General features: G+C 60.8%; 57 protein-coding genes, 3 tRNA genes, 1 rRNA gene and 2 pseudogenes (1 of these 63 cut by a window edge). 29 read left to right on the top strand and 34 right to left on the bottom strand.

Going from position 1 to position 55,063, the window contains the following annotated elements; all coding sequences use genetic code 11:
• A protein-coding gene (locus tag Q376_RS21570) for a DUF6900 domain-containing protein (protein ID WP_245598910.1) crosses the window boundary here: on the bottom strand, positions 1–18 show its 5' end (the start). 288 nt of this gene lie to the left of the window's left edge; the window shows 18 of its 306 coding nt (coding positions 1–18); it begins with the start codon at positions 16–18; the stop codon falls past the left edge of the window.
• A 98-nt stretch (positions 19–116) separates the two neighbouring features.
• On the opposite strand from Q376_RS21570, the gene Q376_RS25500 reads away from it, so the two are divergent.
• The 13 genes from Q376_RS25500 (at position 117) to Q376_RS0105925 (ending at position 8,725) form a co-directional block, all read left to right on the top strand.
• Positions 117–494, top strand: a complete 378-nt coding sequence (locus Q376_RS25500) for an HNH endonuclease (RefSeq protein WP_027349551.1) — start codon at positions 117–119, stop codon at positions 492–494.
• A 146-nt stretch (positions 495–640) separates the two neighbouring features.
• Entirely contained in the window at positions 641–1,069 is a 429-nt protein-coding gene (locus Q376_RS0105980) for a phage terminase small subunit P27 family (protein ID WP_162177885.1), read from the top strand.
• A gap of 2 nt (positions 1,070–1,071) precedes the next feature.
• Entirely contained in the window at positions 1,072–2,772 is a 1,701-nt protein-coding gene (locus tag Q376_RS0105975) for a terminase large subunit (RefSeq protein WP_027349549.1), read from the top strand.
• A gap of 149 nt (positions 2,773–2,921) precedes the next feature.
• Entirely contained in the window at positions 2,922–4,025 is a 1,104-nt protein-coding gene (locus Q376_RS21565; protein ID WP_052364990.1) for a phage portal protein, read from the top strand.
• Positions 3,997–4,701, top strand: a complete 705-nt coding sequence (locus Q376_RS0105965; protein ID WP_027349548.1) for a head maturation protease, ClpP-related — start codon at positions 3,997–3,999, stop codon at positions 4,699–4,701. The genes Q376_RS21565 and Q376_RS0105965 overlap by 29 nt, the downstream gene beginning before the upstream one ends.
• Before the next feature lie 96 nt (positions 4,702–4,797).
• Positions 4,798–6,030 carry a phage major capsid protein gene (locus Q376_RS0105960; protein ID WP_027349547.1) on the top strand — a complete coding sequence of 411 codons (1,233 nt, stop codon included), beginning with the start codon at positions 4,798–4,800 and terminating at the stop codon, positions 6,028–6,030.
• Entirely contained in the window at positions 6,030–6,521 is a 492-nt protein-coding gene (locus tag Q376_RS23955) for a head-tail connector protein (RefSeq protein WP_052364989.1), read from the top strand. The genes Q376_RS0105960 and Q376_RS23955 overlap by 1 nt, the downstream gene beginning before the upstream one ends.
• Positions 6,518–6,853: a phage head closure protein gene (locus tag Q376_RS0105950; RefSeq protein WP_027349546.1), complete on the top strand. Its 336-nt coding sequence runs from the start codon at positions 6,518–6,520 to the stop codon at positions 6,851–6,853. Before Q376_RS23955 ends, Q376_RS0105950 begins: the two co-directional genes overlap by 4 nt.
• A 20-nt stretch (positions 6,854–6,873) precedes the next feature.
• On the top strand, positions 6,874–7,146 hold the full coding sequence (locus Q376_RS0105945) for a DUF6127 family protein (protein WP_027349545.1): 273 nt from the start codon (positions 6,874–6,876) through the stop codon (positions 7,144–7,146).
• Entirely contained in the window at positions 7,143–7,370 is a 228-nt protein-coding gene (locus Q376_RS0105940; protein ID WP_027349544.1) for a DUF7940 domain-containing protein, read from the top strand. Before Q376_RS0105945 ends, Q376_RS0105940 begins: the two co-directional genes overlap by 4 nt.
• Positions 7,367–7,870: a lysozyme gene (locus tag Q376_RS0105935; RefSeq protein ID WP_027349543.1), complete on the top strand. Its 504-nt coding sequence runs from the start codon at positions 7,367–7,369 to the stop codon at positions 7,868–7,870. The genes Q376_RS0105940 and Q376_RS0105935 overlap by 4 nt, the downstream gene beginning before the upstream one ends.
• Complete coding sequence (locus Q376_RS0105930; RefSeq protein ID WP_027349542.1) at positions 7,867–8,364, top strand: hypothetical protein; 498 nt, start codon at positions 7,867–7,869, stop codon at positions 8,362–8,364. Before Q376_RS0105935 ends, Q376_RS0105930 begins: the two co-directional genes overlap by 4 nt.
• Positions 8,365–8,434: 70 nt before the next feature.
• Complete coding sequence (locus tag Q376_RS0105925) at positions 8,435–8,725, top strand: hypothetical protein (protein WP_027349541.1); 291 nt, start codon at positions 8,435–8,437, stop codon at positions 8,723–8,725.
• A 33-nt stretch (positions 8,726–8,758) separates the two neighbouring features.
• Here the strand turns inward: Q376_RS0105925 and Q376_RS24695 are convergent, their stop codons facing one another.
• From Q376_RS24695 to Q376_RS0105880, 8 genes are all read right to left on the bottom strand, one after another.
• On the bottom strand, positions 8,759–9,685 hold the full coding sequence (locus Q376_RS24695) for a hypothetical protein (RefSeq protein ID WP_155834171.1): 927 nt from the start codon (positions 9,683–9,685) through the stop codon (positions 8,759–8,761).
• 198 nt (positions 9,686–9,883) lie between these two features.
• Complete coding sequence (locus tag Q376_RS0105910; protein WP_027349539.1) at positions 9,884–11,650, bottom strand: ATP-binding protein; 1,767 nt, start codon at positions 11,648–11,650, stop codon at positions 9,884–9,886.
• A gap of 9 nt (positions 11,651–11,659) precedes the next feature.
• Positions 11,660–14,368, bottom strand: coding sequence for a TnsA endonuclease N-terminal domain-containing protein (locus tag Q376_RS0105905; RefSeq protein WP_027349538.1), 2,709 nt, complete (start codon positions 14,366–14,368; stop codon positions 11,660–11,662).
• Positions 14,358–16,160 (bottom strand): DNA methyltransferase, encoded by a 1,803-nt coding sequence (locus Q376_RS0105900; RefSeq protein ID WP_027349537.1) that lies wholly within the window; start codon positions 16,158–16,160, stop codon positions 14,358–14,360. The genes Q376_RS0105905 and Q376_RS0105900 overlap by 11 nt, the downstream gene beginning before the upstream one ends.
• 3 nt (positions 16,161–16,163) lie before the next feature.
• The gene (locus Q376_RS0105895) at positions 16,164–19,073 is read right to left on the bottom strand and encodes an ATP-dependent helicase (RefSeq protein ID WP_027349536.1); all 2,910 of its coding nucleotides are present in this window, start codon (positions 19,071–19,073) and stop codon (positions 16,164–16,166) included.
• A complete protein-coding gene (locus Q376_RS25625; RefSeq protein ID WP_425402424.1) occupies positions 19,070–19,408 on the bottom strand; it encodes a helix-turn-helix domain-containing protein in 339 nt (112 codons plus the stop codon). Before Q376_RS25625 ends, Q376_RS0105895 begins: the two co-directional genes overlap by 4 nt.
• A 335-nt stretch (positions 19,409–19,743) precedes the next feature.
• Entirely contained in the window at positions 19,744–20,457 is a 714-nt protein-coding gene (locus Q376_RS0105885) for a 3-keto-5-aminohexanoate cleavage protein (protein WP_027349534.1), read from the bottom strand.
• A gap of 217 nt (positions 20,458–20,674) precedes the next feature.
• Positions 20,675–21,274: a LysE family translocator gene (locus Q376_RS0105880; protein WP_027349533.1), complete on the bottom strand. Its 600-nt coding sequence runs from the start codon at positions 21,272–21,274 to the stop codon at positions 20,675–20,677.
• Between the two features lie 315 nt (positions 21,275–21,589).
• Here Q376_RS0105880 and Q376_RS0105875 point away from each other — a divergent pair, with 315 nt between their 5' ends.
• Both Q376_RS0105875 and Q376_RS0105870 read left to right on the top strand, forming a co-directional pair.
• Positions 21,590–21,946 carry a hypothetical protein gene (locus Q376_RS0105875; protein ID WP_027349532.1) on the top strand — a complete coding sequence of 119 codons (357 nt, stop codon included), beginning with the start codon at positions 21,590–21,592 and terminating at the stop codon, positions 21,944–21,946.
• A gap of 157 nt (positions 21,947–22,103) precedes the next feature.
• Positions 22,104–23,159 (top strand): alkene reductase, encoded by a 1,056-nt coding sequence (locus Q376_RS0105870; protein WP_027349531.1) that lies wholly within the window; start codon positions 22,104–22,106, stop codon positions 23,157–23,159.
• A 20-nt stretch (positions 23,160–23,179) separates the two neighbouring features.
• On the opposite strand, the gene Q376_RS23950 is transcribed toward Q376_RS0105870, so the two are convergent.
• Complete coding sequence (locus Q376_RS23950) at positions 23,180–23,656, bottom strand: copper resistance protein NlpE (RefSeq protein ID WP_162177884.1); 477 nt, start codon at positions 23,654–23,656, stop codon at positions 23,180–23,182.
• Between the two features lie 150 nt (positions 23,657–23,806).
• Here Q376_RS23950 and Q376_RS0105860 point away from each other — a divergent pair, with 150 nt between their 5' ends.
• Positions 23,807–24,100 carry a DUF2218 domain-containing protein gene (locus Q376_RS0105860; protein WP_027349530.1) on the top strand — a complete coding sequence of 98 codons (294 nt, stop codon included), beginning with the start codon at positions 23,807–23,809 and terminating at the stop codon, positions 24,098–24,100.
• Between the two features lie 134 nt (positions 24,101–24,234).
• Here Q376_RS0105860 and Q376_RS0105855 read toward each other — a convergent pair whose 3' ends face one another.
• The gene (locus Q376_RS0105855) at positions 24,235–26,631 is read right to left on the bottom strand and encodes a glucose/quinate/shikimate family membrane-bound PQQ-dependent dehydrogenase (RefSeq protein ID WP_027349529.1); all 2,397 of its coding nucleotides are present in this window, start codon (positions 26,629–26,631) and stop codon (positions 24,235–24,237) included.
• A gap of 663 nt (positions 26,632–27,294) precedes the next feature.
• Here Q376_RS0105855 and Q376_RS0105840 point away from each other — a divergent pair.
• Positions 27,295–28,365, top strand: a complete 1,071-nt coding sequence (locus tag Q376_RS0105840; protein ID WP_027349528.1) for an acyltransferase family protein — start codon at positions 27,295–27,297, stop codon at positions 28,363–28,365.
• 215 nt (positions 28,366–28,580) lie between these two features.
• Here the strand turns inward: Q376_RS0105840 and Q376_RS0105835 are convergent, their stop codons facing one another.
• From Q376_RS0105835 to oxdA, 7 genes are all read right to left on the bottom strand, one after another.
• Entirely contained in the window at positions 28,581–29,258 is a 678-nt protein-coding gene (locus Q376_RS0105835) for an energy-coupling factor ABC transporter permease (protein ID WP_027349527.1), read from the bottom strand.
• 103 nt (positions 29,259–29,361) lie between these two features.
• Positions 29,362–29,796, bottom strand: coding sequence for a nitrile hydratase accessory protein (locus Q376_RS0105830; protein ID WP_027349526.1), 435 nt, complete (start codon positions 29,794–29,796; stop codon positions 29,362–29,364).
• Entirely contained in the window at positions 29,793–30,446 is a 654-nt protein-coding gene (gene nthB / locus Q376_RS0105825) for a nitrile hydratase subunit beta (RefSeq protein WP_027349525.1), read from the bottom strand. Before nthB ends, Q376_RS0105830 begins: the two co-directional genes overlap by 4 nt.
• 21 nt (positions 30,447–30,467) lie before the next feature.
• Positions 30,468–31,088: a nitrile hydratase subunit alpha gene (gene nthA / locus Q376_RS0105820; protein WP_027349524.1), complete on the bottom strand. Its 621-nt coding sequence runs from the start codon at positions 31,086–31,088 to the stop codon at positions 30,468–30,470.
• Positions 31,089–31,141: 53 nt separating this feature from the next.
• Positions 31,142–32,656, bottom strand: a complete 1,515-nt coding sequence (locus tag Q376_RS0105815) for an amidase (protein WP_027349523.1) — start codon at positions 32,654–32,656, stop codon at positions 31,142–31,144.
• A gap of 217 nt (positions 32,657–32,873) precedes the next feature.
• On the bottom strand, positions 32,874–33,740 hold the full coding sequence (locus tag Q376_RS0105810) for a transporter (RefSeq protein ID WP_027349522.1): 867 nt from the start codon (positions 33,738–33,740) through the stop codon (positions 32,874–32,876).
• Between the two features lie 67 nt (positions 33,741–33,807).
• Positions 33,808–34,863, bottom strand: coding sequence for an aliphatic aldoxime dehydratase (gene oxdA / locus Q376_RS0105805; RefSeq protein ID WP_027349521.1), 1,056 nt, complete (start codon positions 34,861–34,863; stop codon positions 33,808–33,810).
• A gap of 654 nt (positions 34,864–35,517) precedes the next feature.
• On the opposite strand from oxdA, the gene Q376_RS0105800 reads away from it, so the two are divergent.
• Positions 35,518–36,450, top strand: a complete 933-nt coding sequence (locus tag Q376_RS0105800; protein ID WP_027349520.1) for an AraC-like ligand-binding domain-containing protein — start codon at positions 35,518–35,520, stop codon at positions 36,448–36,450.
• Between the two features lie 50 nt (positions 36,451–36,500).
• Here the strand turns inward: Q376_RS0105800 and Q376_RS25620 are convergent.
• From Q376_RS25620 to Q376_RS0105780, 4 genes and pseudogenes are all read right to left on the bottom strand, one after another.
• Positions 36,501–36,911: pseudogene (locus Q376_RS25620) on the bottom strand (prolyl oligopeptidase family serine peptidase); the annotation flags it as partial.
• 15 nt (positions 36,912–36,926) lie between these two features.
• Positions 36,927–37,511, bottom strand: a pseudogene (locus tag Q376_RS25155) (hypothetical protein); the annotation flags it as partial.
• Positions 37,512–37,668: 157 nt separating this feature from the next.
• Positions 37,669–37,956, bottom strand: a complete 288-nt coding sequence (locus Q376_RS0105785) for a HigA family addiction module antitoxin (protein ID WP_211266603.1) — start codon at positions 37,954–37,956, stop codon at positions 37,669–37,671.
• A gap of 87 nt (positions 37,957–38,043) precedes the next feature.
• Positions 38,044–38,322 (bottom strand): type II toxin-antitoxin system RelE/ParE family toxin, encoded by a 279-nt coding sequence (locus Q376_RS0105780; protein WP_027349516.1) that lies wholly within the window; start codon positions 38,320–38,322, stop codon positions 38,044–38,046.
• Positions 38,323–38,689: 367 nt separating this feature from the next.
• On the opposite strand from Q376_RS0105780, the gene Q376_RS24690 reads away from it, so the two are divergent.
• From Q376_RS24690 to Q376_RS25330, 4 genes are all read left to right on the top strand, one after another.
• A complete protein-coding gene (locus tag Q376_RS24690) occupies positions 38,690–38,887 on the top strand; it encodes a hypothetical protein (protein ID WP_027349514.1) in 198 nt (65 codons plus the stop codon).
• An 86-nt stretch (positions 38,888–38,973) separates the two neighbouring features.
• Complete coding sequence (locus Q376_RS24215) at positions 38,974–39,156, top strand: type II toxin-antitoxin system HicA family toxin (protein WP_081803422.1); 183 nt, start codon at positions 38,974–38,976, stop codon at positions 39,154–39,156.
• A 26-nt stretch (positions 39,157–39,182) separates the two neighbouring features.
• Positions 39,183–39,587, top strand: coding sequence for a type II toxin-antitoxin system HicB family antitoxin (locus tag Q376_RS0105760; RefSeq protein WP_027349513.1), 405 nt, complete (start codon positions 39,183–39,185; stop codon positions 39,585–39,587).
• Positions 39,584–40,162 carry a site-specific integrase gene (locus tag Q376_RS25330; protein ID WP_245598909.1) on the top strand — a complete coding sequence of 193 codons (579 nt, stop codon included), beginning with the start codon at positions 39,584–39,586 and terminating at the stop codon, positions 40,160–40,162. Before Q376_RS0105760 ends, Q376_RS25330 begins: the two co-directional genes overlap by 4 nt.
• Before the next feature lie 85 nt (positions 40,163–40,247).
• On the opposite strand, the gene Q376_RS0105750 is transcribed toward Q376_RS25330, so the two are convergent.
• From Q376_RS0105750 to Q376_RS0105725, 6 genes are all read right to left on the bottom strand, one after another.
• Positions 40,248–40,323, bottom strand: a tRNA-Thr gene (locus tag Q376_RS0105750).
• Positions 40,324–40,359: 36 nt separating this feature from the next.
• Positions 40,360–40,434, bottom strand: a tRNA-Gln gene (locus tag Q376_RS0105745).
• A 9-nt stretch (positions 40,435–40,443) separates the two neighbouring features.
• A tRNA-Phe gene (locus tag Q376_RS0105740) sits at positions 40,444–40,519 on the bottom strand.
• Positions 40,520–40,613: 94 nt separating this feature from the next.
• The gene (locus Q376_RS0105735) at positions 40,614–40,886 is read right to left on the bottom strand and encodes an oxidative damage protection protein (RefSeq protein WP_027349511.1); all 273 of its coding nucleotides are present in this window, start codon (positions 40,884–40,886) and stop codon (positions 40,614–40,616) included.
• A gap of 83 nt (positions 40,887–40,969) precedes the next feature.
• A complete protein-coding gene (gene mutY, locus Q376_RS0105730; RefSeq protein ID WP_027349510.1) occupies positions 40,970–42,079 on the bottom strand; it encodes an A/G-specific adenine glycosylase in 1,110 nt (369 codons plus the stop codon).
• Positions 42,076–44,487, bottom strand: coding sequence for an AsmA family protein (locus Q376_RS0105725; RefSeq protein WP_027349509.1), 2,412 nt, complete (start codon positions 44,485–44,487; stop codon positions 42,076–42,078). Before Q376_RS0105725 ends, mutY begins: the two co-directional genes overlap by 4 nt.
• A 294-nt stretch (positions 44,488–44,781) precedes the next feature.
• On the opposite strand from Q376_RS0105725, the gene hisB reads away from it, so the two are divergent.
• From hisB to hisF, 4 genes are all read left to right on the top strand, one after another.
• Entirely contained in the window at positions 44,782–45,405 is a 624-nt protein-coding gene (hisB, locus tag Q376_RS0105720; protein WP_027349508.1) for an imidazoleglycerol-phosphate dehydratase HisB, read from the top strand.
• Between the two features lie 63 nt (positions 45,406–45,468).
• Positions 45,469–46,107, top strand: a complete 639-nt coding sequence (gene hisH, locus Q376_RS0105715; RefSeq protein WP_027349507.1) for an imidazole glycerol phosphate synthase subunit HisH — start codon at positions 45,469–45,471, stop codon at positions 46,105–46,107.
• Positions 46,108–46,202: 95 nt separating this feature from the next.
• Positions 46,203–46,934: a 1-(5-phosphoribosyl)-5-[(5-phosphoribosylamino)methylideneamino]imidazole-4-carboxamide isomerase gene (gene hisA / locus Q376_RS0105710; RefSeq protein WP_027349506.1), complete on the top strand. Its 732-nt coding sequence runs from the start codon at positions 46,203–46,205 to the stop codon at positions 46,932–46,934.
• Between the two features lie 36 nt (positions 46,935–46,970).
• Entirely contained in the window at positions 46,971–47,744 is a 774-nt protein-coding gene (gene hisF, locus Q376_RS0105705) for an imidazole glycerol phosphate synthase subunit HisF (protein WP_027349505.1), read from the top strand.
• A gap of 103 nt (positions 47,745–47,847) precedes the next feature.
• On the opposite strand, the gene Q376_RS0105700 is transcribed toward hisF, so the two are convergent.
• A complete protein-coding gene (locus Q376_RS0105700; protein ID WP_027349504.1) occupies positions 47,848–48,471 on the bottom strand; it encodes a YjaG family protein in 624 nt (207 codons plus the stop codon).
• Positions 48,472–48,509: 38 nt separating this feature from the next.
• Positions 48,510–48,803, bottom strand: coding sequence for an MGMT family protein (locus Q376_RS0105695; protein WP_027349503.1), 294 nt, complete (start codon positions 48,801–48,803; stop codon positions 48,510–48,512).
• 233 nt (positions 48,804–49,036) lie between these two features.
• On the opposite strand from Q376_RS0105695, the gene Q376_RS0105690 reads away from it, so the two are divergent.
• Positions 49,037–49,729, top strand: coding sequence for a type 1 glutamine amidotransferase (locus Q376_RS0105690; protein ID WP_027349502.1), 693 nt, complete (start codon positions 49,037–49,039; stop codon positions 49,727–49,729).
• 152 nt (positions 49,730–49,881) lie between these two features.
• Here Q376_RS0105690 and selD read toward each other — a convergent pair whose 3' ends face one another.
• The 3 genes from selD to Q376_RS0105675 all read right to left on the bottom strand — a co-directional run bounded on the left by selD (position 49,882) and on the right by Q376_RS0105675 (position 52,940).
• The gene (selD, locus tag Q376_RS0105685; protein WP_027349501.1) at positions 49,882–50,919 is read right to left on the bottom strand and encodes a selenide, water dikinase SelD; all 1,038 of its coding nucleotides are present in this window, start codon (positions 50,917–50,919) and stop codon (positions 49,882–49,884) included.
• Between the two features lie 82 nt (positions 50,920–51,001).
• Positions 51,002–52,369, bottom strand: coding sequence for a DNA repair protein RadA (gene radA, locus Q376_RS0105680; protein WP_027349500.1), 1,368 nt, complete (start codon positions 52,367–52,369; stop codon positions 51,002–51,004).
• Positions 52,370–52,466: 97 nt separating this feature from the next.
• On the bottom strand, positions 52,467–52,940 hold the full coding sequence (locus Q376_RS0105675) for a copper resistance protein NlpE N-terminal domain-containing protein (protein WP_027349499.1): 474 nt from the start codon (positions 52,938–52,940) through the stop codon (positions 52,467–52,469).
• A gap of 221 nt (positions 52,941–53,161) precedes the next feature.
• On the opposite strand from Q376_RS0105675, the gene hisC reads away from it, so the two are divergent.
• Together hisC and gloA2 are read left to right on the top strand one after the other, a co-directional pair.
• Positions 53,162–54,217 carry a histidinol-phosphate transaminase gene (hisC, locus tag Q376_RS0105670; protein ID WP_027349498.1) on the top strand — a complete coding sequence of 352 codons (1,056 nt, stop codon included), beginning with the start codon at positions 53,162–53,164 and terminating at the stop codon, positions 54,215–54,217.
• Complete coding sequence (gene gloA2 / locus Q376_RS0105665) at positions 54,214–54,618, top strand: SMU1112c/YaeR family gloxylase I-like metalloprotein (protein ID WP_027349497.1); 405 nt, start codon at positions 54,214–54,216, stop codon at positions 54,616–54,618. The genes hisC and gloA2 overlap by 4 nt, the downstream gene beginning before the upstream one ends.
• Before the next feature lie 223 nt (positions 54,619–54,841).
• Here gloA2 and rrf read toward each other — a convergent pair.
• Positions 54,842–54,957, bottom strand: a 5S ribosomal RNA gene (rrf, locus tag Q376_RS0105660).
• Positions 54,958–55,063 lie beyond the last annotated feature (106 nt).

Raw genomic sequence — 55,063 nt, 5'->3', positions numbered from 1 at the left:
GGTGTCGATCTGGTTCATGGCGAGTTCCTTTCGGAATGTGGTTGTCGTGACGTGATGAACGCGCTGTTCCCGCTCCAAGCCAAGCGTTCTGCCGACCTTCACGCAACAAAGATTCCATGCCCCGGTCTGCTCCCTTGCCCTGTCGCCATCCCGGTTGCGCCGCGCTGGTAGAGGACGGCCGTGGCTACTGCCCGCGTCACCGGAACGATCTGCGCCAGTGGGACAACACCGCCCGCGCCAAGGCACGTCAGAGTCGACGGGCCTGGCACACCGGTGATCCGCGCTGGCGGGCGCTGCGTGCCGAGGTCTTGCGCGAGCAACCTCTGTGTGTGCATTGCGAGCGCGAGGGTCGGGTGGGGTTGGCCACAGTCGTTGACCACGCCGACGGCAACGCCATGAACAACGAGCGCAGCAACCTGCAGCCGCTGTGCGCCTCCTGCCACGCGGCCAAGACCGCCCGCGAGGACGGCGGCTTCGGCAACCCGCGCCGCTGACCTTTGAAACCCCTCGGGGTCGGGGGGAGGCGAAGTCTGGGGCCGCCGCGCCCGTGTCCGCGCGCCACCTCATTTTTTTGTTTCCGCGAAATTGACATAGGGGGGGTCCTCATGCCATGCGAGGCCGAAAACCAAAACCCACAGCTTTGAAACTGATCTCTGGAAACCCCGGCAAACGGGCACTCAACGCCCACGAGCCGCAACCAGGGGCCGACCTTGCTGCGCCCCCTGTCTGGATGACCGAACGCCAGAAGGCAACTTGGTCGGAGGTGGTCGAACTATCTCCTCCGGGCCTTCTCAAGGACGTCGATGCATCCGTTTTCAGTGTCTGGGTCATCGCCTTCGATCTGTATCAAGAAGCCAGCGAAAAGCTCGCGCGCACCGGGATGTTGATCAAGGCTCCCAATACCGGCGTGCCGATGCAGTCGCCCTTTCTGGCAATCGTGAACCGGCAAGCTCAGATCATGCTCAAGGCTGCCGCCGAGATGGGTTTTACGCCTGCCTCACGCTCGCGGGTCGTGGTCAAGCGCAACACCACAATCGACGACCCCTGGCACGACATCGCGGGCGGCTGACCATGGCTCGACGCAACTACGCCACCATCGCCCGACAGTATGCGCAATCGGTCGTTGCCGGGGACGTACCTGCCAACCAGTGGGTTCGTAAAGCCTGCCAACGGCAACTGGATGACCTGGCCCGTTTCAAGGGCCGGGGCAGCCCGTTTCGCTTCAACCCCATTCTCCAGGACACGCAGGGGCGCAAATTCCGCCCCGGAGACAATCTGTGCGCGTTCATCGAGCTGCTGCCCCACATCAAGGGGCCGCTGGCTGGTCAGGCCATTGAGCTGGAGCCTTGGCAAGTGTTCATCCTTACCACGGTATTCGGTTGGGTCCGCAAGGACGGACGCAGACGTTTTCGGCGCGCCTATATCGAAGTGCCACGCGGCAACGCCAAATCCACGCTGTCCTCGGCGGTCGGACTGTACATGCTTACCGCCGACGGCGAGGGTGGTGCCGAGTGCTATTCGCTGGCCACCACCCGCGATCAGGCGCGCATCGTCTTTGGCGATGCCCAGCAGATGGCACGCAAGTCGCCCGGGTTTCGGGCGCGCTATGGCGTCACCGTGGGCGCGCACAACATCCATGTCATCAACACCGCCTCCAAGTTCGAGGCGCTGTCTGCCGAAGGCTCCACCCTAGATGGCTTGAACATCCACTTTGGCTGCATTGATGAGCTGCACGCCCACAAGACCCGCACGGTGTATGACGTGGTCGAGACCGGCACCGGCAAGCGCGACAACTCCCTGCTGTGGGTCATCACCACGGCGGGATCGGATCGCGCAGGCATCTGCTACGAGGTGCGTACTTTCGTCACCCGGCTGCTCGACGGTCTGGTCGCAGACGACAGCCAGTTCGGCATTATCTACGGTCTGGACGAGGGCGACGATTGGGGCACTGAAGAAGCCCTGATTAAAGCCAATCCCAACTGGAACATTTCGGTACGGCCTGAAGTCATCGGGCCGCTGCAGGCCAAGGCACTGCAACTGCCTTCGGCCACCAATAACTTTCGTACCAAACACTGCAACGATTGGGTCAGCACCGACACCGCCTGGATGGATATTCGGGCGTGGGAACGCTGCGCGGACAGCAGCTTATGCCTGGAGGATTTCGCAGGAGAGCCGTGCTGGATCGGTATCGATCTAGCCAGCAAGGTGGATATCGCGTCGATGGCCATCGTGTTCGAGCGTGAAGGGAAAGCGATCGCCTTTGTACGCCACTTCCTGCCGGAAGACACCGTGTTCTCAGCGGCCAACAGCCAGTACCAAGGCTGGATGAACAGCGGTCGCCTGCTGGCAACACCCGGCAACGTCACAGATTTTTCCATGATCGAAGCCGAGTTGCTGGACTGGGCTACCCGTTTCGAAGTCAAGGCGGTGGCCTTCGATCCTTTCCAGGCCACACAGTTCTCCACCCGGATGTTGGCCGAGGGTCTGCCGATGATCGAGGTGCGCCCGACTGTACTGAATTTTTCGGAGCCGATGAAGCAGCTCGAAGCACTTGTTCTGCAGGCCAAGTTCACTTTCGACAACGATCCGGTTCTGACCTGGATGGTCAGTAACGTCGTCTGCCACCGCGACGCCAAGGACAACATCTATCCACGCAAAGAGCGTCCGGAAAACAAGATCGATGGCGTCATTGCGGTGCTGATGGCACTCAACCGCCTGCTTCTGGACAGCGGTGACAGCGGTTTTATCGAACAGGGGTTCGTTGCACTATGAGTCTGCGAAGCACTTGGGATCGCCTATTCCGACGAACACCCCCCCAACCGGCCGTCGATAACGCACTGACGCTCGATAGCGCCGAGCTCTATGAGTTGCTCGCGAGTATACCGTCAGCCTCCGGCGTCTCCGTCAATGAAGCATCAGCGATGCGTGTCACCGCCGTCTACGCTTGCGTGCGGCTGATCGCCGGGGCCATCGCCAGCCTGCCGCTGTCGGTGTATCAGCGCCAGGACGAGGGGCGTCAACGTGTGCGCAACGACCTGTGGTGGTTGCTCAATGAACAGCCTTGTCCGAGCGTTTCAGCGGCGGTGTTCTGGGAATACCTAGTCGCGCAGATGCTGCTCACAGGAGACGCGCTGGCGGAAATTGAACGGGGACGTGGCGGCAGCATTCGCCAGCTGATTCCTCTAGACAGTCGCGCCGTGGCTGTGCGCCAGATCAACAACCGCCTGCGTTACGAATTTTGCCGCGACGGCATCTGGCTCGGGCGCGACCAGGACGACATCCTGCACATTCCGGGCTTCGGCTTCGATGGCACGCGCGGCATGAGCGTCATCCGCCACGCTGCACGCGAGGCCATCGGTTTGGCCCTGGCGGCTGAAAGTTTCAGCTCTCGCTTCTTCGCCAGCGGTGCCCACCCGGATGTGGCGCTCAAAGTGCCCGGCAAGATGACTCAGGAGCAGATCGACAACCTGCGCCGCATCTGGGCCAACAAGTATGGCGGCGCGCACAACAGCAGCCTGCCCATCGTATTGACCGAAGGTACCGACCTGAAAGAAGTCACGCTGTCGGCGCAGGACTCGCAGTTGATCGAGGCTCGCCGCTTTCAGGTGGCCGACATTGCCCGAGCCTTCGGTGTGCCTCCGCACATGATCGGGGAAACCGACAAATCCACCTCCTGGGGCTCAGGTATCGAACAGCAAGGCATCGGCTTTGTGCAATACACGCTGGCGCCGCACCTGAACCGCATCGAGCAGGAAATCAATCGCAAGTGCTTCCGTACTGAGCGCCTGTTCGTCGAGTTCAACGTTGAAGGACTCTTGCGCGGCGACTCCAAAGCACGTGCCGACTACTACACCCGCGCTCTGGGCGGTACACAGAATCCAGCGTGGATGACGCCCAACGAGGTACGGCGTCTGGAAAATCTACCACCGCTGGCCGGTGGCGACCAACTGGCTCAACCCAAGGACTTCAGCAATGCCTCAGCCACACGTGAAACCCATGAACCGCCTTCAACAACTGCTGAATGACAATGCGCAGACGCCCCGTCACTACCGCTGCCAGACCACTGCGAATGAGACCACCCTCTGGCTCTACGATGTAATCGGAGCCGATGCCTGGGGAGGGGTCTCTGCCGCTCAGTTTGTGCAGGACCTGGCCGCGATTGAGACGCCGGTCATTCATTTGCGCATCAACTCTCCAGGCGGCGATGTGTTCGATGCTCGGGCAATTGTCACCGCACTTCGTGAGCATCCGGCACGCATCATTGCCCATATCGACGGGATCGCCGCCTCGGCAGCTTCGTATGTAGCCCTGGCCGCTGATGAAGTTGAGATCAGCGAGGGCGCATTCCTGATGATCCACAACGCTTGGGGTGTGGTTATCGGCAACCGCCATGACCTACTGGAGATGGCCCTGACGCTGGAGAAGATCGATGCCAGCATCGTCGCCGATTACCAGCGACGCACCGGCCAGAGCGCACAACGCATTGCACAGTGGATGGATGCCGAAAGCTGGTTCACCGCGCAGGAAGCACTGGACGAGGGTTGGGTGGATCGGCTCGCTCAGCCCAGCCCTGGGCCGAAGCAATACTGGAATCTGGCCGCCTATACCGAGGCTCCTGTCGACATCCAGACGCACGCATCACCGATAGTAGATGAGCACGAGCGATGGCGACGCGTGACCGTTATTGAGCGCACTGCCTGAGATTACGCTGCCCCTGTTATCGCACCCACGTTTAACCCTCACCACCCTTGCCGCCCGAGTTTCTCCGGCGGCTTTTTTGTATCTGGAGATCGCCCCATGAATATCCAAGCCCTGCGCGAACAGCGTGCCACCTTCGCCAAAACCCTGCGCAACCTGGTCGACCAGCACACCGGTGACCAATGGCAGGACACCCAACAGCAGCAGTACGACACGCTGGTCGCGGATATCGACCGGCTGGATGCCCAGATCGAGCGCCAACAAAAGGCCTACGACCTCGAAGCGCAGAACCGTGCGTCAATCAACCAGCGCAGCAATGAGCTGGGCCTCTCCACCGATGAGGCCGAACATCAATTGCAGCAGGAAAAAAGCATCTTCGTGGCCTGGCTACGCGGTGGCATCAACGCGTTGAGCTACGAACAGCAGCAAGCCGTGGCCCGCAAGGCCGCCAGTATTCAAGCGAGCATGGGCACTACCGTGCCCGCCGAGGGCGGCTATTTGGTACCCACCGACGTCGCCCGTCAGTTGATCGAAGCCATGTCCGCCTTTGGCGGTATGCGCGAGGTGGCCACCATTCTGCCCACCGCCAGCGGCAACCCGATCAACTACCCCACCACCAACGCCACATCCGAGGAAGGCGAGATCGTCGGGGAAAATCAGTCGGTATCGGCGCAGGACTTCACCTTCGGCGTGAAATCGCTGGGTGCCTACAAATACAGTTCAAAGTCGGTGGCGGTGCCCTTCGAGTTGCTACAGGACGCAGTTATCGACCTTGAGGCGCACATCAACCAGCGACTGGCGCAGCGCATTGCGCGAATCACCAACAAACACTTCACAGTGGGCACCGGCGTCGGCCAGCCCACCGGCATCGTGACAGCGGCCACTGTAGGGGCGAACGCGGACGCTGCAGCAGCCATCACCTTCGATGAGCTGATCGATCTTGAGCACAGTGTCGATCCGGCCTACCGACAAGCAGGGCGGTGCCGTTTCATGTTCCACGACAGCACGCTCAAAGCCATCAAGAAGCTCAAGGACGACCAGAACCGGCCACTGTGGCTACCGGGCGTGGCGGTGCGCGAGCCGGACACGGTGCTGGGCTACGCCTACTCCATCAACCAGCAGATGCCGGTACTGGCAGCCGAAGCCAAAGCGGTGTTGTTTGGAGACTTCTCCAAGTACCTGATCCGCGATGTGTTGGCGGTGTCGCTGTTCCGGCTCACCGACTCCAAGTACACGGAAAAGGGGCAAGTCGGGTTTCTGGCGTTCTCACGCCACGACGGCAACCTGATTGACGTCGGCGGAGCCGTCAAAGCCTTGCAGCAGGCAGAGTAATGAAAGCCTCGCTGACCGTGCCACCGGCAAACGAGCCACTGACGCTGTCCGAGGCCAGACTGCATCTGCGGGTCGATCTCGATGATGACAATGCATTGATTGAGGCGCTCATCGTCGCCGCCCGCGAACAGGCCGAGTTTCTCACCGGACAACGCCTGATCACCCAGACCTGGGAGATAGAGCTGGTCGCCGGAGAGCGTATGGGGCTCGAAGGCTTGTTGCCGATCCAGAGCATAACCAGCACCTCGCCCTACACTCTGGACGGGCATTGGCCGCCCACGCTGATCTCTATCGAGGCCGCTACGATCACACTGGTGTGCGGATTTGGTGATATCGAGACTGTTCCCAAGTCCATCCGACAATGGATGCTGCTACGTATTGGCACTCTGTACGAGCACCGGGAATCGCTGAGCATCGCGACCGGTATCACCGCATTACCTCACAGCGTTGCCGATGGTCTGCTCGATCCGTGGCGAGTCCCTCGCTTATGAGCACAGCCATTGGCCGTTACCGGCATCGCATTGAGATCCAACGATCGACATGGTCACAAGACCCCGTTACCGGAGAGATGACCTATAGCTGGGAGACGGAGGCCATCGTATGGGCAGCCGTCGAGCCTTTGCAGGGTCGTGAGTTCTTCGCCGCCGCGTCCATCCAATCAGAAACCACCACCCGCATTCGCATGCGGTATCGACCAGGAATCGATACCGCAATGCGCATTGCATTCGATGGTTCAATTTACAACATCACATCCATCATCGAGCCCCAAAAGCGCCGCCGCGAGCTGCAGCTCATGTGCCAATCGGGGGTCGATGATGGGTAATGACATGAGGGCCAACACGCATGAAAAACACAACCCCTCTATCCACCGAGGAGCTGGAAAGGCTCCTCCAGCAAGCTGCCGAACGCGGTGCCCGACACGCCCTGTCAAATCTTGGGCTGGAAAATGGCCACGCCGCACGCGACATCCGTGAGCTACGCGACCTGTTGGACGCGTGGCGTGACGCCCGGCGCACGGCATGGCGCACCGCCGTCAGAGTACTCACCACCGGAGTTCTGGTCGCGCTACTGATTGGAGCTGCCATCAAGCTAAAACTGATGGGAAGCACGCAATGAACGCCAAACCGAAAATCTGCCTGCTCGATGACTGGCAAAGAGTCGCCCGTTTTGCCTGGAGCATTCGTTTCTCTCTCATCGCAACCCTCTTCACAGCGGCAGAAGTAGTAGTTCCATTACTCGGTGATCTGCTGCCGCGTGGGGTGTTTGTTTTGCTAGCCTTTGGTGCCAGCATCGGTGCGGCTATCGCCCGCTTGGTAGCGCAGCCGGAGATGCACCGATGATCCTACGACCACAACGACGGACGGTGGCCGCCCTGACTTTGTCTGCCGCAGCTCTGGTCGGCATCGTGCTGCACGAGGGCTACACCGACCGCGCGGTCATCCCGGTCAAGGGCGATGTGCCGACCATTGGTTTTGGCACCACCACCGGAGTGAAGCTGGGCGACACCACGACGCCGCCGAAGGCGCTGGCTCGGGCGCTCACCGATGTGCAGCAGTTTGAGGGTGCGCTCAAACAATGCGTGACCGTGCCCCTGGCCCAGCACGAGTACGACGCGTTGGTGAGCTTTTCTTACAACGTCGGCAGCCGCGCGTTCTGCCAGTCCACGCTGGTCAGAAAACTCAACGCCGAGGACTACGCGGGAGCCTGCGCCGAGCTGCTGCGATGGCGCTTCTTCCAGGGTAAGGACTGCGCATTGCCTGCAAACGCTCGGCTGTGCGGCGGGCTGGCCACACGGCGGAAAGCCGAGTACCGGCGGTGCCTCGGAGAGGCGACCCCATGACGTTGATCCCTTGGTTGTATCGCCTGCTGGGCTTGCCCGCACTGGCCGTTGCCTTGGTCGGCTTCGGCTGGATAAAGGGTGCGGGCCACGTTCAAGCGCAGTGGGATGCCGCCGCCCAGCAACAGATCCTGCAAGCCGCTGTCGTGCGTGAGCAGCAGGCACAAGCGTCCGCCAAGGTCGTTACACAGTACGTCGACCGCGTTCGCGTCATACAGCAGAAGGGTGAAACCATTATCAAGGAGGTTCCCGTCTATGTGCCCGTACAAGCCGATGCTGCTTGCACTATCAACCGTGGCTTTGTGCGCCTGCACGACGCTGCCGCCGCAGGCGAACTACCCGAGCCCGCCCGAGATGCTGATGAGGCCGCCGCAGAAATTGCGCTCTCTGCCGTCGCCGGAACTGTCACCGCCAACTACCAAGCCTGCCACGAGAATGCCGAGCAACTGAAAGCATTGCAGACGTGGGTCAGAGAAATGGGCACGGCAAGCCAGTAAGTCGAACACGCTTGGCTTTATCGCTGAACAGCGCGTTCATGTCCTCCATACCCACCACAGTGCAGCAATCATGAGTAACCGTTTCAAACACGCCGCCATCGACGACGTGACTTCATGCAACATCGACGCCAACCGGCAAGCGCATCTACTCGACATGTTCGAATCTGCCATGAGGTCAGTGGCCACGACCATGGTACGCGAAGCCAAGTTCGACACCTCAGACTTCGCCAATGCCAAGCAGCACGGCTGCGAAGGTTTCACGCTGCTGGTGAGTCGCACACGCACCGACTCACCAAACGGTTGGTTCGGCGCGTTTCAACGCGGTGACGAGCATCTCGACGTCGTCGGGCACCTGGCATAAGCGCCCTCAACCCAGCCCCAAGTCATAGACTGCTTATTTTTCCAGATCAGGAAAAAGATCAACCAGCTTCTCGTGGATATCCGCATCATCCATCGGACTGGTGTCCCCCTCACCCTTGCGCTCCTCGAGCAGACTGGCGTATGTCTCTCGAAGCTGCTTGAGTGAAGGCTTTTTGATGTCGTAATCTTCACGCCCTTCGGGAGATTGCAAGTACTCTGCAGCATCTCTGAATGTTCGCCAGAGGCCAACCCTCTCATCACCGGCCTCGGCAAGGCTACGCTCAAAGTCCCAGGCATCACCACGGCTGAGATTACGCGGTACCTTCTGCCCCATGAAACGATACAGCTCGTTCTCCAGTGGCCTGGCCGGGAGCTCCCTCGGCACATAGTCGAGCCTTACGCCGTAGCTGCCTTCGCCTCTACGGTCAGACCAGCCCCCCGTTATCAACGCCTTGGCTGACAACGAAAATCCAGGGGACTGACGGAACGATACCTGATCCTTGGCATCTTGCTTTGAGAGGTGTCCGACCTTTCGGCCATCGATTATTACGGCACAAGCATTTCTGTCGTGTGGGTTATCTGGCTCGTGAATGATGAGCGCCTCACACTCAAGTGCTTTACCTTTCTCTTGCTTTGGTCCGGCTATCCGCTTCAACTCTTCCTGATAATATGACTCACCTACAATGTCGAACGAATAGCTGCCATCACCCTCAAGAGCGACGGCTGAATCAGAACTGACGGGCATAGTTTGTCGCGGCGAAACTGGGCCAGAACGAACAGGCGGGGGTGTGGGAAGCCAGTCGCTTCCGGCCGGTTCCTCTCCCTTCTTACCGCTCAGAAACCCGTTGACAACAACTGCGCCGAAGAACAAGAATGCGGCACCAGATACCCAGGCAATAATTCCTTCTGATACCAACCATATCAGCGCAGAACATATAACGATCAGAACCCCAGCAAGCATAGTCGTTTCCCTTACCGAAAGATGGCCTTAGCACCTTGTCTGCCATGTGGTGAATTTTCCATCCGGGCGCGCCTCGAGATAGCCCACCACGGCTCTCGCCCAATTCGATTCCACACCCATCACGACGCGGCCGCCGCCGATGAACTGCCCAGGCTCACCTGAGGATGTGGCAAGCGTGGGGCGGAAAAATACAAATAGCTACGCTGTGATCTGGCTGCAGTCACTGCGTAACAACCATTCAACCTGTCTTCGCGCAGAAGCAATCACTTGGCTGAAGATTAGAACATCGACATTCGGCTCACGATTATCTCTCGGGAAGTCAGAAGATAAGCGCCCCCCAATCAGAACCACCCGAATCGGCGAGGTGATGTGCTTGGCAAAATCGTGTCGGTACTCAATAGCCTGCCTGTAGTCGTCATAGTTTAAGCTGTGACTGGGGCGCTTGAATTCAATCAAAAGATAGTCACCACTTAGATTCTGATTCAGCAGTAAGTCCGGGCGCCTGTCGGCATTTTTCCCCTTATATGTTGTATTGAGGACATCCTCAATCTGCCTCTTCAACGTGACGTTCGAGCTGAAGAATGAGTATTCCGGCCCGAATACCCACAGACTCAACTCAAGCGATTTGTGCATTGCCGCTTCGGTTGTAGCAGGATCGCATGCCAATTCTTCTAGTTGGTCAAGAAAAGCCTGTCGAGCTGCCGCTTGCGCGACAAGAAATGCCATCTCAGCCAACCCGAAGTCATTCAATCGATCTGCAATGGTCGCCACTTCACCCTGCGACGCATCTGCGATGTGTTCCAACAAGATGCGGTAGTCGGATCGCTCTAACGCATCCAGCAACACACCCACAATGGGTTCTATCTTGCTTGGCGGCTCGTCGTAATAGCGTTCAAGGATTTTTCTGATAGATTTGTTGGCGAAACTCCGCTTATGTTCCGGCAAGTCCGCCAAACGTTGCTGGATGGCCTTCTGCATTCGCGCGTGTGCAAGCTGGATTTCCATGCCGTATTTTTCTTTTGCCGCTGCAATGAGGATCGGTTGGACAAATTCCTCTACCGCCTTAAGTTTTTCACTGTTTTCAACTAGCGAATCCCATCCCGCAGTGACATGATCGAGCAGCCCATCCGCATCGACTTCCCCGTACATTTTCTTTAATAGCTTCGGTGGGAAGTATTCGTGTTCCTCCAATCCGAAAAAGCTGGGTGACCCGACCGCTTTGCCGCCGACGCGAAGCGTGACTCCCGGCTGACGCAAGCCCGCTTTACCATCGAAAATCGAGAGGCGTAGCTTCACATCCCCTACGTCAGCCAGTGTTGTCTGGTGCTCCGAGTAACTTCCTTGTATGTCATCGACATCAAGTTGCTTTCCATTCACGAGAACGACAAAGTCGTCATGCCTCCCGTAGTCTTGCAGTAACACCTGTCGCAGGCGATTCGCATCGGGATAAGCCAACCCTTGATGCAACTCACTCAACGTGATGACTGTGCCGTTGGCATCCGGTTCGCAGTCTTCACTGTGAAGGGCTATATCGAGCAGTTCGATGTCATCCACTTTCCCAATGGCGTCCATGTGCAAGGCGATACGGTGAAGCTTTCCCCGTGTGCGAGTTTCCAAGGTCATCACCGACGCTGCCATGAACCCAGCGAATTTGCCGATTCCTTTGCGCCCCTTAACTTGACGATTCTTCCCGACAGTACGCTCGCCTCGTGCAGAACGCCGATCCCTGGCAATGGTAAGGTAGTGTCGCCGTAGCTCTTCCACCGTCATTCCGGTGCCATCGTCTCGAATAATTATTGGATCCCCACTCAATGGTTTCGGCAATTGAATGCTGACCCGATCCGCATCGGCGTCCCAAGCGTTGTCCACCAACTCCTTCAGCGCACGCTCGGTCGACTTATATTCCTGACTCAACAGTGTGGCGAGACGAGAGTCGACGTGAAATCGAAGCTTGGCAGCACTCATGGGGGGCTCCTATAGCAACATCCGATAACGACGGTTATCAGCATCCGATGACTTGAGAATTCGGTACTCCATCCCGCTAGCCACCGCAATCTGCTGAGCGAAGTCCTTTTTGGCTTGCACCACAGCGTCCTCGATCTGATTGTCAGCCTTCACCTCGACGATTACGTACTTCAAGCTGCCATCCGGCTCTTCGCGCTGGAAGATGAAGTCGGGGTAGTAGCTGCGCACGGTGCGCGAGTCCGGGTCGATGTACTGGATGAAGAAGTCGGACTGCCCGTGGGTCAACATCCCGGTGAAGTAGATCTTCTTCACCCGCTGCTCGCGCAGCAGATCCCAGAACAGCCAGTTTTCCGAGCCGGAATCGAAACAGTAGGTGTCGAGGTGGAAGCTCTTGGCACGTTCATCGTCCTTGATCTGGGTATCGTCCTTCCGCACGATCTTGTCTTTGGCTGCCGACACCTCGTAGTAGCCGTTCGGGGGCATCTTGATCAGATCGACCTCGTACTCGTCCTTCTTCTCATACTCGTCAAGCTCAAACAGCAAGCGGAACAGGCGCGGGATGATCTCGTCATACAGCAGCTCGTTAAACTCGTTGGTGATGGCCACCAGTTCGTCGGTGCCTTCCTTCGTTGCATCGAGCAGATCCTCGATCTCCAGCGGGCTTCGGTTGAGATAGCGGGACACTTCGGCCACCAGCGTCATTGGTGAGAAGGTACGCTTGTCGCGGCGGGCGGTCAGGTCGAAGGTGCGGCTGCCGGAAGCGCCTGCCGCGTCGGCAGCGGTCAGGCCATCCTGCTGCGTTTCGATCAGGCGGTACTTTTCTACCAGCTCGTTCCACTTCTCCCGGCTGGATCGCTCGGGCACCAGTTCATGCCCAGGGGCAGGTTGCTTCTCTCGCACTTGGAAGAGCTTGCGCACACGCACCAGCTTGATCTTGACCGGCGGCTCGACCACGCGAATCTGCACGCGCTCTTTGTCTTTGCCGGTTTTTTGCAGCTCATCGGCGCTGACCCGGAAGTTCTGCTGCAGCTCGTCGTTGAGCGTTTTCAGGTTGTCATTCGAAAGGAAGACCTGGCCTGTGTGCTGGGCTTCGCCGATGGCGCGCAGGCAACGCATCGTAGCTTGCAATACAAAAATCTTGGACTTTGGTGCACGGAACAGGCCTACCCCGAACAGCGACCGACAGTTCCATCCCTCGCGGCCCTTGTTGACCAGCAGAATGAATTGCTTTTCCGAGCCTTCGGTATCGAGCCGGTTGAACTCGCGGATGTCGTCGTTGGTGGTGATCTTGCTGTCGCCCACGTTGACCAGGATACGCGAGGTCGGGAGGCCGTGTTTGAGCAACGCACGCTCGACGGCGGGCTTCAGCTCTTTTGTCAGTTCTTCAACGGTGGCAGCGAAGAACGCCAGCTTGGGCAGCAGACCTTCCGGGCGTAACTCGCCAGACGCCTTCAGGAAGTTCTCGATGGCGATATCGACAAACTCGTCGGTGCGGGTATTGGCGTAGCCGTGCAACGTCACTTTTTTGAGGAAGCCCTTGTCGATGGCCTCTTTCAAGCCGTAAGCGTAAACCACCTCGGGCAACACCTCGCGCCCCACGTAGGGCGTGCCGGTGTAGTTGTAGCAGGCCACCACCCGCGTGCCCGCCGTGCTCAGGCTAGCGGCAAGAATGTCGATGGTGGTGCGCAGACTGGTATCCGTCGGTTTTGCGCCTATCCCCATATTCTTGGCCAGTGTCCTGCCGAAGGCGTGGTGGGCCTCGTCCACGTAGATGCCCAACTGCTCCAATCGACGCAGCTTCTCGAAGCGCTGATTAGTGGTGAGTTCACCTTCTTCTTCCGGCTGATCGAAGTTGTAAAGGTCGGCGGCGTCGGCATAGACACCTGTGGCGGTGAGCGTTTCGCCTGTCGCGTCGAATAGCTTTGCAGCGGGCGCCTTCTCCTTGCGCTGGCGCTTGAGGATGATCTTCTGCGTGTTGGAAACGATAATATTGAAGCGCGAGCGATCCAGTGTATCCAGCGAGGTGCCCGCCTCCTCGAGGTAATGGAAACGCAGGTGCGCGGTGAGAAAGTTGACGTACTCTGGCGGCACCACACGGGCCAAGTCGAAGGACTCGATCTCTTTCAGCGACTGCAACACCGTCTTATCCGGCGCGAACACCAGCGCGTTATGGCAGTAGTGCGCGCTCTTCGGAAATTTATTGGCCAGCAGGAACTCATAGAAAATGCAGGTGGCCATCAGGATGGTTTTGCCGGTGCCCATGGTCAGGGCGAAGATGTAGTTCGGGTAGGTGCGCGAGTTCTTGCGCATCTTCTCGAACAGCACCTTGTAAGAGTTCAGCTCCAGCTCGTCGGACTCACCAAACTGGAACATTTCCTGCCCCGCCGTGCCGAGAAAAGAGCCGAACCTGCGGCCCTCAAACTTGCCGCTGCGTTCGTACCACGCTTTGAAGATTTCCTCGACCTTGGCGTTGCCGAGGAATTCCTTGAGGAAGACATAGACTTCCAGCGCTTCGAACTGCGGCTGTCGCAAGAAGGCCTTGGGGTTCTTGTCCGGGTTGTTGAAGTCGAGGAACTTGCGGGTTAGCTCCTTGTAGTTCTGCCGGATCGCCCCACGGTTGTCCTTGTAGAACTGCCACAGAAAGCGGAAGAAGGCGAAATCCAGCGATGCGCTTGCAGTGCGGGCGGTCTTCTTGGCGATGGTGCGCTTAGTCGCCATTGCTCACACTCCCTTCCCACGATTCCGAAAGCAGATCGGTGATCTTCACGCGGATGGTGCCTGCATCCTGGGGCACGGCGTATGCACCCTTGACCAGATCTTTCTTGCCGGGAATGTCCACCACCGCTGGTTGCAGCACAGCGCCGTCGTAGTTCCAGTCGATCAGCACCGACTCGACCAACTCCTTCCAGTCTTCGACCGACTCCTTCTGCAGCGAGAGCTTTTGCAGCAGGTTCATTGGATAGAACCTTTCGATGACCAGCTCGCCATTCTTGAGGGCCACCCTAGCCTGCGAGTCTCGCCTGAACTCCAGGTCTGCCTTGTCGCGCAGAATGTCCACCACTTTCACGTCGATCTTGAAGGGCTTGGCCGCCAGCTCCAGTTGCGCGGCCAAGTCCGGCTCGTGACCCATGCAGACAAGCATGATCTTCTCGACCGGGCGGTTCGGACTTTCGTTCTGCTTACGCTCCCACGCCTTATAATCAAAGCCCGCTATCAGCTCGTTCAAGTCAGCGCGGGTGGCAATACGGTTAACGGGCATGATCTTGACCATGCGCCCGTCCTTTTCGCCGTCAAACACGGTGCTGAATTCCAGCTTTTGCACCTCCAACGCCTCAAGCAAAAGTTCCTTAGCCTGCACTGGGTTGCGGAAGATGTCGTAGTGGTTGACGTTGTAGACCTCGAAGCCAGTGTAGTACTTGATATCGGGTTCGAGCGGCTTTTGGCAACATTCCTCGGCAACTTTGATCAGCCGCTTGGTGGTCGTCTGGATCGCACCAAGGTTGATGTCCGCGCCGATGAAACGACGACCGTGCCTCATGGAAACTACCTGCGTGGTGCCGGATCCCATAAAACAGTCAAACACCAGCCCTCCATAAGGAGACATGCCAAGTACCATCCTTTCGATCAATCTTTCTGGCTTCTGAGTTGGATATCCAGTTCTTTCTGGATCTTGCTGCTGTAAATGACTCACATCCCAGACATCAGTAGGGGGAACCAGATCATCCTCGTAATAGCGATATTCCTTGCCATTGACTGTGATTGCGTAATAAATGCGGCCATCCTCCTCGACACCTCGCCGCATGTTGTTTTTCTTCATAGCTCCACGACGCTCACTAATGGCATCTAGATCAAAAAAATACGCGTCTGTTTTTGAATACCAAAAAATCACATCATGCTTTTTTGAAAGAAAGTTCTTTGCCCTACCTCCACTTTCATAGGACCAAATAATCTCATTGCGCATCTGGGATGGCCCAAATATTTCATCCAGCACACATCGCAAATGGTGCGACTTTTTTTCGTCGCAATGAAGCATAAAGTTCCCGCTTGGCGAAAGTAATTCTTTCGCCAATACAAGCCGCTCATACATGAACTGCAGATACTCGTCATTCGTCCAGATATCTGTATATTGCTTCTCTTCAAATACGTTTGACGCCGATTCGGCCTGCGCGCCTTGTAGCTTTATCTTCTTCTTGTAATCAGCCTTCGAATCAAAAGGCGGATCGATGTAGATCAGATCAACCTTACCGCGAAACTCCTTCAGCAGATGACTCATCACCTGCAGGTTGTCGCCCCAGAAGATCTTGTTGCGCCAGCCATCCACCTCTTCGCCGTGGACTTCCTTCAGTTGCGCCGGGTAATACTGAGTCGAGGTGAACGGTCGCTTGCCGCGCCAATTCAGCATAGGGTAGCCCTTGATCGGCTCGAACTCGTATTTCTCGACCGAATCAAGATATTTCGGGCTGACTTCCGCAACCTCAAGATTCAACTGGTTACTTAAATCATCACTCATAATCTACTCTCTGAACTTCCAATTCTTGTTGTCGCAATAAGCGCGCATATCGCAGTCCTGACACAGCTTGGCCGGGCGTGCGGTGATGGCGTAGTCCTGCCGCTCGATGCGCGCGACGATGTCATCGAACTGCGCGATGGTCTTACCAATAGCACGGTCGTCTTTGCTAAACGACACATAAGGATTCCCGCTTTCTTCGCCGGTGTAGTACAGGTGCATGCGGCTGACCTGCTGGCCGGTGCGCTCCTCGACCAGATGGGCGTACACTTCCAACTGGTGCTGGTACTGGCGCAAGCGATCCCGATCTTTTTCCATGTCGGGTTTCTTCTCGGACTTGAAGTCGATAATCTCGACCGTGTCGTTCTCGCCTCGGACCAGGTCGACGCTGCCCTTCAAGATGTACTGATCCTTGATGAGAGAAATCTCGACCTCGGCCTCTTTGATGCGATCCCAGTTGCCTTTCTCGCGCTCGTAGTAGCGCAGCACGTGCCCCAGCGCTGCCCGCTGTGACGGTCGAGCTAAGTAAACACGCTCCTTTTTTGACAGCATTGCGTAGTTCGCAGAGAACCAGCCTTCGATGGCATCAAGGCTCAAAGTGTGTTCTTCACCGCGCAGCACGGTCTTGTGGATGTCCTCGATGGTCTGGTGAACCAAAGTACCGAAGAGCATCGGGCTCTCGCGAACGGGTGCGAACTCCAGCTCTTTGAAGAAGCGGTATTGCTCGGCGCAGTTTTCGAAGACAGTGATGTGCGAGGTGAACGAGTATTCGCGCTTTAGGTTGATCTGTTTGACCGCTTCGAAGGTCAGCGCAGATAGGTCAACGTCACGCCAGCTGGGTAGCTCATAGAACAGGCGCTCGAAGTACTTGGATGGCGACTTGCCCCGGCCTTGTTTCTCCTGCGCCGCTAGCACCAGCAGATTCTGCGCGCGTGAGAAGGCCGTGTAGAACAGTCGCCAGAAATCAAAGTTCTTGATGTGGTCGAGCGGCTCGAAGCGTTCCTTGGAGAGGTAGCCACCGTCCTCCAGAAGCACGTCCATTTCGCTGTACTGCTTGCGGGGCACAGCTTCTAGCGAGCCGCAAACCACTATTGGAAACTCCAGCCCCTTGGACTGGTGGATAGTGAGGAACGACACACAACCCTTGGGCGCGTACTCGGCTTCATCCTCATACTCACCGATACCGCCGTCTTGCAGGAAACGCAGGAAGTGGTTGAACAGGTCGCGGATGTTTTTCTCCAGCCACTCCGGATTCAACACGCTGACAAAGTGCAGATACTCGAACTTAGCGAGCAACTTGGAGAAGGTGCCAAGATTGCGCGCCGCGCGCCCCTTGTCCACGCCTTGCACGGCCTCTTCAGTGAGGAAGCGCGAGAACAGCGGGAATTGCAGCAGTTGATAGAACAGGCCCGAGAAGGCGTAGTCGGTGTTCTGAGTGAGCACGGCATGGCGCTTGGCCAGCGGGCGCGCCCAATCCAGCAAAGGCTTGTTTTCCGGCTTGCGCAGCTCATCAATGAAAGGCTTGAAACAGGAGTGGTCGTAGTAGTCCCAGACGGGCAACGAAACACCCTCCGCCCACGCCCGCACCTTTGGGAACTGCGGGAATAGGAAGATCAGAGCACCGATCATCAGACGAATCTCCTCGCGCTCGAAAAACATATTCGAGCGCGGCGAGAATACGGGCACGCCTTCAGCTTCGAGGAAGCGCGCAAGCGCTACCACTTTGTCGTTCTTGACCGAGCGGAACAGGAAGGCGACCTGGTTCCAGTCCGCAAGCTGGCCCGACGCCTTCAGATCGTTGAGGAAGGCCAGCACCTCGGCATGCCAGTTGGCGGTGTCGCCGTTGTCGTCACTGGCGGCCAGCCGCACCGCCGTGGGCACGTCCGGAAAGTCGTCCTCGCGCGGCACGATCTGCTTGGCGAAGCGGAAAAGGCGCGTGCCGTCGTCCCACTGCTGTTCCTTCATCCACTCGTTGTAGAAGCGGATGATGTCCGGGTGCGAGCGATAGTTGACGGTCAGCTTGACCTGCTTGCACTGCCCCTCGTCGAACAGCGCGGGGAACTCCAGGATGTTGCGGATGGTGGCGCCGCGAAAACGGTACAAACCCTGATCGTCGTCGCCCACCACGCAAAGGTTGCTGCGCTCGCCCGCCAGCAGCAGAAGGATGCGCTCCTGAATGGTGTTTGTGTCTTGGTACTCGTCCACCATCAGGTGGGTGAGTTTATCGCGCAGTTGCGCCAGCACCTCCGGGTGGTTGTTCAGCAGTTGCAGCGCCTCGTACTGAATACCGGAGAAATCGAGGTAGTTATTCTCGTGCATTAGTTCCTGATACTTGGCGAAGCACGCGGCCAAGGCACGAATTTCTGGCTCGGGGGCCAACGCCAACGTCGTAGCATCGAGCGCCTCTTCACTGACCTTGTTGACCCACTTAAGCAGGTTTTCCGACTGTGCCCAGCGGCCCGTCTGGTCTCCACCCATGACAAGCTCTGCATCCGGCAGCGCGCGGAAGTCTTTGATGTGTTGATAGAGAAAATACTGTTGGTCGAACTGATCGAAAAGCGTAAAGCTACGCTTAAGCCGGGTGAACTCGCGGTACTCCTCCAGCAGCCGCAGGCAAATGGAGTGAAAGGTACCGAGGTACACCTCATTCAAGTTGAACTTGATACCCAGCTCGCTCAACCGGTTGGAGATGCGCGTAGTCAGCTCGCGCGCGGCCTTGTCGGTGAAGGTGACGACCAGCAGTGACTCGGGCGCGACGCTCTTGTGGGTGATGAGGTAAACGATACGCTCGACCAGAGTGAAGGTCTTACCGGAACCCGGGCCTGCGATGATGAGCACCGGGCCGTCGGTGGTCAGAATGGCTTCGAGCTGCTGAGGGTTAGCTCTGGACTGAAGGATCGCGGTACTGACAGTCATTCCGCTCCCTCGTCGCCATCCACCATCCCTTTGCTGATGCGACTGGCGATCCACCGATCCAGATCGCTGCGACGGAAACGCCAAGTGCCGCCCAACTTGAAAGCCGGGAGCTTGCCTTCCGCCGCAAGGCGGTAGACGGTGCGCTTGCCAGCCTTCAAGTAGACGGCCACCTCGTCCAGAGTCAGAATTTCGCCTTCCGGGTCTGCCATCGTTTGCCTTTGCAGATGATGAATGAGAATTGCCAATGGTTGCCAATTCTCCCATACAACGACAGCATAGGCCAGCAGTTCAGCGCGAACGGAAATGGCTAAAGATCGAATCCACGCCTCATACACTCCGCTCCTTGCTACAGAAAACGGACGCGGGTTCAATTCCCATAAATTGGCGTGCTGTGTGAAAACTTTGGCGGAAGACCTCAGTTACGGAGAACTGATGGGATTGATGGCAGTTAGGACTGGAGTCCGCACCTTTCCGCAGGCGTGGGAAGGGACTATAAAGTGCTGAGTTACATAGGTTTGTCGCAGGGTGCCATCACACCACCAATCCAGGAAAGGGCCATCGCGCAAGCGGTGGCCTTTTTCTTTGTCTGGAGCATGCCCGAACCGCCATCGACGAGGCGCCCCGACGAGGCTCATGGCGGCCAGCGCATTCCTATACTCCGACCAACCGGCTAGTCGCGGAGGATGGCCGCTGCGGCGGCGACCAGGGCCGCGTTATCGGGCGCGAGGGTGCCATCCCTGAGGTATTGACCGTCTTCCAGGCCGACGCGGGTCGACCATCGTCGCTCCCGTGCGAGCTCAACGAAGGGCCAGAGCGTCTCGTCGAAGCCGTGAAGCAGGATTGGACGCCGTACATTCGCACGCTGAAGCACAGCTGCAATGCCTTCCGCTATCTGGTACGCGACTTCGAGATCCTGCTCTTCGATTTCGATCAGTACGCGAAAAACCCGGCCTCGAGCGGGAAGCGCGACGAAGCGCTTCGCGTCGGCCACGCTGGCGAGACCCGCCTCGACTCCGATCCCGCGTCGATGAAGAAGGTCGATGACCGCTGGCGCATCCGGTTCCGACAAGTTCACCGAGGCGTAGTCCGGCAGTTCGGTCCAACTGGCGATTGCACTGCGGGTGCGCTGCTCGTCGTTTTCGATCCAAGCCCCGGTCGACACTCCGATGAGGGTGCCAGGGCAGGCGAGGCGAACGGCACGGATGGTTGCGTCCACGGCCTGCAAGCTCTCCTGGCCGTTCGAGCCGCGGGGATGAAGGTGGAGTTCGCTCGCACCGGAATAGATACAGGCGGCCCCATCCATGGCCATAGCCTGAGGCGTCAAAGGAAGTCGAGGATGAAAGTCGTGGGGACGTGCGCCGTTGAGGCAGGCTTGGATGATCATGTAGCCTCCGACCCGAATGAAGAGCGGTACATGGAGCCCCATACCGTCAGGTTCTCCGCGCGGCCATCGGCTCTCCCGCGCACGCTCAGTTCTTCATTTTCCGCGTGATAATGGCAATAATTCAGCACGATCAATTCACATGCGATGGCGATATCAACAATCGCCATCCATCCCAGCGTAAAGCGAAGACGCTCGTAAAATCGGCCACCAACAGCCACTAGGACAACGCGCTCATACCGATCGACAGGGCGAATATCGCCAATACGAGGGCAGCCCCTCTCTGGAGATAGTCCGGCCGAAGCCATGGCACCCGGCCACTGCCAAGCAGTGCACCAAAGGCTATCCAACCACAGGCAATAGGTATCAGCAGCAGAGCGAAGACCAAGAACTGTGCCGCGAAACCGGGCAAATCCACGAATGCCGAGGAAGGAAACACAGCGCTTGCGAACAAAAGCCCCTTGGGATTGAGGAGTGTCGCCATGAACAGCGCCCTCTTACCCACGGGAGAGGCTCTGACTTCACCGATCGCCAAGGTGGTTCGCCACATCTTGAACGCGAGCCAGATGATGAAGATGGCGCATAGAAGCTTAATCACATGAGGCAGCAAAGGAAAATTGGCCGAGAGCGAGATCAGCAGATAACCCCAGGTAGCGATCGATACACCATAGCCACATAGCTCGACCGGAATCAGCGCCAACGAGCTTCGCACGCCGCGGTTCAGGCCTGAGGCAGCGAGCAAAGTATTCGTAGGTCCCGGGGTGATCAGGATCGCGATTATCGCGAGCAGGGACAGGAACCACTCATGTGAATACGACATGATGTTCAAGCTGAACGGCCGATGAGGCCATAGTTTTTATCACACCACCATGGAAAAATCTCTTTGCATAGGACGCCCGAGGAGATCACTCGACGAGGCGCTGCTCGACCGGATGAAACCGAATGCCAGGTACGCTCTTTTGCCAACCATTTCCCGGCAAGATATCGGGCCCCTTCTCCTCGGACCTGATCCTACGGCCAGCAACGGCTCCCTGATGGAAACGTGCGTAGCGCGCTGGAGCTGCTACTACTGAAAGGACCGCAGGAAGCGGCGGTAGCCGTTCTTTCGCTATGCAACCGAGTCAAGGAGTCAGCCATGCAACGCAAAGGCATTCTCGCTCTAGCCCTTTCCCTCGGCTTTCTCGCCACGGGGGTGGCCTCGGCGCAGGAGGACTCGAGCAACAACAATGAGTCCTCAGGCACGGCAGCTTCGACGCCGAGCCCTGAACGGGATCAAGACCAGGGTACCACCCCGACGGCACCGGGCGAGGAGCAGGGCGCCACCACGCAGGATGGCGATTCCACGCCGACCGCGCCACAGCACTCGCTGGATCCGGACAGTGCGCAAGAGCGCGTCCAGGAAGGTGATGATCAGGAGTCCACCAGCACTTGGGACAGCATCAAGGATAACGTCAGCGACGTTTACCAGAGCGCCAAGGAGAAAATTCAGTAAGCCCCCCTTGGGCCACCAGAGGGCACGGATAGCTCTTGACGCGCTTGATCGATGCGATGGTCTTTCGCCTGCTAGCCATGACCTGGACCAAGGTCTAAGCTGCTGACGTCCTCTTGACGTCCAGAACGTCGCTCACCTTCCATCATGGAGCTCGATTATGCCCAACTTGTTCGATTCTTTTCGAATGGGCGATCTGACGCTACCCAACCGAATCATCATGGCCCCGCTGACGCGTTCCCGGGCCAGCGCGGGCCGCGTACCCAATGCACTCATGGCCGAATACTACCGCCAGCGCGCCTCAGCGGGACTGATCATCAGCGAAGCCACTTCGGTGACGCCGATGGGCGTTGGCTATCCGGATACGCCGGGCATCTGGTCTCAAGCCCAGATCGAAGGTTGGCGCGGAGTCACCTACGCCGTGCACCAAGCGGGCGGGCGGATTTTCCTGCAGCTCTGGCATGTGGGGCGAATCTCTCACCCGCACTATCTCGATGGCCGCGATCCGGTAGCCCCCAGCGCGATCGCCGCAGAGGGCCCCGTCAGGCGAATGCGGCCGAAGACCCTCCATCCCATTCCCCGGGCGCTCGAGATCGATGAAATTCCTGGTGTGATAGCGGACTATCGCCGTGGCGCGGAAAACGCCCTGCAGGCCGGTTTCGACGGGGTCGAGATCCACGGCGCGAATGGCTACCTGCTCGATCAGTTCCTGCAAACCGCCAGCAATCATCGCGATGATGCCTATGGCGGCCCGATCGAACATCGCGCGCGGCTGCTGCTGGAAGTGACCGATGCCTGTATCGAGGTCTGGGGGGCTGAGCGGGTGGGTGTCCATCTCGCCCCACGAGGCGATACCCACTCGATGGGAGACGAGAACCCGGAGGCGCTGTTCGGCTATGTCGCCGACCAGCTCGGCGTCCGAGAAATAGCCTTCATCTGCGCTCGTGAGTACCTTGGAGAGGACAGCCTCGGGCCGATGATCAAGCGCCGTTTCGGCGGCCCCTTCATCGCCAACGAGAAGTTCGATCTCGATCAGGCCGAAGCTGCCATCGAGCGCGGCGATGCGGACGCAGTGGCGTTCGGCCAGCTCTACATCGCCAACCCTGATCTGGTCGAGCGCTTCGAGCGCCGCGCCGCACTCAATGTACCAGAGCCGGAAACGTTCTACTCCGAAGGCGCCCACGGCTATACCGACTACCCCAGGCTCGGCGCCTAGCGGCGGCGCGCGTGGGGTGCTTACTCGCGGGTCAGTTCGTAATCAAGCGCCGAGTCGATCGGCTCCATGCTGAGATCGAGCATGCGCAGGGTATTTTCATCGATGCGTTGGAAGAAACGCTGGTGTTCGCCTTGGGGATCGAGCTGGTAGACCACTGCGTTCTGATCCGCCGAGGTGCCGGTGACCTGCGTCCACTGACCTTCCGACAGCTCGACCTGAGTGCCCTCGTCAGTTCCCTTGTAGGTCTCCTTGAGCGAGAAGCCGCTGGGCTGCTCGTCCCCGGTGAAGCGCAGGGTCAGCTCGGTCTCGATTCCCTCGCACGAAGCACACGGCAAGGTACCGCGGAAGACCTGCGACTGTACCTGGGCATCCTCCTGGGAAGCACCCGCCTGGCTCACGCGTGACGAATCGGTCGAGGGCGTCGGACCGGTCTGCTCCGGCTCGTCATCCGCTCCGCCGCACCCCGCCAGCATTCCCGACACCAAGGCTGCGGCCACCAATGTCCTGGCCCTTGTCAGCCGACTCCTCGACATTTTCATCCCCTTCTTGATCTGATCTTGCGCAACCCGTCTCCGAAGACGGCCCAACCATTAATTAGCCCGCTAAAATGACATCTCTCAGGACACCACTATCTGCCGGAGCATAGCATGCCAGTCTCACACGCTTTAGCGTCGACGACCAATCCCGAACTGGTGATCAACAAGCTCAAGCGACACTGGGCTCATAAGGAAAATCTTACGCTCAGCGAGCACGCCGACGGGCTGCGGATCCAGTTCTCCCGCGGACGCTGCCTGCTGACGACACAGGGAAGTAATCTCGTTGTCCAGCTGGACGGCGATGACGAGGCTGCGCTTGGTCACTTGGAAGCAGTGATCAAGGAGCACCTGGAGCGGTTCGCACCTCGCGACGAGACGCTCACTCTCGAGTGGCGGCGTGGATGAACCAGCGTCCGCCCGATCGCGAAGGGTGTCGGCAGGGCGCCGATGAGCGGAGCCCGGCGCCGCGCGCCGGGCTTCGTTTCCCTCTTGCTATGCTCTTTCTCTCTACGGCCGCTGCATCAGCGCATAGGCAGCGTTCACTGCGTAGCGTCACCGGGCAGCGCATAGCCGATCACGTAGTCACCGCGGTCGGGTGACTGGCGTGCCCCACCCGCGCTGACTACCACGTACTGCTTGCCGGTGTTCGGAGACACGTAGGTCATCGGGCCGGATTGACTGCCCACCGGCAGCCGCGCCTTCCAGATCTCCTCGCCGGTGGCGCTGTCGAAGGCACGCAGGTAGTAGTCCTGGGTGCCGGCGAAGAACACCAGACCAGACTGGGTGGCCAGCGAAGCTCCGAGGGTCGGCATGCCGATCGGGATCGGCATGTGCATCTTGACTCCGAGCGGGCCCGTATCCTGCACGGTACCGACCGGTACCTGCCAGACCAGCTCCCGGGTCTGCAGATCGATGGCCGACATGGTGCCAAACGGCGGCTTCTGGCAGGGGATCCCCAGCGGCGACAGGAAGCGTTGCCGCATCGCGCCGAATGGCGTGCCCTCCTGCGGCACCACCCCCATCTCGATGCCACTGGCACCGGCGGCGATCTGATCACGCGGGATCATGTAATGGGCCAGCCCCAGACGCATGTCGTTGACGAACATGTAGTGGGTGGTCGGATCCACCGACACGCTGCCCCAGTTCATGCCACCCAGCGAGCCGGGGAACTGCAGCGCGCGATCCATGCCCGGCGGGGTATAGGGCCCGTCATAGCGCATCTGCTTGAACTCGATCCTGCATAGCAGCTGATCGAATGGAGTGGCACCCCACATGTCCGATTCGGTCAGGGTCTCATTGCCGATCGAGGGCAACCCGACCGAGAACGGCTGGGTCGGGGAATAGCGCTCTCCAGGCATGTTGCCTTGCGGTACCGGACGCTCCTCGACTTCGGCGATGGGCTCCCCAGTCTCGCGATCGAGCATGAAGATCTCGCCCTGCTTGGTGATCTGGATCAGCGCCGGCAAGGTGCCGCCTTGACCATCGGGAACATCGTAGAGCAACGGCTGCGCCGGAATGTCGAAGTCCCACAGGTCGTGATGGGTCATCTGATAGTGCCAGCGCACCCGGCCGGTTGCGGCCTCGACCGCGACCACCGACGAACTGTACTGATCATCCAGCTCGGTACGCTGCCCGGCATAGAAGTCAGGCGTCGCATTGCCGGTAGGCAGGTAGATCAGGCCAAGCTCGGGGTCGTAGGACATCGCCGACCATACGTTGGGTGTACCACGGGTGTAGGTCTCGCCTTGCGGCGGACGCTGGGTGGTCTCAGGGTTGCCCGGATCCCAGGCCCAGACCAACTCACCGCTATGTACGTCGAAGGCGCGGACCACCCCCGGCGGCTCGTCGACGGAGAAGTTGTCGGCGACACGTCCGCCGACCACCACCAGGTTGCCGGCAACCAGCGGGGTCGAGGTCTGCTGGTACCAACCATCGTTGACCTGCCCCATATCCGCCTGGAGATCGACCGTGCCATCGTCGCCAAAATCCGCGCAAGGCTCGCCGGTCTCCGCGTCGATGGCGATCAGGCGAGCGTCGATGGTTGGCAGGAACAGGCGCCGGCGGCAGGCCGCTGTCGCCTGGGCGGCGGCGTCGCTCGAACTCGAAGCGGCTTCGACCGGCGCGTCCTCGTAGTAGCCCAGTCCGCGGCAACGCTGCCAGTTCGGCGACTCGGCCTGCGGATCGAAACGCCAGCGCTCGGTACCACTATCGACGTCCAGGGCGAACACCTTGCCATAGGCGGTGCAGTGATAGAGGGTGTCACCGACCTGCAGCGGAGTATTCTGGTCCTCGGCACCAGAGCCAGTACTTTCCGGTATATCGCCGGTGCGGAAAGTCCAGGCGACCTCCAACTGAGCGATATTGTCCTTGGTGATCTGATCGAGTGCGGCGAAGCGATCACCCGCGACGGTATTACCCCATGCTTTCCAGTCAGTCTGTGCCTGCCCCTCGGCGACCGGCACTACGTCAGGCATCGAGGTGGCGCGCACTACCGGACTCGGAACGAACATGTAGCCCATCGCCGCGACCACTGCGAGCGCCATCACACCGGCCAGCGCATAGCCACCGCGTCCGCCGCTCCCGCCCGAGGAGCGCACCAGCGCCGGGTAGGCCAGGGCGATCACCACTGCGATCACCGCGAACGTCATCAACCGCGAGACCAGCGGCCAGAACTCGAAGCCAGCATCCGCCACCGCCCAGAATGCCGTCGCGACGAAAGCCACCGCGTAGAGCCAGGCCCCCAGCGGCTTGCGAGCGGCCACCAGCACCCCGGAGACCAACATCGCAGCACCCATCAGCAGGAAGTACCAGCTGCCGCCAAGGAAGACCAGGTAGCCCCCCCCGATGCCCATCGCCAATCCAAGAACGGCGACTGCCAGCCCGAGCAATAGCAGTAGCCAACCGCAGACGCCCCTGGCGCCGGCTTCATTCTTCATAAGATGATCCCTTTTTCATGATCCCGGTTGCATGCTCAGGGTCGCTGCGAAGGTGCGAACCAATAGGGCGAGCCCATCGATTATCGCTCATGCCTCCCATACAACGAACCCCTTGTATGCATCTCTCCAAATGCAGCGGGTAACGCCTGGCCGCGCGCCCTCACCTCTCATACGGCTGGGACAGGACCATGCCGACAAGCATGGCTCTCCACGAACCACACCGCTTAGACCAGTAGTACATCGAGCGATCGAAGATTATCGACACAGCGTGGTCAGACTGCATAGGTTGCTCTGATGCTCATCATGATCGAGTTCATGAAGAATATCCTGAACCGACCAATATTCCAGGAGGTGATTATCACTGCGTTCATTATATAGAGCGCACTGGCGCTGGAAATGAGCAATACCTGCAGATTGATTCTCTCATCGGATTGCCGGCGATACAGATAAAGACCAGCGAATGAAGCGACATCCCACCATCGTGGCGAGGAAACCCATCGAACGCTCCCCGATAATCTTCACGCACTTTGATCGTTTCTTTTCATCATCAAACCGTTTCTTTGTTCAACCTTCATCTCGTATGTGCTCAGAACGTCGCAGAGAATGCGCAATGGACGTCGAGATCGTCGCTTTCAGCGCACCGACATACGAGGAACCAGGCGCATGGCCAGAACCACCGACCTAGAGTCGATCACTATTCTTCGCTGCGTTGCCTGTCTGCTGGTAGTCTATAGCCATGCCAATCAGTTTGCGCTGAAACTCGTCGCCTCGGATTTCCCGTTCATCGATATCGGCGGCGCGACCGGCCGGCTGGGCGTGGAAATCTTCTTCATGATCAGCGGCTATCTGATGATCTACGTTCATTGGAACGACTTCTCTGCAGGAAAAACCACCTATTTCCTGCTCAAGCGATGCGTTAGAATCTTGCCGATGTATTATTTCTTCACCCTTCTCGCCATTGCTTCATTCATCATCTATCCATCCGCCTACAGCTCGATGAAGTTCACCTGGCTCAGCGCGATAGCATCCTTTTTCTTCGTTCCAATGGTCAAGGTCGATCAGCTCGACTTCCCCACCCCCATACTTTCGGTGGGCTGGACACTTTGCCTGGAAATGATGTTTTATCTACTGTTCTCGCTATCACTGATATTCAGCCGAAAAGTAGGGATATTGTTCGTCGTCGCCAGCACCATCGGACTGGTCATACTGGGCTGGTCGACGGAAGGCGGCTTGCTGCTCGAGTTCTATACCTGGGACATCATCCTCTGCTTCACTATCGGCATGCTCTACGGCGTCGCCAACCGATGCGGATTCCATCTTCCCGTCCCAGCGATCAATCAATCGATATGCGCGATCCTGGCCGCGACAGCCTACGTGATAGCCTTTCAGTACGACATCAAACCACTGCTCTACCCGCTCACCTTCGCGGTCTTCTACTCGATCCTCTCGCTCGATCGTGGCGAGCGCGTTGCATACCCTAGGCTGCTCATCCACCTGGGCAACGCCTCCTATTCCATCTACCTCTGCCACATGCTGTTGATTGGTGCCTTCGCCGTGATCCTGCAAAAGCTAGGTCTCACCGTGAACGGCTTGGCCAGCATGTTCTTTACCATTGGCATACTAGGGGCGAGCGCGACCGCCTGCGGCTGCCTGACCTACCTATGGTTGGAACGCCCCATGACCCGCCTCTTCTCTCCCTGGGTAAAACGCCGATCCCCCCAGGCGCTGGCGTAAGGCGGAAATACGTCGCAGTACTGGCGGGGATGGTAAGGACGGCGGAATGCCCTACCCCTTGGCACATTGCCCGAAGCTGCACTCCCTCCCCTGCATCGAGATGGCCCCGGGAGACATGCGAGGCTACGCGACGTCCCCCGGGGCCTAGGCCCGAGTTCCTGGACCAGTTCAAGGCCAGGCTTCATGACTACGGCGACGATCTGCCGTTGGATGGCTCACGCCGCGTCGTACAGCCGCCGCTCGACCAATGCATTCCCCCGCAAACGGTTCGCTCTCTTCGCGATAGCGAGGACCGCAAGGTCTACCAGGGGCTCGACGGCGATGACCAACATGTAGGCGCCACCGAAGGTCAGGATCGACATCGAGCTCTCGACGGTGAAACCCTGGCCATAGAACGCCCAGAAAGCGACCCAAGAGACGATACCGGCCTGATAGGTCGTCGAAAGCGCTAGCGCCTGGCGATACGTCAGGTCGACATAGGCGGTGTTCGGACGGATGATGCGGCGCGCCAGGGCGGACACTGCGAATAGAGGCACCAGCAGCGTGGTGACGTTCATCCCGTACTGTGGTAGATCGAAAGGCGCGAAGAATACGCCCTGGATCAGCAGCCCAAGCGCCAGGCCGATTGCGGCCGGCGCCGCCCCGAAGAGCAAGAACAGCGTCGACCCGAGGATGAAATGCACCTCGGAGACGCCGACGGGATGATGCGGCAATATCTCGAAGAAGCCAAAGACCAGGGCGGTCGTTGCCAAGGTCCGCGCGACGAGCGAAGGCAAACTGCGCTCGCGCATCGCCTCCCGCGCAAGCATGAGGGTATAGGCGCCAGTGCCTGCCACCGTGGCATGGCTCAGCCAGATTTTGCCGGCATCCACCAGACCGGGCTCGATATGCATGGTGATCTCCTTTGCCGTCTGCGACAGCGTCGAATTGAGGCTTATGGGCACCAGCGATCAGCGCATCACGCGCAGAGCGGCTGAACGGAGGGCCGTTTCGGGTTCAACCACCGATTGCCGGACTGACGGCCACCGGTGAACGATGCGGCGCATGCCCATGGTGCATCGGCGGGCAGCTCGCATGGGCCAGCGCCACCGGGTGTCCATGTGGCGTGTTCAGATAAGCCTGTCGCCACTGCGAAGCCCGATGCGAGATATCGTCCGCACCGGTCAAACCCAAGGAGGCGACCATTTTTTCCATCGCCGCCGTCCATTGGCGGTAGTAAGTGTCATTGGCGCTTTCTCCCGGCAGCGCTGGAGATGCCTTGATCTCTTCGCTGAACACTTGGACCCAGTCCCGCCAGGCGAACAGGCCCGACTGGTACAGGTGAACCATCATCGAGAAAGCCTGGGCCTGCCATGGCTTGTCGAATACCGGGCCCTCATCGTCCTTAGGCAGTCCAATGGCTTCGCAATCGTTTCGGGTCATCCCGCTCATGCTTCCTCCAGATAGCTATCCCACAGGTCGATGTACACCTTGTCCGCACGTGCCTCGCCCCATAGCTCCAGGGCGGTGAAGCTTACGCTGTAAACGTGCTGGGGCTGCTCTCCCTGCCCGTGCGCCATGGTATCCGGCGTAGCGAAGACCCCGTGATCGGCTTCGATCCTACCGACCTTGCCACGGACATAGCGCGGCAACCGAGTGTGCGTGGTCGGATTGAAGTTCTTCGCGCGTATCTGATCACCCACTGCGAAGCGAGCGGCCACTGCGTGGTCGACGCGGGCGGACGCCCCGGTCTGGACGACCAGCGGCACCATGTCCAGGGTCAACACGGGCGCCGCGACCGGGTTGCGAGTCGGTTCGGCCGTGCCCTGGAGCTCGGCGGCGGAAATCACTCCCTTTTCGAGCAGCATGGTCTCGAACGAGTGAATCCAATGCTCGTAGTAGCTGGCCTGCAGGTAATGGGCGGGCTCCATGCGCTCCATGGCATGGCGGAACTCATCCACATTGAAGTGTCCGCCGACGAAGAGAGCGGGGAACAGCGAGAACGCCCTACGCTCCCATTCATGATGGAAGTACGGCTCATCGACTTCCGCAAGAACCGGTCCGTGCCCATGCATACCACCTAAATCGTGTATCCCGTTCATATGTCTCTCCTCGTCAGCTGGCTATGGCGCATCATCCGGAGACTTAGGCAGCCCCGTGCCGATCATCGAGTCCCGCGTGACCAGCTCGGCCAGCTGCTCCTCGCTCCAGCCATCGGTTCCCGCAGGTCTTTCGGGTAGCACCAGATAGCGCAGCTCGGCGCTGCTGTCCCAGACGCGGACCTCCTTGTCCGCGGCGATGGTCAGGCCGAATTCGGCCAGCACGCCGCGCGGATCGATCACGATGCGCGAGCGATAAGGTGCCGACTTGTACCAGATCGGTGGCAATCCGAGGGTTGGCCAGGGGTAGCAGGAGCACAGCGTGCAGACTGTCACGTTGTGGATATCGGCGGTGTTCTCCACCACCAGCATGTCCTCCCCCTGAACGCCGGAAACGCCCAGTTCGGCGATGGCCGCGGTGGCATTCTCCAGCAGCCGGCGCTTGTAAAGCGGATCGGCCCAGGCCTTGGCGACCACCCGCGCACCGTTGCGCGGGCCGATCTTGTGTTCGTAGGTATCGATCAATGCCTCGAGAGCGGCAGGATCGACCAGCCCCTTCTCGAGCAGCAGAGATTCCAACGCCTTTACGCGCAGCTCGATCTCTTCCGGCGGCTCGGTATGGTCATGGTCGTGCTCATGGTTCATGTCAGGTGCCTCGCTGAGCTGAAATTGGCTGGTAGATAGCTAGGGGGATCGCCTTAGAACGTCTGCCAATCGCCAGTCGACTCGAATGCGGCGGCCGCTTGGTAGATCGTACCTTCGGCGAAGTGCCGACCCACCAGCATCAGCCCCACCGGCAGACCATCCACCTGGCCGCAGGGGATCGACATGGCTGGGTGGCCGGTGACGTCCAGGGGCGTAGTGTTGCCGATCATCTCCAGCGCCCGGGCCACGTCTTCGGTCACCGGGCAGCCGGGCGCCGGCAGCGGCTGCGCGGTGATCGGCACGGTGGGCATCACCAGCAGGTCATAGCGGTCCAGCGCCTGGTCGTAGCCGGCACGCGCCCTGCGCGTCAGATTCTGGGCCTTGGCGTAGTAGCGACCGTTGTAGCGTTCGAGGCCATACTGGCCAACCAACATGCACAGCTTGAGCGATGCAGAGAGCGCATCGGCGCTGTTGCGCCAGCCGACGTGCTTGTCCAGCAGCCCGACGTCGTAGAGTCCCTTCCAGTTAAAGCCCATGCCATTGCCATGCATCATCTGGACCGTCAGGCCCTCGCAGCCGATCGGGTGCCAGAGCGATCCCGCCAAGCCGTGCTCGGGCACCGACACTTCGCTTACCACGGCACCCAGCCGTTCCAGGCGGGCGATGCCCTCACGCACCTTGTCGGCCACGCGGGGATCCAGGTTGGACAAATGGAAGCCTTCGCTCAGGATGCCGATTTTCAGACCATCCACGCCCCGTCCCAGCGCCTCGGAATAGGCATCGACCGGCGGCGCATACTGGCGCGGGTCGAGGCCATCGGCACCGGCCAGCACCTCCAGCATCAAAGCATTGTCGCGCACGTTGGCGGTGATCGGTCCTGCGTGATCGATGGTCGCCTCGATCGGCATGAGGCCGGTGTACGGCACCAGGCCATGCGTCGGCTTCATGCCGTAGGTCCCGCAGAACGCCGAGGGAATACGGATGGAGCCGCCCTGGTCACCACCGATGGCCATGTCCACCGCCCCGGCGGCCACCAGGGCAGCGCTGCCGGAGGAGGAACCACCCGCGGCATAGCCGTGGCGGCGCGGATTGTGCACGGGCTCAGGATCGGAGGTATGGCTGCCACCGGAAAGGCAGAAGTGCTCGCAGGTGGCCTTGCCGAGGATCGTCGCTCCGGCATCCAGCAGGCGGGTGACCACGGTAGCGTCGAAGGACGGCACGAAGCCTTCCAGGGTGGAGGCGCCGTTCATCATCGGCACCCCGGCCAAAGCCACATTGTCCTTGAGCGCGACGGTACGCCCGGCCAGCTTTCCTTCGGCACTGCCCCGTACTTCGCTCTTGTAGTACCAGGCGTTATAGGGATTCTCATCGCCGCTGGGTCGGTAGCCAGCGGAGCGAGGGTAGCGAACTTCGGGAACTTCGTCGGGCAGCTCGTCGACCAGGTCGTAGGCATCGAAGCTTGACTGCATCAGGGCCAGGTATTCACTGGCCTGCTCCGGTGTCAGCCGCATATGCAGGCGGCTGGCAAGGTCTTGGAGTTGATCGAGATTGGGACGAACGATAGCCATGGGAGTTTCCTGTTCCTGCTCCAGGTCGGGCCAGCGCAGCCGGCCACTAAGGAAAATGTGTTGTACGAATGCAAGGCGCGGACGCTTCGCTCGGGGCATGGAATCCGGCGCTACCGGATCCAAATTAGATCGAGCGACTCATTGGCGCTTGGCTCAGAAGGACAGCCGTTTGGTCGAGAAGGACAGCCCGCCGAACGCATGCCGTGCGACGATTGGCTCAGAAGACCCGCACATAGCGAAGGTTCATGCGGAAGTCTTCCCTGGCGCCGTTGTCCACCGATAGATCCCGCCCCAGCTGCAGTTGGACCTGGTCCTTGGGCGTGACGAACTTGCTGGCCGTGAGGCGGAGATTGGTGGTCTCCAATCTGTTGTCCTGATCGACGCCGTCGACCTGGGTCTCCCCACCCCAGTTGTGGCCGAAGCCGATGCCGAAGTCGGTGGTGGGATCCGGCATGTAGCGCCCCATAATCTGGGCGCTATAGGAGACGTCCTGCTCCATCCGGGAGGATGAGGCACCGAAATCTTTGTTGTCGCCGTACCAGATGACGTCACCGACCAGGTCGAGGGCCCAATTCTCGGTGAAGTGCTTGATGTAGGCGGCCTGGAAGTCGACTTTCCAGCGGTTCTCACCAAGGTTGAGCGCATCGTTCCTATCGTAGTCACCGGTAGGCAGGTAGAGATAAGCGGTCGCGCTGAGGATGTCCCGGGCGTCGTTGAGGCGGTACTTGATCGGCGCAGTGAGGATAAGATCGCCAATTCCGCTGGCGCTGCCCATGGCGGAAGCATCGCCGTTGCCCGACACATGGCCGAATGGCACCAGGAACTGCGGATCGATGGTTGCCCTGTCGCTCAACCGGTAGACATGCAGCAGGCGAAGCATGCCGATATTGGAGGTCAGGTTGAAGTCGGAGCTGCTCTTGCGCCCTTGGGAGTACAGGGCGTCGGTGCTGGAGTGCTGGTAATAGATCAGACCGATGGTAGACCCTACCGGCAGCTGCTCGTAGTCACCGGGCGCGACTTCGACGGCTTGGGCGTGCAGAGCGGGCAGCAAAGCGGCGAGCAGCAGGATACGGGGCTTGAACATTATTGTTGTTCCTTGGCAAAGGGAAGCCGTGCCGCCTAGAGCGGCAGGCGGTTTCGATGGCGAGGGATCAGGACTGCATGGGTTGCGCGTCGCGCAGCATGCCGGTCCGCGGGTGGCAGTCGATGTACTCGAACATCTGGCTGCGGGCGTCCGACACCGACACCTCGTGGTAGAGCCGCAGCTTCTGCAGGCCAGCCGCCACTCGGAAGAAAGTGGTGAAGATGCGCAGGTGGGTTGGGTGGGACTCCGCCCATCGCTCCAGCCTGTCGAGCGAGCGCCAGTGCCCGATGTCATAGGCGATGTCGAGCAGGTTGCCGTCCAGATCGATGTTGCGTACGAAGCGGTTGCTGTAGCAGCCCAGCGCCTGCCCCTCGTCGCGCAGGAAGTCCATCCCCTGCAAAAGCGGCGGCAGCATCTCATCGAAGTACAGCGCGCGCTCTTCGTCTCCCGCCTCGGCCCAGTCCTGCCCGGAGCGGATCAGGGCGATGTTGTCGTGTCCCTGTACCAGCACCCGGCCGCCCTTGGCGGGGTCTCCGGAAACGACCCGCAGCTCGCCGGACGGTCGCATCCAATCGGTCTGGGAGACCGGCAAGCGGTCACGCATCGAGCCCCAGTAGCCGTGCTCCTCGATATCGCCGCTGATTCCGTCCATCACGCCGCCGACGCCGGGCAAGTCGTCGCGGAAGCCGTACAGGGTCTCGAACTGCTCGGCACGAGGGGCGATGATCTCGCGGAAGTAACCCAGCCCTTCGCCCAAGCGATCCTCGGAGGACCACCAGCCATCCACCTCTGGCGAACGCAACCAGCGGCAGTGGGCGGCCGGGTCACGCCAGTAGCCGACGACGATGAAGTTCTCGTAGCCCTCGGCATCGGTATGGTGGGTCAAATCATGGTGGCGTGGGCCATCGGCGAGGTCGAAGCTGGCGACGATGCCGCGCATGGCCTCAAGGGCGGCTTCACGCTGCTCTTCGCGAAACTGTATGCCTAGGTAGGCCATCACCACCTGCTGCAGGCTTGCATCCGCACGCGCCACCCACATCGGAAAAGGCGGCTGGTAATCGTCGTCGACCCGACGCGACAGCGTGCGGGGACATTTGAGGTGCTTGTCGATGGCGGATTCCATAGGAGCTCCTGGTTGTGGTTCTTGGTTTCAGGCTTACGGATGGAGTAATACGTGCGAGGTTCGTCCCGGCTCGACGGGGGAGCACCGAGGCGGTGATGGAAACGAGAAGAGAGCGAACGCCTTCGGCGCCAAATCGCGCAGTCGCGTAAAACGAGGCCGGTCGGTCAGCCAGCGGCGCTGTTGGGCAAGCATGAGCATTCCTCGTCGATCGGAGTGGGGAAACTCGACGAGAGAGAAATTAGGCAGCCGCGCCCCTCGGCGCTTGGTCGAGAAGGACAGCCACTTGGCTGAAAGGGACAACTTGTCAGTGGCGCAATCACGTCTACGCTGCTCGGCGCAACCATGCACTATATCAACGCAAGATCAGCGTTCCACGCCATCGAACGCACCACAAAGTCACGCGAACAAGCGAAACAGCTGTCCATGTCGGATGTCGATCGATCCGGCCCGACGGGCAAATCGCCTTCGCGCACTGATACGGCTCATGGAAGGAAGTGGCGGTGCGAGTTGGGTCGAGCGCTCTCTCATGGCTTAACCGGGTCAAGTGGGAACCTGGCTACCTTCGTCGAGGCTTTCGACGACATGGCCTGTAAATTGCTTGAAGGCTGGACTCTCAAACAGTCGTCGTAGATTCGCCGATGCGAGGTGTCCGCCGTGAGCAACACTCAGTATTCGACCAGCGCCGTCACTGCCCCCCGCCGCTTCGAGTATTGGAAGGAGGTGGTCTGTCGCCATTGCATTCCTGCCGCAAGCAAGCCCTTGGGCGACAATGACTTCGAAGGCCAGCTCGCTGTCCGCGGCCTTGGCTCGCTCGACATCTGCACATTGTCCGCGTCACTGCACTATTGGGAGCGCACGCCCCAGCATCTGCGCAGCGGCCCCGACGAGGACCTCTGGCTGGGCTTCACCCGGCATGGCTACGGCGAACTGGAGCAGGGCGGCCGCAGGGCGAAGCTGTCGGCTGGCAGCCTGATGCTCTACGACGCCTCGCAAACCTTCCGCTTCAGCCTCGGCGGCTCCGACATCCACCTGGTGCGTATTCCCCGGCATCTGTTGAGCTTCCGCCTGCCCGGGGTCGAGAAACTCACCGCCCAGGTGCTGGACGACCGCCGCCCCGGCGTGGTCCCGCTGCGTGAGATGCTGCTCCAGGCTTCCGCGACTCCCCCAGGACTGCAGAATGCGGAAATTTCCAAGCGCTTCTCGCAGACGATGCTCGACCTGCTGGTACTCAGCCTGGAACTTCAGGACCTGAAGAAGACCAACGCCGAGCTCGATCTGTACACCCGGGTGATGAACTACATTCGTCTTCACCTCAGCGACCCGAACCTGACCATCGAGCGCATCGCCCAAGCGCACCATGTCTCCACCCGCACCGTCACCCGCGCATTCGCCCGACACCAGAAGACGCCAGTCTCGGTAATCTGGCAGGAGCGCCTGCAGGCTAGCCGAGAGGCGATCGAGAACGGCCACGTGCGCAGCGTTTCCCAAGTAGCACTGGACCACGGATTCTCGGATTTCTCACACTTCAGCCACGCCTTCCGCAAGGCCTTCGGCGTCGCCCCGCAGACACTGCTGCGCAGGCACTGATCCACCCTCCTCAACGCCAGCCCCGTCCAATGGGCGGCGAAGGCCCACATGTCGGTGGCCTGGAGTGCGGCGAGATACTTGAAGCTGTGGGCAGGCACGACGCGATCATCCGTATCGGCCGTCGTCACCAGGATGGCGGGATAAGCCTTGCCGATGCGGATGTTGTGATAGGGCGAATAGCCCAGCAGGTTGCGAAAATCCGCCTCTTGCGCCGGATCGCCGAATTCACTGATCCATAGCCGACCGCCGGTGAAGCGGTCGAAACGCAGCATATCCATCACGCCGACGCCGGGAGGCGCGGCGGCAAAGAGATCCGGCCGCTGGTTGACCACGGCACCGACCAGTAGCCCGCCATTGGACTCGCCTTGGATCGCAAGCCCATCGGATGAGGCGATCCCTTCGGCCCGCAGATACTCGCCAGCGGCGATGAAATCGTCGAAGCTGTTCTGCTTGTCGAGCAGACGCCCGCCGTCACGCTAGCCCTTGCCGTATTCGCCACCGCCGCGGATGTTGGCGACGGCCACGACACCACCCGGCTCCATCCATGCCAACTGGGCAGGCGAATAGATCGGGATAGCGCTGATTCCAAAGCCACCGTAGCCGTACAGCAGGGTTGCGGCGGGTCTAGTGGTATCCTCGCGCCGGACGATGAACATCGACACCTTGGCGCCGTCCTTCGAGGCATAGAAGCGCTGCTCGACGACGATCCGATCGAGATCGACGGCGATCTTCGGCTGCGCCCATACTGAGCTTGTGTTGGTGGCCACGTCGTGGCGATAGATCGTGGTCGGCGCATTGTGGTTGGTAAAGACGAAGAACGCCTCATCGTCCGTCGCTCGGCCGCGCAGACCCCTGGCGCTGCCGATGCCAGGTAGCGCCAAGACGATGCCGGAGAATCCATCGAGCCTGTAGCTTTCCACCTGCGTCTTCGCATCGACCAGGTAGGAGACGATGAGCCTGCCGCCGAGCAGCGATGCGTCGTTGAGGATCGCCTCCTTCTCGACGATCAAGTCAGTGAACGTCGGCTCGGCATCACCGAGATCCAGGGTCACGATCTTTCCGCGCTCTGCACCCTCCTAACTTCGTCCCGATATTGCCGACGACGGACCAGTAATTATCGAAGTTCGTGACCAGTGTGCGCGGCGTCCAGCCGGAACTGGCCAGACCCACGATGGTCGGTGCGCTGCCACCCGAGCCGGGGAGGAGTGATGGAGCGACTCAGGACGCCTCTGCAAATCGCTCGATATGGTTCTGTTCACGGGCTTCCGCCTGAGCGAGATCATACTGAGTCTGCATCATCATCCAGTGGCGAGCATTGCCGATCCCGCCATGCTCGAGACGTACCGCGAAGTCTGGCGAAATCGCGGCATGCTCGTTCAGCACTCGCGAAACCGAGTTGCGCGACATGTCCAGTTTGTTGGCCAACTCGGTCACACTCAAACCTAGCGCGGGGACGATCCGGCGGCGCAGCAGCCGACCAGGATGCGGGGGATTCTTCATTGCCATATCAACTTCCTCGTCTTCGACTATCCCGGTGGCCGATACCTCCGGGGCTGAGCATCGTGTTCGCACCCCCGGAGATACTTGATTCGCTCAGTGATAGTCCTCGTAGTTCACTTGGTCGGCGTCATTGCCGTCGAAGGTGAAGGTCACCACCCAATTGCCATTCACGTGTACCGAGTAGAACCCCTTACGATTGCCTATCAGCGGGGGGAAATCGAGACCGGGCAAATTCATATCTCCTGGTTCGATCGCCGCGTCCAGTGCACTCAAGATATCCTCCAAGTCTTCGACATGGTGGGGCTGCACGCCCTGAGTCTCGCCCTTCTCGAAAAGCCGCTTGAGCCCCTTGTGCTTGATCTTCTTGATCATCGCATTGATCTACCTGCTCCGTGATAGGGCAAGATCACCGTAATCCGTAACGTTACAGGTGTCAATGACAGTAGAGCGATGAAGCCTGTCATCATCACCGACGGCTCGCGGGTCACTGCGTAATGGCGAGTTTCACAACGCCAACTGCTCGTCCCACCCTTCCCGACCCCGCACCCTGACCCGGTCTAGCGGCGCTGCCACGCACCGTATCGCCCGCCCACTACCCAGAATCGAACATGGCCGATAGCTATCATCATCGCGTCCGCGTCCTCGAGGTCTCCGAGGGATCGCGCACCATCCGCACCATCTCGACCAGCGTGACCGGACTGATCGCGACCGCCCCTAGCTCGGCGCCGCTGAGCAGACCTTGACACTCACTGTCGGCCGCCCCGACATCACCGTCGAAACCCCGGTGCGCGTGGCCGGCTACAAGCCCGAGATCGACGCCACCGCCTGGATCGTCACCGAAGTGACCCACTCACTCAGCAATAGCGGGCTAGTCACTGACCTCAAATGCGAGACGGATGGTGCAGCGGTTTCAAGGAACGGTGACGAGGACGAATGAATCATAACCCCAGAGACACCTTTCCGATTGCGAAAGGTGCCCCTGGGGTTATGATTTCGCCATCGAATTTGACAAAGGAGCGGGAGGTGAAAAGCGCCGATCTGATCGATGAACTGGAAGCCGCAGGCTGGAAGTTAGACAGGATCAGAGGCAGCCATCATGTTTTCAAGCATCTGACACTGCCAGGATCGGTCCCTGGTCCTCATCCCAAGAAAGACCTGAAAATAGGCACGGTTCGCAGCATCAGGAAAAGCGCGGGGCTCCTGTAGCCCCAGCCACCGCCAAGGAGAAACATATGCGTTATCCAGTAGCGATCGATTGGGGAGACGACACCCACGCCACCGGCATGGTGATTCCCGACATTCCCAGCGCCATCACCGCCGGAGATACCATCGAGGAGGCCTACGAGATGGTCGTCGAGGTGGCCCATATTCAGCTCGGGGAGCTCGCCGCCGCTGGTAAGGATATCCCGATGCCCAGCCGCATCGAAAAGCTTCGCCAGGATCCGGAATTCGCCGGATGGGGATGGGGCATCGTCGATATCGACGTCACCCCCTACTTGGGCAAGACCGAGAAAGTCAACGTGACCTTGCCCGGCATCGTGATCCGCCGCATCGATAGCTATGTCTCGGTGCATGGCATCAAGAGCCGTTCGGCATTTCTCGCAAGCGCCGCGCTCGAGAAGCTGGGACACGAATGACCACCCTGCTGCACCAGCGCAGCCACGTGGGCTCGGTCGAGGCCAGCACAGAAGACAACGCCCCATTGGGCAAGCTCCAGTTCATCCGCGTGCTGGTCAACTTACATCTGCGCGGTATCGAGGTGCTGACAATGACCGATGCCAACGCCATTCCCGAAGGCCTCAAGACCAATCGCCGCAAGGGATCACGTGACAACATCGTCGCATGGACTCCCCGGCTTCAGGCGGCGTGGGAAGCAGCAGTTCAGCGCAGAGCGAACATCTGGGAAAAGCGCGGCCGGGCCGTCCCTCTCAATCCAGCTCGGCGGCCATTGATCATTTCGAGAAACGGCGATGCGCTGCAGAAAAGCTCGTTCGATAGCGCCTGGCAACGCTTCATTCACAACGCCATAGAGGACGGTGCGATCGACATCGAAGACCGCTTTGGACTGCATGATTTAAAGCGCAGAGGGATCACGTATACCGAAGGAAATAGGCACGACAAACAGGATGCAGCCGGTCATCGGTCACCAGCGATGATGGACGTTTACGACTTGAGTTTGCCGGTCGTGCCGATCTCGGAAACGCACAAATGAAGCAACAATCTACGCAGAAACGAAAAAACCGCCCCGAAGGCGGCATGTTCTTTGCTGCAACTGCTTGAATTTACTAGCTTTCGGATGGTGCCGGCACCAGGAGTCGAACCCGGGACCTACTGATTACAAGTCAGTTGCTCTACCAACTGAGCTATGCCGGCTTTACGTGGTGCTCGAGTCGGAATTCCGGATCGGGGTGGCTGGGGTACCAGGATTCGAACCTGGGAATGCCGGTACCAAAAACCGGTGCCTTACCACTTGGCGATACCCCATCGAAGAAGTGGTGGCCAGAGACGGAATCGAACCGCCGACACGGGGATTTTCAATCCCCTGCTCTACCAACTGAGCTATCTGGCCCCTTGCCAACGGCGCGTATTTAAACGGATATCCTCCCCATGGTCAAGCACTTGCCGAAAATATTTGGTCCTGGGTCAGGCCTGGGGTGTGCGTCTCATTCGCTGGGGGGAACGTAGCCTTGGGCGGTGTCGGTGGGCTGGTTGTCGAGGAACAGTTCGAGCTGCTCCATCAGGTAGCGGCGGGTCGCGGGGTCGAGCAGGTTGAGATGCTTTTCGTTGATCAGGCGCGTTTGCAATGCCTGCCACTCGTTCCAGGCCTGCTGGGAAACGCTGGCCTGGATCTCCTGGCCCTTGGCGCCGGGCAGTGGGGGCATGGTGAGCGCGGGCAGCTCTTGCTGGTACTTGCGACAGAATACGGTGTTCGCCATGGCTCGCTCTTGCGGTCGGGAAAAGACGGCCGTGCTCTCGTCACAGCCCGTACGGTCCTAGGTGGGGGCGGTGTGTCTCAGGTTCAATCGCGGCTCAATCGTTCGAGCAGCTTCTTGACCGGCGCGGCGAGGCCGATGCCGGAGAGATCCTGCGGGTCGATCCAGCGGCGCTCGTCGTCGGCGATCCCGTATGGGGGTGTCGCGACCTTGGCCGGGGTGGGCAGGATCTCGAGCTGGAAATGGGTGAAGACGTGAATGAAGGGCGCCCATTCGGGCGCGCGCTCGGCCCGTGGAGCGTAGGTATCGAGCCAGTCGTCGAGCTGCTCCTCGTCATCGAACTGGGGCAGCCCCCAGAGCCCGCCCCAGAGTCCGCTCGCCGGCCGACGTTCGAGCAGCACGCGGCCGTCATCGCTGCATAGCAGCAGCATGCGGGAGTGCCGGCGCGGTACCGCCTTGCGAGGTTTGGACTCGGGGAAGCGGGTCTCCTCGCCACGGCGATGGGCCTCGCAGTGATCCTCGAGCGGGCAGAGCAGACAGGCAGGCTTGGTCCGAGTGCACAGGGTGGCACCGATATCCATCATCACCTGGGTGTAGTCACCGACCCGCTGCTGAGGCGTGTAACGCTCAGCGAGTTCCCACAGCCTGCGCTCGACCGCGGGCCGGCCAGGCCAGCCTTCGACGGCATGGAAGCGGCTGAGCACGCGCTTGACGTTGCCATCGAGGATCGCTGCCCGGCCGTTACCTGAAAGGCTGATCACCGCGCCTGCGGTCGAGCGCCCGATGCCGGGCAGCTCGGCGAGCGCTTCGACGCTCTCGACCGGGAACTGGCCGCCATGCTGGTCCACGACGATCTTCGCGGCTCGATGCAAGTTACGCGCGCGGGCGTAGTAGCCGAGTCCGGTCCACAAGTGCAGCACTTCATCGATCGGAGCGCTGGCGAGGGCGAAGACATCGGGAAAGCGCGCCATGAAACGCTCGAAATAGCCGATCACGGTGGCAACCTGGGTCTGCTGGAGCATGATCTCCGAGACCCACACCCGGTAGGGTGTCTGCTCGCGCTGCCAGGGCAGGTGAGTGCGTCCGTTGTGGTCGAACCAATCGAGCACCCGGCGCTGGAACCATTCGGGCGAGAGCTCGCTTTCAGAAGCCGGGGCCGAGCGCCTCGAAACGGCGTCGAGGGATGCTTCGATCAATTGAACAACCCCCTCAATACATCACGCACGCGCTGTCCGTCCTGGGTGCCAAGGGCATCATCGATCCGAGCGCCGATGTCACCTTCGAGGACGTCATTGAGATGCTGCTTCAACGCCTCTCGCCCGCCCCGCTCGAGCTCCTCGGCGAACGCGACCTGATCGAACCGGCACCACTCCCCCGGCGCTCCAGCATACTCGCCCTCGCAGCGCAGCGGCAGCCTGATCCGCGAGAGCTGGGCCGAAACACCGCAGGCGCGCTGGGTCGGATCATCGACGAACCCGGCATGGAACAGCACATCGAAGCGGTGGGCGGCGAGATCGCTCTGCCCCGCGCCAGTGAGCCCCAATCCCGGTACCGCTCCCTCGAGATCGTCGCTATGGACGACGCCGTGATCGATGGTGAAGGTCCCTTCCAACCGCTCGATCGGGGTGTCGCTCTGCGGCTCGCGGCTCGGCTGGCTGGCGGAGAGCGTCGCGGCGGCGCTGCAGATCTGCCCGGGCACATCGACGCCCCGCAGGCGGCCGTCGACGATGGCAATGCGACCTTGCCCGGAGAGATTGCCGAGCAGTGCTTCGACGCTGTCGGCCTGGGTCGCGAGCTGCGCCTGAGCCTGCAGATTACCAGCGAAGCGCTGGTCGCTCTCATTCGAGTAGGCACTCAATATCGGCTCGAGCGCCACACCCTCGACCTGTGGAGAAAGATCGAGGCTGATCGGCGACTGGCGCAGGTCGGCACTGCCGGTCGCGCTGATCCGACCGCCATAGAGCCCGGCGCTGAAGTGCTGTAGCGCCAGTTGGCCATGATCGTTGGTGAAGCGCAGCGAAGCCTGGTCGAAATCCACTCCCCGCAGCTTGAGCCGGTCGATGGCGAGCCGTCCATCGATGGCGCTCTCGTTCAAAGCATCGAAAGACGGCAGCGGCGTGATCGCGGTGGCGTCGCCTTCGGCGAAGGCGCGGGAAATCAGCCAACCACCACTTCGTCCTGCAGCGGCATCCTGCTCGAACGCTTCTCGCGGTGGCAGATAGGGGTCCAGATCGAGCGAGGGGGAACGCAAGTCGAAGTCGAGCGCGCGTATATCGAAACCCACCGCCAGCATTCCCTCGAGTGTCTGGCCATCGATACGCGCCTGGAGATCGCTCAGCGTCAGCCGCGAGCCTTCACCGCTCAATGCGGCGTCGAAGCCGACCTCGTTCAGCGCTTGATCGCCAGCCATACTCTCGAGGCCCACCCCTCGATCGGCCAGCCAGCCACGCAAGCTGCCGTCGGCCAAAGCGAGCAGTCCCTGGTATCGAGGAGTGTCGAACAGCGACTCGATCAGAAGCGAACCACTGAGCTTCAGCTGGCTTGCGCTATCGAGCTGCAGGGCGTCCAGTCGAACGCTCTGTTCCAGCATATCGGCGTCGAGGTCGAAGCCAAGGCGCAGCGGCAGTGCGTTCCCATCGAACGCTTGGGGATGGAGTTCACCATTGAAGCTCACACCGCTGGCACGGTAGCGTCCCCGATCCAGTGCGATCTCTAGGCTCGGCAGGGTCAAATCGAGTCGCTGGCTGCGCTCGGGGCCGAGCGCTGGGATCGACGAGTTGGTACCGAGGGCGAGGCTCTCCACTGCATAGAGGCCGCGCCCTGGATCCCCCTTGACCCTGGCGTTGAGCGTGACTTGGCTGCTCAGCTCTGGCGCCTGGCTATTCAGCTCGAAAGCAAGCTCGATGGGAAAGAAATGCCCCGGAGCCACGTTCGAGCCATTGAAGCGCAGGTTGTCGAGTCGTATGTCCAGGGGCGGACGATCGCTGCCTTGGTAAAGGTAGTGATCGACGTAGTGAACCCGCCCCTGGGTGACCTGCACGGTGGAGATATCGACAGCCAGTGGCCGCTCGGCAGGCGTTCTGGGAGCACTGCTGCGCTCGCCGGTGTCGACTTGGGAGAACCAATCATCGTCGCTCAGGCGCTGGGCGGGAGCGACCTCGACCGGCGGCTCGGCGCTGGCCACCGGATCAGCGAAATGGTCAGCGATCGCCTGCCAGTTGCCGCGTCCGCTATCGTCGCGCTCCAGCTCGAGACTCAGTCCGTCGACCACCACGCCGTCGATCGAGATGTCTCCGGCAAGCAGAGGGGCGAAACGCACCTTCACATCGGCACGGTCGAGGGCAGCGAAGGGGATGCTGTCGGCCGGCTGATCGGGCAGCCGGACGGTCACGTCTTCGACGGTAACGCCTAGACGCGGATAGAAGGTCCAGGAGATCGGCCCATCGAGGGCGACGTCCAGACCGGTACGCTGCTTGGCGGCCTCGATCAGGCGCGGTTTCAGGTCATTGGGGTCGAAGAAGGTCGTGGCGTAGATCACACCGCCCACTACTACGAGCGCGATGACACCTACGGCGGCGAGCAGAGCTCGAAACAGACCTTTCATTGCATCCCCCAAGACGACTCGAGCACGATGCTCCTCGAACACGCAACCCCGCGCAGGGCCGGCCCCGCTCGCCTACCGAGCGGTAGCAGTGATGATAACTTATCGAACACTGTTCGACATCTCGGGATCGCCTCTTTTTCAACGCCCTTAGGTGTCCATGCAGTGTAGCGAACGTGGCTGGCGGTTCTCTATAATGCCGGGCATAGATTCCGTTCGTTCCGGCCCTTGGCGCCGGATGCGCCGCTCATACAGAGTCGCCTTAGCGACCTGGGCCCCATCACCGGAAAGCCTCACATGACCGATCTACCCGCCGCCGGCGCACCAGCCGCGCGCCGCACCGCTACCGTCAAGCGGGATACCGCCGAAACCCGCATCGAAGTCAGCATCGATCTCGACGGGGAGGGCCGGCTGGACGTCCAGACCGGTGTGCCCTTCTTCGAGCACATGCTGGATCAGGTGGCACGGCACGGCCAGCTCGATCTCACCATCCGCTGCGATGGCGATCTCGAGGTCGACGACCATCACACCGTCGAAGACGTGGGCATCGCTCTCGGACAGGCGTTTCGCCAGGCCCTCGGCGACAAGCGCGGCATCCAACGCTACGGCCATGCCTATGTACCGCTCGACGAGGCGCTCTCACGCGTGGTGATCGATTTCTCCGGTCGCCCGGGGCTGTTCATGACGGCGGACTTCACCCGTGCCACCATCGGGCGCTTCGAGACCCAGCTGGTCAGCGAATTCTTCCAGGGATTCGCCAACCAAGCCGCCGCCACGCTGCATATCGACAACCTCAAGGGTGTGAACGCACACCACCAGGTCGAGACGATATTCAAGGCTTTCGGCCGCGCGGTACGCCAGGCGGTCGCCTTCGATCCACGCATGGGCGGGCGCATCGCCTCGACCAAGGGTACTCTCTGAGTATCGCAGCAGACTCCGCGGGCGCCGACGTACCGGCCCCTCACATCGATAGACGAGGCCTCAATGACCATTGCAGTGATCGACTACGGCATGGGCAACCTGCACTCGGTAGCGAAGGCGCTCGAGCACGTCACCGAGGAACGTGTCGCGATCACCCGTGATCCCCGCGCGATCAAGGGCGCCACTCGCGTGGTGCTGCCCGGCCAGGGCGCTATCCGCGACTGCATCGGCGAGCTAGAGCGCACGGAGCTCACCGGGCTGGTCAAGGCGCTGCTGGCGGATGGCGACAAGCCGCTGCTCGGCATCTGCGTCGGCCAGCAGATGCTGATGGAAAAGAGCGAGGAGAACGGCGGCGTTCGCTGCTTGGGTTACCTCGAGGGGGAGGTCAAGCGCTTTCCCGCCGACATGATCGAGCAAGGCGAGCGACTCAAGGTACCTCACATGGGCTGGAACCGGGTCGAGCAACACCATATGCACCCGCTGTGGGAGGGCATCCCCACCGGTGACCGGTTCTATTTCGTGCACAGTTACTACGTCGCGGCGTCGCACGATGCCGAAGTGTTCGGCACGGTGCGCTACGGTGACGTCGTCGCCCATGTGGCGACCGGGCGCGACGCCACTTTCGCCGTTCAGTTCCACCCCGAGAAGAGTGCGGCAATGGGCCTGCGCCTGCTGGCCAACTTCGTCGCCTGGGCCCCCTGAGCGCCATCATCATTCATCCAGCATCCGGCCCGCCGGGCGCTGAAAAGCCGCCAGGCGCCATCGCGCCGCACGCTTTACGACCAAGGTACACCGACATGCTCGTGATCCCCGCCATCGACCTCAAGGATGGTCACTGCGTCCGCCTCAAGCAGGGGCGCATGGAAGACGCCACCGACTACGGCGCAGACCCAGTCGCGATGGCCAGCCGCTGGGTCGAGGCTGGCGCCCGGCGCCTTCATTTGGTCGATCTCAACGGTGCCTTCGAGGGCAAGCCGATCAACGGAGCCGCAGTCACCGCCATCGCTCGCGCCTATCCCGATTTGCCGATCCAGATCGGCGGCGGCATCCGCTCCAGCGAGACCATCGCCCACTACCTCGACGCCGGCGTCTCCTATGTGATCATCGGTACGCTCGCGGTCAAGCGCCCCGAGTTCGTCGCTAGCGCATGCCGTGAATTTCCCGGCAGGATCATCGTCGGTCTCGATGCCCGCGATGGCTTCGTCGCCACCGACGGTTGGGCGGAAGTGTCTGCGCTGCGCGCGGTCGAGCTGGCCAAGCGCTTCGCCCATGACGGAGTCTCCTCGATCGTCTACACCGACATCGCCCGCGACGGCATGATGCAGGGCGTCAATGTCGCAGCCACCGTCGAACTGGCCGAGCAGGCCGGCATTCCAGTGATCGCTTCCGGCGGCGTCACCGACCTCGACGACATCCGCGCGCTGTCCGCGGTCGCCGATCGCGGCATCCTCGGCGCGATCACCGGACGCGCGATCTACGAAGGCAGCCTCGACCTGGCCCAGGCGCAGGCGCTCTGCGATGGCCGCTGAGTCTTCGCCCACCGCCACAGGAACAGGAGCCTCGAGATGAGCCTTGCCAAGCGCATCATTCCCTGCCTGGACGTCGACCGCGGTCGCGTGGTCAAGGGCGTCAATTTCGTCGGCATCCGCGACGCGGGCGATCCGGTCGAGATTGCCAAGCGCTACAACGACCAGCACGCCGACGAGATCACCTTCCTCGATATCACCGCCAGCCACGAACGGCGCGGCACTACCCTCGAGATGGTGAGTCGGATCGCCGGGGAAGTGTTCATTCCGCTCACCGTTGGCGGCGGCATTCGCAGCTGCGACGATATTCGCGCGCTGCTCAACGCTGGCGCGGACAAGGTATCGATCAACACCGCCGCAGTGTTCAATCCGGACTTCGTGCATGAGGCGGCGGAACGTTTCGGCAGCCAGTGCATCGTCGTCGCGATCGATGCCAAGCGCGTCTCCGCCGAAGACGAGGCGCCACGCTGGGAAATATTCACCCACGGCGGCCGAAAGCCGACCGGTCTCGATGCAGTCGAGTGGGCCTGCAAGATGGTCGAATTCGGCGCTGGAGAGCTGCTGCTCACCAGCATGGATCGCGACGGCACCAAGGCAGGCTTCGATCTCGGCGTGACTCGTGCGATCAGCGATGCCGTCGCGGTGCCGGTGATCGCCTCCGGCGGGGTCGGCACCCTCGACCACCTGGTCGAAGGGGTGAAGCAGGGCGGCGCTGATGCGGTGCTTGCTGCGAGCATCTTCCACTTCGGCGAATACAGCATCGGCGAGGCGAAGGACTACCTCGCCAAGCACGGCGTCGAAGTACGCCGCTAGGCGGCCCACCACTCTCCAGTACGGCCTCGAGCGCGCGAAGCCTCGGCTCGCGCGCTCGGCCGTATGCGGGAGGCGCCGCATCGTCGTGCTCCCCGACCAGGGTTCACTCATCGTCGAGCGATAGGCCGATGTTGCTCACCCCTTCGTTACGCCCCAGTCGTTTCAGCGCGCGCAGCGCCGGTGCGTCGAGCGGGGCCTCCAGTCGTTCCAGCACCTCTTGCTGGAAATCGCGTTCGTCCGCCATCAGCGGGTGAGCATCGATCAGTGCGGAAAGCCCCTCCTCGTCCTCGATCTCCTCGCCTTCGCTGAGCTCGATGAAGCGCTCGACCCCATGGCGCGACAGCCGCGAGAGTTCGAGCGCACCTTCCGGACGCTGGCCGGCCAAGGCTTCGAGGCAGGTCGAAAGGGCCAGGGTCGCATCCCGCGCCATCTGCGCGCCGAAGCTGACATCGCTCTCGGCGAGCTGGTCGTCGAGCCCCGCCTCGATGGCGGCAAGCTTTTCTCCCTGGAGGGTGAAATCGATCCTGGCGGCGGGTACCAGCAGCGCCTCCCACACCAATGCCATCGCACTATCGACACGACGCCGGTCACCGCCGCCGCTCACCTCGTGGAAGAGTCGATAGTTGTGCAGCAAGCGCTCGGTGAGCGCGGCCATGAACACTATCGCCTCGCGCTCGGGCAGGTTGCGCAGCCGGGTCTCGAGTCGAGTCATTTCATCGTCATTCATGACGGTCTTCCCGTTCATTTCATTGGTCAAAACAGGGTTCAAGGCCAAAAGTAGTCTACGGACACACGTCCGCGTGAATCGAGCAGCACGCCCTCGTCGCGCAGTAGCCGTCGCTGACGGTCGGCGCCAGGATGATCGGCGATTCTTCCTGACGCGTCGACTACTCGCTGCCAAGGCAGGCCGTGCCCGTCGGGGAGGCTGCGCAAGGCAGCGCCGACCATTCTCGCGGAAGCGCCGTCGGTCATCTTGGCGATCCGCCCATAGCTGGTCACTCTGCCTTTCGGCACCCGCGCTACGATGGTCAGTATCTGCTCTCGCAGCAGCTGGTTCATTCTCGCATCCTCCGTACGTCCCAGAGCCTGCTCAAGCCCGCCTGCGAAATGCGGTCCTCGATGCGTACGACTATCGGATCAATGGAACATTTGCTACAACTTGTAGCGTCTCGGCCAGACTCATACCGAGCCAAGTGCTTCGTCGCGGTCGCACACCGGCACCTTTCACCACAAATGCAAAGGGTCGCACCGCGAGGACGCCCCCACGCATCAGGACGGCGGGAGTTCGCACCATGCATGTCTACTTCCTGCAGCACCACCCCGACTACGGTCCCGCACGCATCAGTGATTGGCTCACCGGCATGGGCCACAGCTACAACATCTGCCGTCTCTACCACGATGAAATGCCCCCCAAGCTCGCCGATTTCGACGCACTGGTGGTCCTCGATGGACCGGACAGCGCGCTCGACGAGGCGCCGTATCCCAACATAAAACGCGAACGCAAACTGATCGAACGCACCCTGGCCAGCGCAAAGCCGCTGATGGGCATCGGCTACGGCGGCTGCCTGATCGCCCAGTCGCTCGGCGCGATCGTCTCCCCCGGCACCTTCGCCGAGCTCGGCTGGCACGGCGTCGTGCGCGCGCCCGCCTGCCGGTTACCATTACCGGAGCGGTTCGATGCTTTCCACTGGCACAGGGAAATATTCGGACTGCCGCAGGAAGCGCATCCGGTAGGCAGCACCACCGCTAGCCCGATCCAGGGCTTCAGCTGGGACGACGAACGCGTCATCGCACTGCTCTTCCATCTCGAGGCCACCGCCACCTCGGCACAGGCGATCGCCGAGGTGGCGCTCGAGTGCGTCGGAGGCGACGAGCCCGGTGGTTTCATCCAGTCGCGCGGAGAGATGTTCGAGGCGACCCGCCGCTTCGACCGCCTCGCCCCGATGCTCGATCGGGTGATGATGGCCTGGCTGCGGCTCGGCTGAGGCATGTCATTGGGTCGATGACCACCAGGGCCTTGGTACGAAGCTCGAAAGGGGCGGCGCTCGCGCCGACCCTTCGCATCGACGCGCAGCTCAGGCCGCCCATAACGGAGCCGGGCTTTTCGCCACGCGCTAAACGATCGAAAGCGGATGGCTCACCCGTGCAAATCGATCAGAGCGCCGCCTGTAGGGGCCAGGCACTCACCGAAAGAGATCAACTCGAGGCCATGCTCACGCCCCAGCCGCTCGACATCGTCTTCCCAAGCGGGATCGACCGCGACCAGCAAACCTCCCGATATCTGCGGGTCACACAGCCACTGCCAATGCGCCTCGTCCATGTCAGCGAGCTGCTCGCCTATCGCTCGTCGATTGCGAACGCAGGCGTCGGGAACGGCGCCCTGGCGCCGATACGCTTCGGCTTCGCGCAGCATCGGCAGGCGCTCGAAGTCGACCCGAGCCGCGACTGCGCTCGCACGGCACATCTCGCCCAGATGACCAGCAAAACCGAAGCCGGTCACGTCGGTCATCGCGTGCACGCCCTCGATCGCCGCCAGGGCGATGCCGATCTCGTTGGGCCTGAGCATCACATCACGAGCCAGGGCCCAGTGCTCGATAGCGAGCAGCCCTTGCGCCTGTGCCTCGATCAGGATGCCGACCCCGAGCGGCTTGGTCAGGTAGAGCTTGTCACCGGGCCTGGCGCCAGCGTTGCGCTTGAGCTGGACGAGGGGCACCAGGCCATTGACCGAGAGACCGAATAGCGGCTCGGAAGCGACGATGGAGTGTCCACCGGCAAGGCTCAAGCCAAGCTCGCGACACACCGCCTGGGCACCGGAGAGCACCTCGCCTGCCACGGTCTCGGGCAGGCTTTGCAGCGGCCAGCCGAGGATGCTGAGCGCGAGAACCGGAGTCCCCCCCATCGCAAATACGTTGCCAATCGCATGGGTCGCACTGATGCGGCCGAAGTCGAAGGGGTCATCGACGATCGGAGCGAAGAAGTCAGCGGTACTGATCAATCCTTGACCATTGCCGAGATCGAATACCGCTGCGCCCTCACGGCCCTGGTTACCCACTATCAAGCGGGAATCGACGGTACCGGGGCCTGCGGCGCGGATGATGGCATCGAGCACGTCGGGAGCGATCTTGCCGCCGCCTCGCGGGTCGAGAACATACTGGGTGAGTCGAATCGAGGTCATGGCGGCTTCCCCTGGTAGCTAGGACCAAGCAGCAGAGACATCGCCACCGACAGGTGGCCAAGGCCCCGGCTCTAAAGCAAGCCTAGATCGCCGCGAGAGCGTCGGCGAGTTTGTCGACCGCGATCACCTGCATGCCTTCCGGCGGCTGCTTGGGCGCATTGGCGCTCGGCACGATGGCACGGGTGAAACCATGCTTGGCGGCTTCAGCGATACGGCTCTGGCCGCTCGGCACCGGGCGGATTTCCCCGGACAACCCCACCTCGCCGAAGACCACCAGCTCGCGAGGCAGCGGCTGATTGCGCAGACTCGAGACCACCGCCAGCAGAACGGCAAGGTCCGCGCTGGTCTCGAGCACCTTGACCCCGCCGACCACGTTGAGGAATACATCCTGGTCGCCGGTGAACAGCCCCCCGTGCTTGTGCAGCACGGCGAGCAGCATGGCCAGGCGCTGGCCATCCAGCCCGACCGCGACCCGCCGGGGATTGCTCATCTGTGACTCATCGAGCAGTGCCTGGACTTCGACCAGAATCGGTCGCGTACCTTCCCAAACCACCATCACCAGGCTACCCGCGGACTGCTCTTCATTGCGGGAGAGGAAGATCGCACTCGGGTTCTTCACTTCCTTGAGCCCGTGTTCGAGCATGGCGAAGACGCCCAGTTCATTGACCGCACCGAAACGATTCTTCTGCCCGCGCAGGGTGCGAAAGCGAGAATCCGCACCGCCTTCGAGCAGAAGCGATGCATCGATCATATGTTCGAGCACTTTGGGGCCAGCGAGGGTGCCATCCTTGGTGACGTGACCGACCAGCAGCAGCACGGTGTTGGTACGCTTGGCGAAGCGAGTCAACGCCGCGGCGGATTCACGTACCTGGGCCACGCCGCCCGGAGCGGAAGTGACCTCCTCGAGGTGCATGGTCTGGATCGAATCGATGATCAGGATGTCGGGGCGTTCACGTTCGGCGGTGGCAATGACCGTCTCGACGCTGGTCTCGGCGAGCATCCTGAGCCCCTGTGTGGGTAGCTGCAGCCGATGAGCGCGCATCGCCACTTGAGAGAGCGACTCTTCGCCGGTGACGTACAGCACCCGTTTGGCCTGGGCCAACTTGCAGGCGGTCTGCAGCAGTAAAGTGGACTTGCCGGCCCCCGGGTTGCCGCCGAGCAGCACGGCGGAGCCGGGCACCAGGCCACCGCCGAGCACGCGATCGAATTCTTCGAAGGTGGAGGAGAAACGCGGCACCTCGGCGAGGTCGACGCTGGCCAGGTCGATCACCTCGTTCGAGGCAGCACCTGCATAGCCTTGCCGCGCAGGCTGCGCGCCCGGACGCGCGCTGGGCGCAAGCCTAAGCTCGCTGAGCGTGTTCCATTCCCGGCAGTTGCTGCACTGTCCCTGCCACTTGCTGTATTCAGCGCCGCACTCGGTGCAGACGAACGCGGTCTTGGCCTTGGCCATCGAAACCTCTCGAAACTATGCATTGTCGATGACTGAGCTCGAGGCCAGGATGATCACGCCCACTCGGAGGAGCTTGAGCGGGCGCATCGGCCATCGATCATTGACGCTGGAGACGCAGGCTCTCACCATTTTCGAAACGGTGGAGCTGGGGGTCGATCAGCTCGAGCGTGCGGTCGTCGATTTGCAGGAAGTAATACATCTGGCCTTCGCTGCGCTGATCGGGTGTCAGCTCGAGCACTGACGCTTGGGGATCGGTGGGAATCCCTGAAATGATGTCCCAAGTGCCTTGGTAGTGCTCGGCGGGCGGATTCTGCGGATGGCCCTGATAGGCCGCATCGAGCGTGAAGGTCCGCTCCGAAGGGGATGCCGAGTTCTGGTCGCCCGAGAGCTCGACGGTAGTGAGGATGCCGCTGCAACTGCGACAAGGCAGCGTGCCACGATAGACCTGCTCGTCGGCGGACGAACGCTGTGATGCGGCACCCGAGCCGGCTGGTGCCGAACTCTGCTGCCCCGCACATCCCGCCAGCAACACGGAAGCTCCAGCACCTGCCAGCAACATCTTGATATTCATTGCGTTCTCCTCAATCCCTGGATCAGCTACGAAGACGCCGAGGCCGGGACGTCATCGTGATTTTCTCGCCCACATTAGCATATCGACACCGTACGAGGAGATGACCACGAAAGCACTGGATTCAAGCCTACGATCATCCTGCATGCCCGCGCTTGCGCGGCCAGCGTGCAAGCGCGACCATGAGGCTTTCGCCCTGGCGCCCTTGAAGCAAGCGAGACCACATGAGTAAGTTCTGGAGTCCCGAGGTACACCAACTCACCCCCTATGTTCCGGGCGAGCAGCCGCGCCAGCGGTTGATCAAGCTGAATACCAACGAGAACCCCTATCCACCAGCGCCCGGCGTCGCAGACACGCTGCGCGACTTCGATGCCACCGCGCTCAGGCTGTATCCGGATCCAGAATCCCAAGCATTGCGCACGGCGATCGCCGAGCACTATGCGGTCACGCCGGAGCAGGTGTTCGTCGGTAACGGTTCCGACGAAGTGCTGGCGCTGGCATTCATGGCTTTCTTCCGCCAGCCGCTGCCTCTCTACATGCCGGAAATCAGCTACAGCTTCTATCCGGTCTATTGCCAGCTCTACGGTGTCGAGCGCAAGGCGCTACCCCTCGATCACGAGTGGAAGGTCGATCTCGAGGCGTTTCCCACCGACAACGGTGGCGTGATCTTCGCCAACCCCAACGCACCCACCGGCCATGCACACCCGCGCGAGGCGATCGCAGGATTGCTCGAGCGCCAGCGCGACTCAGTGGTACTGGTCGATGAAGCCTACGTCGATTTCGGCGCGCAGAGCGCGGTTCCTCTGGTCGAGCGCTACCCGAACCTGCTGGTTTGCGGCACCTTCTCCAAGTCCCGCAGCCTCGCAGGCCTGAGGCTCGGCTTCGCGATCGGCTCCAAGGAGTTGATCGAGGGCATCGGGCGAGTCAAGAACTCGTTCAACTCCTACCCTATCGACCGACTCGCCGAAGCGTGCGCGATCGCTTCCCTGGCCGACCAAGCGTACTTCGAACGCTGTACGGCGGCAGTGATAGCAACCCGGGAATGGAGCAGGGAGGCGCTGGAAGCGCGTGGTTTCGACGTGCTGCCCTCGAGCAGCAATTTCCTCTTTGCCAGGCCGACGCGCATCGATGGACCGGCGCTGTTCGAATCGCTGCGCGAACGGGGGCTGCTGGTGCGTCACTTCTCGAGCCCGGCGCTGGCACCTTTCCTTCGCATCACGATCGGCACCGATGAAGAGATGCGCACGCTGGTCGAGGCGATCGACGAGATCCAAGCATGAGCGATCCAGGGCTGGGGCTCGATGGATTCCACCATGTGGCGTTGATCACCTCGGACTATCCGCGCGCCAAGCACTTCTATGTCGACATTCTTGGCGCCAAGGTGATCGACGAGACTTTGCGCGTGGAGCGTGAAAGCTACAAGCTCGATCTACTTCTGCCCGGTGGCGCGCAGCTCGAACTGTTCTCCTTTCCTGCGCCGCCGCCTCGGGTCAATCGTCCGGAGGCCTGCGGCCTGCGCCACTTGGCCTTTCGCTGTCGGGATGTGGATGTCGCCCGCCAGATGCTCGAGACACGCGGCGTGACGTGTGAGCCAGTGCGGGTGGATGAGCTCACCGGTCGGCGTTTCACCTTCTTCGCTGATCCTGACGGTACACCGCTGGAACTCTATGAAACCGGCTGAGCCGCGGTAATCCTCGACTCGTTGCATCGGCCATGAGCCGCAAGCAATGGAGTCGATCGAAACGCTCGACGCGCGCCGGGCGTTTATCCACAGCGCCTGCCGCGAACCGGCTGTGGGTAAACCATCCTCGACGGGCGCTCCGGCCCTTTTCCGCCGCCCCTCGCCGGGCGCCCCATAAGTGAAAACCCCCGCACCAGTCGGTGCGGGGGTCCTCGGGATGAATGCTTGACGATGACCTACTCTCACATGGGGAGACCCCACACTACCATCGGCGCTGAGCGGTTTCACTGCTGAGTTCGGCATGGGGTCAGGTGGGACCCGCTCGCTATGGTCGTCAAGCATATTCTGGCGCAAAGCCCGCCTATCCAGGCAAACTTCACTGATTCGTGGATCATGCTGGCCGAGATCGTCTCGTCGTATCCGTTGCTTCGTCTTTCGATGACCT

Origin of the sequence: Halotalea alkalilenta DSM 17697, assembly GCF_000621205.1 — a bacterium.
GTDB lineage: Bacteria > Pseudomonadota > Gammaproteobacteria > Pseudomonadales > Halomonadaceae > Halotalea > Halotalea alkalilenta.
This window is presented reverse-complemented; position numbering and strand designations above follow the sequence as displayed.

What these genes read in the sequence shown, in the direction of transcription:
- Q376_RS25500 (WP_027349551.1), top strand. Translation starts at nt 117, where the DNA reads ATGCCCCGGTCTGCTCCCTTGCCCTGTCGCCATCCCGGTTGCGCCGCG.
- Q376_RS0105975 (WP_027349549.1), top strand. Translation starts at nt 1,072, where the DNA reads ATGGCTCGACGCAACTACGCCACCATCGCCCGACAGTATGCGCAATCG.
- Q376_RS21565 (WP_052364990.1), top strand. Translation starts at nt 2,922, where the DNA reads ATGCGTGTCACCGCCGTCTACGCTTGCGTGCGGCTGATCGCCGGGGCC.
- Q376_RS0105965 (WP_027349548.1), top strand. Translation starts at nt 3,997, where the DNA reads ATGAACCGCCTTCAACAACTGCTGAATGACAATGCGCAGACGCCCCGT.
- Q376_RS0105960 (WP_027349547.1), top strand. Translation starts at nt 4,798, where the DNA reads ATGAATATCCAAGCCCTGCGCGAACAGCGTGCCACCTTCGCCAAAACC.
- Q376_RS23955 (WP_052364989.1), top strand. Translation starts at nt 6,030, where the DNA reads ATGAAAGCCTCGCTGACCGTGCCACCGGCAAACGAGCCACTGACGCTG.
- Q376_RS0105950 (WP_027349546.1), top strand. Translation starts at nt 6,518, where the DNA reads ATGAGCACAGCCATTGGCCGTTACCGGCATCGCATTGAGATCCAACGA.
- Q376_RS0105945 (WP_027349545.1), top strand. Translation starts at nt 6,874, where the DNA reads ATGAAAAACACAACCCCTCTATCCACCGAGGAGCTGGAAAGGCTCCTC.
- Q376_RS0105940 (WP_027349544.1), top strand. Translation starts at nt 7,143, where the DNA reads ATGAACGCCAAACCGAAAATCTGCCTGCTCGATGACTGGCAAAGAGTC.
- Q376_RS0105935 (WP_027349543.1), top strand. Translation starts at nt 7,367, where the DNA reads ATGATCCTACGACCACAACGACGGACGGTGGCCGCCCTGACTTTGTCT.
- Q376_RS0105930 (WP_027349542.1), top strand. Translation starts at nt 7,867, where the DNA reads ATGACGTTGATCCCTTGGTTGTATCGCCTGCTGGGCTTGCCCGCACTG.
- Q376_RS0105925 (WP_027349541.1), top strand. Translation starts at nt 8,435, where the DNA reads ATGAGTAACCGTTTCAAACACGCCGCCATCGACGACGTGACTTCATGC.
- Q376_RS24695 (WP_155834171.1), bottom strand. Translation starts at nt 9,685, where the DNA reads ATGCTTGCTGGGGTTCTGATCGTTATATGTTCTGCGCTGATATGGTTG.
- Q376_RS0105910 (WP_027349539.1), bottom strand. Translation starts at nt 11,650, where the DNA reads ATGAGTGCTGCCAAGCTTCGATTTCACGTCGACTCTCGTCTCGCCACA.
- Q376_RS0105905 (WP_027349538.1), bottom strand. Translation starts at nt 14,368, where the DNA reads ATGGCGACTAAGCGCACCATCGCCAAGAAGACCGCCCGCACTGCAAGC.
- Q376_RS0105900 (WP_027349537.1), bottom strand. Translation starts at nt 16,160, where the DNA reads ATGAGTGATGATTTAAGTAACCAGTTGAATCTTGAGGTTGCGGAAGTC.
- Q376_RS0105895 (WP_027349536.1), bottom strand. Translation starts at nt 19,073, where the DNA reads ATGACTGTCAGTACCGCGATCCTTCAGTCCAGAGCTAACCCTCAGCAG.
- Q376_RS0105885 (WP_027349534.1), bottom strand. Translation starts at nt 20,457, where the DNA reads ATGATCATCCAAGCCTGCCTCAACGGCGCACGTCCCCACGACTTTCAT.
- Q376_RS0105880 (WP_027349533.1), bottom strand. Translation starts at nt 21,274, where the DNA reads ATGTCGTATTCACATGAGTGGTTCCTGTCCCTGCTCGCGATAATCGCG.
- Q376_RS0105875 (WP_027349532.1), top strand. Translation starts at nt 21,590, where the DNA reads ATGCAACGCAAAGGCATTCTCGCTCTAGCCCTTTCCCTCGGCTTTCTC.
- Q376_RS0105870 (WP_027349531.1), top strand. Translation starts at nt 22,104, where the DNA reads ATGCCCAACTTGTTCGATTCTTTTCGAATGGGCGATCTGACGCTACCC.
- Q376_RS0105860 (WP_027349530.1), top strand. Translation starts at nt 23,807, where the DNA reads ATGCCAGTCTCACACGCTTTAGCGTCGACGACCAATCCCGAACTGGTG.
- Q376_RS0105855 (WP_027349529.1), bottom strand. Translation starts at nt 26,631, where the DNA reads ATGAAGAATGAAGCCGGCGCCAGGGGCGTCTGCGGTTGGCTACTGCTA.
- Q376_RS0105840 (WP_027349528.1), top strand. Translation starts at nt 27,295, where the DNA reads ATGGCCAGAACCACCGACCTAGAGTCGATCACTATTCTTCGCTGCGTT.
- Q376_RS0105835 (WP_027349527.1), bottom strand. Translation starts at nt 29,258, where the DNA reads ATGCATATCGAGCCCGGTCTGGTGGATGCCGGCAAAATCTGGCTGAGC.
- Q376_RS0105830 (WP_027349526.1), bottom strand. Translation starts at nt 29,796, where the DNA reads ATGAGCGGGATGACCCGAAACGATTGCGAAGCCATTGGACTGCCTAAG.
- nthB (WP_027349525.1), bottom strand. Translation starts at nt 30,446, where the DNA reads ATGAACGGGATACACGATTTAGGTGGTATGCATGGGCACGGACCGGTT.
- nthA (WP_027349524.1), bottom strand. Translation starts at nt 31,088, where the DNA reads ATGAACCATGAGCACGACCATGACCATACCGAGCCGCCGGAAGAGATC.
- Q376_RS0105815 (WP_027349523.1), bottom strand. Translation starts at nt 32,656, where the DNA reads ATGGCTATCGTTCGTCCCAATCTCGATCAACTCCAAGACCTTGCCAGC.
- Q376_RS0105810 (WP_027349522.1), bottom strand. Translation starts at nt 33,740, where the DNA reads ATGTTCAAGCCCCGTATCCTGCTGCTCGCCGCTTTGCTGCCCGCTCTG.
- oxdA (WP_027349521.1), bottom strand. Translation starts at nt 34,863, where the DNA reads ATGGAATCCGCCATCGACAAGCACCTCAAATGTCCCCGCACGCTGTCG.
- Q376_RS0105785 (WP_211266603.1), bottom strand. Translation starts at nt 37,956, where the DNA reads ATGGCAATGAAGAATCCCCCGCATCCTGGTCGGCTGCTGCGCCGCCGG.
- Q376_RS0105780 (WP_027349516.1), bottom strand. Translation starts at nt 38,322, where the DNA reads ATGATCAAGAAGATCAAGCACAAGGGGCTCAAGCGGCTTTTCGAGAAG.
- Q376_RS0105760 (WP_027349513.1), top strand. Translation starts at nt 39,183, where the DNA reads ATGCGTTATCCAGTAGCGATCGATTGGGGAGACGACACCCACGCCACC.
- Q376_RS25330 (WP_245598909.1), top strand. Translation starts at nt 39,584, where the DNA reads ATGACCACCCTGCTGCACCAGCGCAGCCACGTGGGCTCGGTCGAGGCC.
- Q376_RS0105735 (WP_027349511.1), bottom strand. Translation starts at nt 40,886, where the DNA reads ATGGCGAACACCGTATTCTGTCGCAAGTACCAGCAAGAGCTGCCCGCG.
- Q376_RS0105725 (WP_027349509.1), bottom strand. Translation starts at nt 44,487, where the DNA reads ATGAAAGGTCTGTTTCGAGCTCTGCTCGCCGCCGTAGGTGTCATCGCG.
- hisB (WP_027349508.1), top strand. Translation starts at nt 44,782, where the DNA reads ATGACCGATCTACCCGCCGCCGGCGCACCAGCCGCGCGCCGCACCGCT.
- hisH (WP_027349507.1), top strand. Translation starts at nt 45,469, where the DNA reads ATGACCATTGCAGTGATCGACTACGGCATGGGCAACCTGCACTCGGTA.
- hisA (WP_027349506.1), top strand. Translation starts at nt 46,203, where the DNA reads ATGCTCGTGATCCCCGCCATCGACCTCAAGGATGGTCACTGCGTCCGC.
- hisF (WP_027349505.1), top strand. Translation starts at nt 46,971, where the DNA reads ATGAGCCTTGCCAAGCGCATCATTCCCTGCCTGGACGTCGACCGCGGT.
- Q376_RS0105700 (WP_027349504.1), bottom strand. Translation starts at nt 48,471, where the DNA reads ATGAATGACGATGAAATGACTCGACTCGAGACCCGGCTGCGCAACCTG.
- Q376_RS0105695 (WP_027349503.1), bottom strand. Translation starts at nt 48,803, where the DNA reads ATGAACCAGCTGCTGCGAGAGCAGATACTGACCATCGTAGCGCGGGTG.
- Q376_RS0105690 (WP_027349502.1), top strand. Translation starts at nt 49,037, where the DNA reads ATGCATGTCTACTTCCTGCAGCACCACCCCGACTACGGTCCCGCACGC.
- selD (WP_027349501.1), bottom strand. Translation starts at nt 50,919, where the DNA reads ATGACCTCGATTCGACTCACCCAGTATGTTCTCGACCCGCGAGGCGGC.
- radA (WP_027349500.1), bottom strand. Translation starts at nt 52,369, where the DNA reads ATGGCCAAGGCCAAGACCGCGTTCGTCTGCACCGAGTGCGGCGCTGAA.
- Q376_RS0105675 (WP_027349499.1), bottom strand. Translation starts at nt 52,940, where the DNA reads ATGAATATCAAGATGTTGCTGGCAGGTGCTGGAGCTTCCGTGTTGCTG.
- hisC (WP_027349498.1), top strand. Translation starts at nt 53,162, where the DNA reads ATGAGTAAGTTCTGGAGTCCCGAGGTACACCAACTCACCCCCTATGTT.
- gloA2 (WP_027349497.1), top strand. Translation starts at nt 54,214, where the DNA reads ATGAGCGATCCAGGGCTGGGGCTCGATGGATTCCACCATGTGGCGTTG.